The sequence below is a fragment of the Legionella sp. W10-070 genome (assembly GCF_900640175.1).
Lineage (GTDB): Bacteria > Pseudomonadota > Gammaproteobacteria > Legionellales > Legionellaceae > Tatlockia.
The window spans coordinates 57,672-114,338 of the sequence record NZ_CAAAJC010000009.1 but is presented as its reverse complement, the minus strand read 5'-3'; the positions used below and the strand labels follow the sequence as shown (position 1 = coordinate 114,338).

Here is a 56,667-nt window from a genome sequence, read left to right as displayed (position 1 = left end):
TTCAGCGTCGTGCCTACGGATTTAGAAATTTTGAAAACTATAGGTTAAGGGTTAAAGTTTTGTGTTCTTGATTAGTGCCCCCGGATTTGGGGAAGAGCCGAAAACTATAGGTTAAGGGTTAAAGTTTTGTGTTCTTGATTAGTGCCCCCGGATTTGGGGAAGAGCCGAAAGTTGATTAATGGTGGCCAGAGGCAGAATCGAACTGCCGACACGAGGATTTTCAGTCCTCTGCTCTACCGACTGAGCTATCTGGCCGAAGAGGTTGCTATTAAACTCTGAGATCGTTTTTGAGTCAAGTAGAGTTTATTGTTTTTTCGAAAAAAATTTTTTTGCGGCAAGTGTTTGAGTTTTATTGAGTCTTTTCGGATTAATTTTGTTCGATTATATGGGTGATCTGAGCATTGGCAAACTTCAAGTAATGATGGTGTTTGTTCAGTATGTCTACAGAGTATTATTGTTGATAATAGATCTTCGCTATCTCAGCACCCAGGAGCGCATTGTTTTTAATTAATTCAATATTGGCTTTTAGACTTTGCCCCATGGTTAACTCTGCAATCCGCTGCAGTAGAAAAGGGGTGATGGCCTTGCCTTGGACCTGATTGGCTTCAGCTTGAGCTTGCTTGATGCTGGGAAGAATTTTTTCATCGGGGATTTCAGCTTCCTGGGGGATGGGATTTGCGATGACAATACCATTGTTCAATTTTAATTTTTTCTGGTAAGCCATTAAGTTGGCTATTTCAGAGACGGTATCCAAGCGGTGCAGCAGAGAGATGCCGCTTGAACGGCTATAGAATGCCGGAAATTCGTCTGTACCATAACCAACCACAGGAACTCCATGAGTTTCCAACATTTCCAGGGTTTTGGGTAAATCCAGAATAGATTTGGCACCAGAACAGACCACAGTTACTGGAGTGGAGGCCAGTTCAATTAAATCAGCAGAAATATCAAAACTTTCCCCTACATGATGATGTACACCGCCAATTCCACCTGTAACAAATAAGGGTAATCCTGCCAGATGAGAGCAATACATGGTTGCTGCAACGGTGGTGCTTGCTGACATTTTGCGGCTTAGAACAAAAGCAATATCACGTCGCGAGGCCTTAATGACGCTACCATCTTTTGCCAAGTGTTGCATGATAGCTTCATCGAGACCGACATGAATTTTCCCCTGATGAAGAGCAATTGTTGCCGGGGTGACTCCTTTGTCTTTAACCAGCTTTTCCACTAATTTTGCCGTGACAAGGTTTTCAGGATAAGGCATACCGTGAGAAATAATAGTAGACTCCAGGACGACAACAGGTTGATTTTTACTCATCGCCTCCTTAACTTCTTCACTAATATGCAGTAATTCGTTAACCATTGTTCATACCCTGTCTTTGGGAGTAAAGCCGGTTGGTTTTTCTGACCCATTGCCAAAAAAATAGTTTTTCATTTCCTCATTGAGGAATTCACGTGCTTTAGGATCAATTAGACTAAGACGATATTCATTGATAAGCATGGTCTGATGATCCAGCCACATTTTCCATGCTTGTTTTGATATCTGGTTGAAAATTTTTTCTCCCAAGGGGCCTGGAAAGGGAGGGGAGTCTAAACCTTCTGTTTCCTGGTTTAATTTTAAACAAAATACTTGTCTTGTCATAACGTACCTGAATTGAATTGCAAAGTGCTGATTATGCTGGAATCTATCTCTCTCAGCAATGCCATTAAATGCTTAATCCGCTCTGCATCGTGCCTGAGCTACCATGATATGTTGGGAAAGAAGTTGCTCCTGTTCAGGATTTAACTCAACAAATTGCACGGCGGTGCGGTATTGGTTTTCATTATGGAATTGACTGTAGACAACTATTGCATCCACAACAATGGGAAGCATTTTAGGTTTAGTATAGATAACTATTTTCATTGGCGTTTTTTCTTTAATCCGTTCCTTCGTCTTAAAAGACATCCCTCCAAGGCTAATATTGACCTTGCGCAGATTAATTTTTTCATCAATAAAAAGATGCCTGGAAAGGTGGTCAATTTTTGCATTCAATAAATTTAAATAATGAGCCAGAGCTGGTTCATGTAAGCCTATAGTTTGTGTAAGCTCAGATAATTCATAATCCAGGCTTTGGAAGTATTGCGTAGTTTCAAGGTATTTTTTACCATTATGGCCCAATAAATCTTCGGTAATGGCTTTGTCGGAGCGAAACTCGTCAGTTCCGATTAATTGGTAATCAAAATAGACTTGATCTTCTATGCGGAAATGTTGGCGTCTTTCATGTACTGGCATAATCACTCCATAAAGTCCATTTTAAGAAGTTAGCACGCTTGCATATAGCTTTAATAAATTTCGTACTTTTAAACATCTATCATTGACTTCACTTAATTATTCTTATTCTTAATATAGACATAATTGAGCGTAATGGGGAAAAATATAAAACAGGAAGGATTTTGTTAAGATAAATGCGGGTTTAAACTTCAGCCCAGATTCTGCATTGTTCGGTAATCATTTGCTGGAAAGTGCCTTTTTCTTTGAAAAGCTTCCTTAATAAAACGGCGTCATTTACCTTGTTATTTACATCGTTAGCTAATTGGTCGATATATAGAGTATTTCTTAATTTAAGGCCATAAGGTTCAATTTTTTTAATGGTACTTAATATGTCTTTGCTAATTGACGTTTTTTTGAGGGTGCAGGGATCGATTACATAGCCCTCTAAACCGTAGCGGCAGGCTTGAAAACGATTATGGGTGTAAAGATAATACAAGTCCTTGTTGATTTCCACGGGTCTTTTTTCGAGTAGAAAGAGGGTCAGTGCCTGGATATAAGCAGCAAGATTTACCGCTTTGTGAATTGTAAGGGGAGTATCACAAACCCTGATCTCCACAGTGCCAAATTCAGGCTTTGGCCTGACGTCCCAGTAAAAATCCTTCATATTAACGATAATGCCCAATTTTTTAAACTTATAGTAATAATCAGAAAATTCGGGCCAGTCTAACAAAAAAGGAATATGACCACTTTGAGGGAATGTGTTGAAAATAATATTTCTACAGGAAGCATAACCAGTATCGACTCCCTGATAGAATGGAGAGGAAGCAGATATAGCAATAAAATGAGGAACATACCTGGCAAAGGCATGTGTAAGATACAATGCTTCCTCGGCATTTTTGCACCCAACATGAATATGTAGTCCGAAAACCGTTGCCCGTTTGGATAAATAGCGGAATTTGCTGGAAATAGATTTATACCTTGGGGTAGGGAAGATCTTTTGATTGCTCCACTTTATGAACGGATGTGTCCCCCCTCCACAAATGGCAAGGTTTAATTGCGTTGCCTGTTCCTGCAAAAAAGTTTTTAAATGGTTAAGTCCGGTGAGTAAATAATCCGGTGAATAATGGATAGAGGAATTTATCTCAATCATGCTCTGGGTGATTTCTGGCTTTATTTTGCTTTGATAAATACTTTCTTTGATGTTGCGAATTAAATCTTTTGCTCGAGAAACCAGGTGACGTGAGTCAGGATCAACAATTTGAAACTCAAGTTCAACACCAATTGATCCTGCTTTTGATTTCTTGAACGCTAATCTTCTCATCCGAATCCCCCTATTGATTCCGTTGCCTTCTCAGCCTGAGGAATGATTCCCTATTTCTTAATTAAATTATAACTGATGAGAGAAGCCGCTATTCTGGCAATGCATAAATAATGCGGCTGAGTAACCAAAATAAAGTTAAATGGCCTGGATAGTAAATATAAAAAAAATAAGGAATTCTGGGGAGCCTTAATTCAATTTTTGCAGCGAAAATGATAAGAGGCAAAGTCACTAGAGCCCAGTTATTTTCGTTTAAATGACCTATGAGGTAATAAGAATAGAAGGTAGCTATTAAAGCAAAAATGGAGGGGTTTCGGCAATAGAACCAACAGCTAATGCAAAATAACACACCTGGCCAACTATATTCCACAAAAGCACTGCCGAGTAAGAATAGAAAAAGGGCGATAAGAATGTTTACTATCCCTTTCTTTTCATATAAAAAAAATAAAAATGCGGCAATTAAAAGCATAAACATAATGTTTAATGGCCATAAATGATGCAGTCCTTTCATGGCCATGTAAGCAGGGGTGGCCAGTATGCCAAAAAAAGTAAGGCGCCTGAAAGTCTTAAAATAGAATCCGCGTTCAAAAACCCCTGGCCTGGCGAGATTATATGCAAAGATAAAAGCGAATAAAGGCATTGCTAATCTGCCGAAGCAATAAGCGGCATAGCTGCTTGTATGCCAGAAGAACCGATTGGCGTGGTCCACGGTCATTGAGAGCATGGCCAACCATTTTAATGCTTCTAACGTACTGTCAGAGATCAGGATGGGATAAAGACTGCCAGATGGTTTTAGCTTTACCTTTACCTGCTTATTCATAATCTCTCCCAAAAAATAATAGTCTATTCTCTTAGAAAATATCAACGAAGGATAATCATTTTTGCAATCCAGTTATTATCTTTTATGGAGATTATTCAGCTAAGACCATCCAGATTCAATAGGGGGTATCTTGGCAGGTGAAATTTCACTACAATAGATGTTTTACAAAATTAAACCACTTATGTTTAAACCGCTGGCATTATTTATAGGCTTACGTTACACCAGAGCCAAAAAACGAAATCATTTTGTTTCTTTTATCTCATTAAGTTCCATGATGGGAATTGGTCTTGGTGTTATGGTATTGATTACAGTATTGTCAGTAATGAATGGTTTTGATGAAGAAATTCACAAACGATTTTTTGGCATGGCACCTGAGATAACTGTTAGTGGAAGGGATGGAAAAATCAGCAACTGGGTTCAGCTTGAAAGTGAACTTAAAAACACGCCAGGTGTCAAAGCAATGGCTCCTTATGTAGGAGGCCAAGGATTGCTTACTCATGATGGGCAGGTTTTGCCTATTGTTTTAACTGGTATTGAACCAATTCAGGAGCAAACGGTAACACAACTGAAGGATAAGCTTCTGGCCGGTAATTTAACAGATCTGAAAGACTTTGGGATTATTCTTGGCCGGGGGCTAGCTGATAGCCTGGGTGTCCTGATAGGGGACAAGGTGACAATCATGATTCCTCAGGCAACGGTTACGCCGGCAGGGATGATTCCTCGCTTTAAACGTTTTACAGTAGTTGGCGTATTTACAGCAGGAGCAGGATTTAATTTTGACAGTAAACTTGCTTTCATTAACCTCGTTGATGCGCAGAAATTAATGCAGTTAGGGGAGAATGTAACCGGACTTAAACTGAAACTGGATGATATTTACAATGCACCTGCCATGTCTGACCAGCTAGCCGCTAAATTAGGCGAAGAGTATGAAGTAGGTAACTGGACACAGCAATTCGGGGCATTTTTTCAGGCGGTCAAGTTAGAGAAAACGATGATGTTTCTTATCCTTTTGCTCATCATTGCCGTGGCTGCATTTAATCTTGTTTCTTCCCTGGTGATGGTTGTTAATGATAAACAGGCAGAAATTGCTATTTTAAGAACTATAGGCGCTACACCTTCAATGATTCTTTGGGTCTTTATTGTTCAGGGAATGATGGTTGGCTTGGTGGGAACCCTGCTTGGCCTCATCGGAGGCTTAATCTTGGCTTCAAATGCTACGACGATAGTCAACTATCTGCAATCGCTCTTTAATACGCAGATTTTATCTTCTAATATCTATTTTGTAGATTATTTACCTTCCAAAATTATGCTTGGTGATATATGGCTGGTATGTTCTGTGGCATTATTAATGAGTTTTTTTGCGACCATCTATCCAGCCTGGCGTGCCTCAAAAACTGTTATCGCGGAGGCCCTACACTATGAATGAGGTTATTTTCAACTGCCAGGCACTTAGTAAGTCCTATCATGATGGTACGAACTCAATACAAGTATTGAAGGCTATTGAGCTTGCCATTTATCAAGGAGACCGGATTGCTGTTGTAGGGCCTTCTGGTTCAGGTAAAAGCACCTTATTGCATTTACTCGGTGGCCTGGATAAGCCTACGGCGGGTACTGTATTGATGGATGGAACAGATTGGCAAAAATTATCTGAAAAGAAACGTTGCCGGTTACGTAATCGCCACTTAGGTTTTGTTTATCAGTTTCATCATTTACTGCCTGAATTTACAGCATTAGAAAATGTCTCCATGCCATTGTTGCTTGACTCAAAGACAGTAGATGAGGCACAAACCAAGGCGGCGGATATTCTTAAACAGGTGGGTTTGACTAATCGACTGGATCATAAACCCTCTCAATTATCGGGTGGAGAGCGACAAAGGGTAGCAATTGCCCGTGCTTTAGTGCATCAACCCCAGTGTGTTCTGGCTGATGAGCCTACAGGTAATTTGGATCATGCTACTGCTGTAAAAGTGTTTGATTTAATGCTCGATTTAAACAAAAACCTGAATACTGCGCTGGTAATTGTTACTCATGACAGGCAACTTGCCAACAGGATGGATAGAGTATTTACCATTCAAGACGGGATTCTTTCGCAATCTTAAAGACTCAGGCTCTACTCTATGTCACCACTGATTGTGGTGATCATAGAATAGGCATAAAATCTGGATTGGTTGATTTGCTTAGTAATCTGCATGTCCGGGTGTTCTTGGGAATGGAATGACATCGCGAACATTGTTGACTCCCGTCACATAGCTTATCAAACGTTCAAAGCCCAGGCCAAATCCAGCATGAGGGACAGTGCCGTAGCGTCGTAAATCCCTGTACCATTGATAATAGTCCTTGTTTAAATTACATTCTTCAATGCGTTTGTCCAGTACTTCCAATCGCTCTTCGCGCTGGCTTCCACCGATGATTTCTCCTATTCCTGGAGCCAGGACGTCCATCGCGGCAACAGTGCGGCCATCATCGTTTAAACGCATGTAAAACCCTTTTATATCTTTAGGATAATCGGTAATGATTACCGGTTTTTTACAAAGCTCCTCGGCAAGGTAGCGCTCATGTTCAGACTGCAAATCGAGTCCCCAGCTTACCGGATATTCAAATTTGCGATCTGCTTTTTCTAGTGCGGCAATAGCATCGGTATAGGGCATGATTTCAAAATTCGATTCGATGATATGCTCCAGACGCTCGATACAACCGGGGGCGACAAACTGATTAAAGAAGTTCATATCATCTTCGCGTTCTTCCAATACCGTTTTAAATAAATAATGAAGCATTTGCTCGCTCAACTCACAAATATCGCTGAGGGAAGCGAATGCGAGTTCAGGCTCGATCATCCAAAACTCAGCCAGATGTCTGCTGGTATTAGAATTTTCTGCTCTAAAAGTGGGGCCAAAAGTATATACTTTGGACATTGCCAAACAGTAAGCTTCGACGTTTAATTGGCCAGAAACGGTCAGGAAGGTTTCGCGCCCAAAAAAATCTTTGGAAAAATCAACTTCACCTGACTCTGTTTTAGGCAGATTGAGTAAGTCTAACGTACTGACTCTGAACATTTCTCCTGCACCCTCACAATCACTGGCGGTAATGATAGGGGTATGTACCCATAAGTAGCCACGCTCATGAAAAAACCGATGGATTGCTTGTGCCAGGCAATGGCGAACCCGGGTGACGGCTCCGATTGTGTTTGTACGGGGGCGTAAATGAGCTACCTCTCTTAGAAATTCCAAGGTATGCCGTTTGGCCTGGACAGGATAGCTATCGGGACTGTCAACCCAGCCAACAACTTCAATTGCATCCGCCTGGATTTCAAACGACTGACCTTTCCCTTGGGAAATAACCAACTTGCCTGTGGCAATAATGGAGCAACCTGTGGTTAATTTTAAAATGTCAGTTTCATAATTTTCTAATTGATCAGTAACGACCAGTTGGATTGGTGAGAAACATGAGCCATCATGCAAACTAATAAAAGACAAGCCAGCTTTGGAATCCCGCCTTGTCTTGACCCAACCGCGTACAGTAGTAATTTCGTCTACACTGATCTCACCATCTAAACATTGCTTTACTGTATAGATTTCTGCCATTATTTAACTCCAAAAAGCGTAACTATCCCCTGATATCGCAACACAGTTTACTGAAGCAGTAAATATCCTCTGACTATGCAGTGATTAATAGCCCAGGCAGTAGTTTACTGAAAATAATAATTGCTTTTTAGCCTGTAACAATTAGTTTTGCAACCGGGTGCGATAACAGGCAAGAATGAAAAAGGAATGATACACTAAATAAAATGAATGGGGGAGCAGTAATGAAGCGGCTAATTTTATTAATTTTGATGATAATGCCGACATTTGGTCTTTTTGCGAAAGATACGATATTAAAACTTTATCAGCCATTTGGTGAAGCTATCCAGCAGGCTCCCATTGTTATTCAGCGGGAGGCTTCAGGAGAGTGTTGGCAACAGTCGCAGCGGATTAAGAGAGAGGATGCCTGGCGGTGTATGGCTGAGGGTAAGATATACGATCCTTGTTTTGTCAGGCAGTTCGGCTCCCATCAAGAAGCTGTTTGCCCTCAATCACCCTGGGTAGGAAGTAGCGTTAAAATTAACATGTCATTCCCGGTAGATAATAGCCAGCATGTTGAATTAAATATGGCTGAGACATATCCCTGGGCCATAGAATTAACGACTGGCGAAAAATGCCAGGCTGTTGATGAGGGTCAAGTTTATGATGGCTTGCCTGTGCGCTATCAATGTGACAACCAGGTTTTGTTGCTGGGCCATGTTCAACGATGCAAAACTCAGTGGAGCATGTTACAACACACTTCTAACGGTGTCTCAACTGCTCTGGTGGAAAGGGCATGGTTTTAAATCAATTGTTTTTGATTTTTCTTGCCTTTTTCCTGTAGACTGGAAGTTGTCCTCACTTGATTTTTATAGCAATTAAAGTGGATGACTGGCGTCATTACAGTCAAAAAACTGATTGGGAGTATGTTATGAATCAGTAAGGAATATTAGGTACTATACTAGTATTAATGAGCTTAAGGTTAAAAGGAGCTAACAATGTTTACCGGATATTTCCATTCTTACGTCATTGCCCAGGTGTTAGGTTTTTATCTGCTTATCATGGCCATAATTATGTTGGCGAGAGTCCCTTTTTATCGGCGCTTTTTAATGGGATTAACGGCAGATTATGGCAGCATAATTGTGGGGGCTTCTTTTGGCCTGGTGATAGGTCTGATTATGGTTGTTGTACATAATATATGGTCTATGGAGCCGCGGGTAGTAGTTACTATCTTAGGTTGGGTGATTTTGATTAAATCTATTTTATGGCTTGCTATCCCCGATACAATGGCTGTTTTCAGCAAAAAAGTTTATGGTGGCGCAGGCTATTATGTTGTTGTTGCTATTCTGGCGATTCTGGGCATAATTTTACTGACGAAAGGATTTTACCTTTTTATGTAGGATAATGAGTCCTGGGTATTTACAGGAAGATGCTGGGCGCTGACTTACACGTTATTGCGAACAAACCGCAAGCGTGTGAGTTGGCTATTCTTCTTTTGGTACGGCATCCTTGAAACCAGCAATACTTAAGCAATAACTGTTGATCTCACTGATAATTGGATAGGGTGCCATTGAAAAATTAAAGCGATTTGCATTATAGATCTGGGGTATGAGACAAATGTCAGCCAAAGTAACCTCAGTCCCATAGCAGAAACTGGTTCTTCCTGGCAAGGATTGCAGTTTTTTTTCCAAGGCATCAAATCCTGATTTCAGCCAATGGTGATACCAGGCCATGATTTGTTCTTCTGTTGCTTGAAACTGCTCTCTTAAATAACTTAACACCCGTAAATTATTCAGTGGATGGATGTCACAGGCAACCATTAATGCCATACTTCTCACCTCCGCGCGGCCTGAAATAGTCGGTGGTAACAGAGGAGGGGAAGGGTTTATTTCATCAAGGTACTCAATAATGGCCAATGATTGACTAATCACATGACCATTTTCCTCAAGCGTTGGTACCAACCCCTGGGGATTAAGTTGCAAGTATTCCGGGCTGTGTTGCTCTCCGCCATTTTTGAGCAAGTGCACGGAAAGCTTTTCATAGCTAATCCTCTTAAGATTAAGCGCGATACGAACCCGGTAGCTGGCAGTTGAGCGATAATAGTCGTAAAGTTTCACTTTATTCCTTATATCGGATGACGGTTTGTTCTATGGCGCCAAATAAGGATTTCCCCTGTGGATCGAGCATTTCAATCCGGATTGTATCACCATAACTCATATAAGGGGTTTTGGGCTTTCCTTCGGCAAGAATCTCAAGCATGCGTTTTTCAGCAATACATGAAGAACCTTTGCTCCGATCCAGATTGGAGACTGTTCCTGAACCGATAATCGTTCCGGCAGCCAGGAATCTTGTTTTTGCAGCATGAGCAATCAACTCAGGGAATGAGAAAGTCATATCTATCCCGGCATTCGGCTGACCGAAGAGATGGCCATTAAGGTGACTGCGCAAAGGTAAATGAACACGAAGGCCATCCCAGTGTTGTCCCAGTTCATCTGGTGTGATGGCAACAGGTGAGAAACTACTGGCCGGTTTTGACTGGAAGAAACCAAAGCCTTTGGCAATTTCTGCCGGAATTAAATTACGCAGGGAAACATCGTTCACCAGCATAAGCAGTTTAATATGATGTCCGGCCTGCTCTTTATCGATTTTCATAGGAATATCATCGGTGATGATTGCTATCTCTGCTTCAAAATCAATGCCGTAAGCTTCATCAGCTACTAAAATGGGGTCTCTTGGGCCAATAAAGCTGTCTGAGCCTCCTTGATAAATCAGCGGGTCTGTCCAAAAATTAGCAGGCATTTCGGCGCCGCGAGCTTTTCGTACTAACTCCACATGATTTACATAAGCACTGCCATCTGCCCATTGATAGGCGCGAGGCAGAGGGGAAGTCATCTGCTCAGCTTTAAAAGGAAAGGTATCTTTTACTTGCCCCTCATTTAATGCGAAATAAACTTCCTGTAATTGCGGTTCTATTTTCTGCCAGTTATCCAGTGCCTCCTGCAGATTTTCAGCAATTCTGTTTACTTTGGTAGCAGCGGTCAATCCTTGATTGACCACACACAACTCGCCATCACGACAGGTTAATGATTTTAGGCTCGCCAGTTTCATATCATGTCCTTTTAATGCGTTTCCTGTAGAGTCCCACGTTTGATTTGATCGCGTTCTATGGCTTCAAATAAGGCTTGAAAATTACCTTCACCGAAGCCCTGATTGCCACGACGCTGTATAATTTCAAAAAATACAGGACCAAATACATTCTCAGTAAAGATTTGTAATAGCAGGCCAGAGCTTGGTTCCTGCTCTCCATCAATAAGAATACGTTCCTGCTGTAATTTTGCGAGTGGTTCTTTATGCCAGGGAATGCGCTTGTCCACCATTTCATAATAGGTATCAGGTACATCAAGAAACGCAACGCCATGTTTCCTAAGTGTATGAACGGTGTGGTAAATATCTTCCGTATTAAGTGCTATGTGCTGAATTCCCTCACCGTGATACTCATGTAAGAACTCTTCAATCTGAGAAACATCATCTTTTGATTCGTTTAAAGGAATTTTGATTTTTCCGCAAGGGCTTGATAGCGCTCTGCTGATTAATCCTGTCATTTGTCCTTTAATATTGAAAAACCGGATTTCATGGAAGTTAAAAATAGATTCATAAAATTTGGCCCACTTATCCATGTTCCCGCGATAAACATTATGCGTCAGATGATCGATAAAGGTTAAACCACAGCCTTTTTCACTGTGGGCTGGTTTATGTTGCCAATCGCCTGCAAAAGGTTGATGATTTTCATCAACAAAATAGATCACGCTACCCCCAATTGCCTGGATGGCGAGCAAGCTATGGTTAGCATGCGAACAGTCTTCAAAAGCCACAGCACCCTGTTTGATAGCATGTTCATAGGCTTGCTTGGCATCTTTTACTCTAAAGCCCATGGCACATGCTCCGGCACCATGTGTAGCAGCATGTTGCTGAGCCTGGCAACTGTCTGCTGCATTGACAATAAATTGAATCGCTCCCTGTTGATAAAGGGTTATATCCTGATTGTGATGGCTAGCGATAATGTTAAATCCCATGTCGATGAATTGCTTGTGCAAGAGCGATTTATCTGGGGCTGAAAACTCCAAAAATGCGAAGCCATCCAATCCGCAGGGATTGTTTGCGGTGCATTCATTCATTTTAACTCCTTGTTAGTCCTGGTCATCCCAAGCCTGCTTAACAAACCTGGAGGGTTTTTTTGGCAAGCCAATAATCTTGTTAAGCACCATGAAAGTAACTGTTAAAAGTTAACAGAGTCCTTAACCAAATCCAGCGAAGCCTGGTGCCTTCACTCCATTGATTGGAGAATGTCAGGAGCGTGGCCTTACTAAGAAGAGGCCATCAGCAATTGCCAATAAACTGACATCCACACGATGGTCCTTCTTGATAAATTCATTAAGTCGACGAATTTCGCGTATCTGTCCTCCAATCTCTTGTTCATCGATTACTTTGCCTTCCCAGAAGATATTGTCAATAGCTATCACACCTTTTGGATTTATCAGCTGCAATGCCAGTTCGTAATAATTTAGATAATTGGTTTTATCAGCATCAATAAAAATAAAATCAAAACTATGCTCATAACCCTCTGCCAGTAAATCTTGCAAAGAAGTTAACGCAGGCGCCAGTCTTAATTGAATTTTTTTTTCTTGTTTGGCTTCGCGCCAGAAAGGGTGCGCTTTGGAGGTCCACTCGGCATTAATATCACAGGTAATCAGTTGGCCGTCTTCCGGCAGCGCCATGGCCATTGCCAATGCACTATAGCCTGTGAATGTGCCGAGCTCCAGGACTTTTTTTGCGCCAATCATACGGATCAAAAACTGCATAAATTGAGCTTGCTCGGGGGCGATTTGCATCTTGGCAAGGGGCATGGAGGATGTTTCTTCGCGCAAGGCCTGCAAAACAGGATTTTCTCGCAAAGAAATATCCAGCATATAATCATATAACTCGGACGTAAGATTTAAATGCTTCATCCCTACCACCTTAAGTCAATATAAACCCAAATATTAAGATTGGGTTGGTTAGTTGGCCAATTTTTCCTGGGCTAAAGTATCTGCAATTTCACTGGCTGGGAGATTTTCTTTTTGCGAGCGAGTAAAGATTTCTAACATCGATGTGCGGATACCATCTATCTGCTGGATAACCAGCGCTTCCGGTGTATTAAAATATTTACTGGCTGCAAAAATCAAGCCGCCTGCGTTAATCACATAATCTGCTGCATAAAGTATACCTTTCTCATGTAGCATTTTTCCATGGTAGGTATGGGCTAGCTGGTTATTTGCCGCACCTGCTATTATAGAGGTCTGCAATTGATGAATACTGATATCATTAATTACAGCACCAAGGGCACAAGGCACAAAGACATCACAAGGAACTTTATGAATGACATCGGTAGAAATCGGTGTTGCGCCAAACTCGTTTACTGCGCGCTCAACAGCTATGTTATTCACATCAGCAACTGTTAATCTGACTCCCAGTTCATGCAAGTGTCCTGCTAATAAATAACCAACGTGACCTAAGCCTTGAATTGCGATATGTAAGCCGCTTAGATTGTTTTTTCCTAATTGAAATTCAACGGCAGCCTCGATTCCTCTGAGTACACCTTTTGCTGTATAAGGAGAGGGATCGCCGTTGTGACTTGATAAGCTGGCTACATGGGGTGTGTGTTGCGCAATAATATCCATATCACTTAATTGGGTACCACTATCCAGGGCAGTAATATAACGGCCTCCCATTTCATTAACAAAACGGCCGAAGGCATGAAGATAAGCTTCCCGGTTGAAGGGCTTGGCAGGTTTGATAATTACAGCCTTGCCGCCGCCAAGCGGAAGGTTGACTGAGGCTGCCTTATAACTCATCCCTCTTGCCAAACGCATAGCATCCTGAATGGCGCTCATCGTACTGGGATATTCTATAAATCGACAACCACCTAAAGCAGGGCCAAGCTTGGTACTATGGATGGCGATAATAGCTTTCATCCCCGTTTCGCTATCGACTTTAAAATGAATATCGCCAAAACCGTGGGAAATTGCGTAATCTAGGAAGTCATCTTGAGAAATTGTGCTTGACTCATTTTTTTTCATTATATCAACAGACATCATCGACAAAACTCCGTGAATTTCTTGTGCCCATGTTATAGACTCATTCAGCAACTAAATCAATGCTAATAATCAACTTCGTAGTCGCTAAATCATGGTCTTTGATTGCTGCTTGTCAAATATGCTCACTCTTCACTCAGGAAAAAGTATATTTTGTTTGTAAATGCGTAGATAGGGTCATCCTTCGCTACCGATTACAGTAGTTTATACCCAAGATACATCAAAATGCCATTATCTTTTAACTTGAATCAAGATAAACAAATTGGAAGCATTCCCCGCATCGTGTAAACTGATTAAAAATATTGGAGAAAACAATGAAGAAACTGGCTGGAATAGCGGTACTGGCAATGTTTGGTTCCTTAGTAAACGCACAAGAACAAAAAGTGTTGCTTGATAAAGTTGCGTTTCAAGTTTCAGCGAAACAATGGGTGAGTACTCAAACTGCATTATTGACGGTAAATGTTAATGCTACTTTAAACCATGCCGATCTGGTTAAGGCGCGCGCACAAATAATGAATAGGCTTGCCAAAATTGCACCTGGTGAATGGCATTTGACACAATTTGAGCGTTCTCAGGATAGTTCCGGGCTTGAAAAGCTTTTTGTGACTGCAGAAGCCAGGGTGTTGCAAAATAACCTGACTAACATTTACCTGGATGCCAAAAACGTTAGCAAGCCAGGCGAAACTTATACAATTAACAGTATTGAATTCAAACCCGATCTTGACGAAGTGCAACAGGTCAAGCAGCAGTTAAGAGAGCGTTTATATCAGCAGGTTAATGATGAAATAAGTAGGCTGAACAAAGTGTATCCAGGTCAGCATTACACTCTTAATAATTTGGTCTTTTTTGAAGGAGACAGGGCTCCGTTACCACAACCCAAAGCTTATCAGGCACGTGAAATCAATACGATGGTGATGGCTGCTGCAGCTCCTGCATTGACCGTCAGCAATGAGTTGGTTATGAGTGCGGTGGTGGAGTTGGCTTCTAACCGGGAAGAGGGTAAAGCAGTTGCAAACAATTGAAAAAATTATTGGGCATCGAGGAGCCTCTGCCTATGCTCCCGAAAATACGATGGCGGCTTTCAATCAGGCCTTAGCGCAAGGGTGTCGTTATATTGAATTTGATGTCATGGTCAGCGTAGACGGAGAGCCTTTTGTTTTTCATGATGACACGCTGTCAAGAACTACCAATGGCCAAGGGAAAACCGGATTGGCTACCGCAGAGTATTTACAATCTTTAGATGCAGGACGATGGTTTTCCCGCCGTTATCGCGGTGAAAAAATACCTCATCTGCGTGAAGTACTGGAGTGGTTAACTGCTTCTGATGTCCAGGCAAATATTGAAATCAAACCTTACCCTGGCACGACAGAACAAACGACAGTAGCGGTTCTCTCCCATATTAATCAGTATTGGCCAGAAAATAAGCCATTGCCTCTGCTCTCCAGTTTTGATCTTGCTGCTTTAACGTTATGCCATAGTCTAGCACCCGAAATGCCGCTTGGATTACTGCTTGATAAATGGGATGAGGATTGGTTGCAAAAAGCCAGGGAACTACAGTGCTACTCCGTGCACTATAATAAGCGGGCGCTTACTGCTGCCCGAGTACGGGACATTAAACAACAAGGCTATGTCCTTTTAGCCTATACTGTCAATCGAAGACGGCAGGCAAAAAAGCTTCTCGACTGGGGGGTGGATGCAGTCTTTAGTGATTACCCTGATTTATTATGAGCCGACTATTTACATACGCGCTGTTATTCTTCATTTACTTAGGTTGTCTGCAGGCCAGATCGGTAGAGATTATCATGTGGCATTCACTTGCCGGGTATTTGGGGGATGAAATCAATCAGCTGACCAGTGATTTTAACCGCCGTTATCCTGATTATTTGATAAAACCTGTTTATAAGGGAGAATATACTGAAGCCATTACCAGCTTTGCTGCAGCTTTTCGAGCAAAACAGCCGCCTGATATGGTACAGATTTTTGAAGTGGGTACTGCAACCGTGCTTCATCCTGAGGGCATTATCAAACCCGTAGACGATATTATGCGAGAGCAAGGCATCAATTTGCCTAAAGCCAGTTTCCTTTCAGCAGTACGATCTTATTATAGTGATGATCAGCATTTACTAGCGATGCCTTTTAATATTTCTGTGCCGGTGATTTATTACAATGCGGATGTCCTGGCCAAACTTGGTTATACTCCAGATAAGTTTCCACAGACATGGCAAGAAATGGAAATCCTCGCTGAGAGGTTAAAAAGGGCGGGATCGGAGTGTGTTTATACTACCGCTTATCCAGCCTGGATACATCTGGAGTCTTTCTCAGCAATTCATGGGTTGCCAATGATTGATGCCAGTCACTCCCTGGCGGTTTACAATAATCCTGCTATTATTAGGCATCTTAATCGATTAAAAAATTGGCAAGAGAAAAATTATTTTGAATATGGCGGGCGTACCAATGATGCAACAGTGCTGTTTACCAGTGGTCGATGTCCCTTGTTTAGCCAGTCTTCAGGAAGTTATAACAGTTTATCTGAATTAGTCAAATTTCGTCTAGGCGTGGCTCCTTTGCCGTTGGATACTTCGATAACTACCCAACGGCATAATAACGTTGCAGGAGGCGCTGCTTTTTGGGCAGTGTCTGGACGCTCACCTCAAATTTACCGTGGAATGGCTCTTTTTTTTGCCTATATTGCTCAACCTGATATTCAACAACGCTGGCATGAACATACAGGTTATTTGCCTTTAGGATTGGATGGAATCTACGCTTCACTAACAGATACTAAACATCCGATTCTTGGTATTGCAAAATTGGATTTAGCGAATGAGCAGGATTCAGTGGCAAAATGCTCTGGGCCGCAAAACCTGATACGAGCAATTAATGATGAAGCGTTGGAGTCTATATTTGCTGGCATTAAAACACCTCAACAGGCTATTAATGAAGCGGTAGCACGAGCGAACTATACTTTAATGCGTTTTGTGAGAAATACAAAGCAAACAATTCACAACCAGATAGGTTAGAGTAAGACCCTCTGGCCATCCCAAAAGGATTTTTCTAATCTGCCTGCAGCATTCCTATATTTCGATTTATACTATTTGTTTGTAAAATGTATAATTTGAAATTTGGGGTTGTATGATAGATTAAGGGGGCTATTTGTATTGATAACTCATGTTACGCACGTGCGTAACATGAGTTATCAACGTCTCGTAAAATAGCAGAGGTTGATAAATACATTGACTATAGACACCGTGGTCGATGCCACGGTGATTCGTATACTACGAAAATAGCTAAAGTCGAGGATATTATTTTTTTAATTAGGCAACGTCCCTGAATTTTTTTTAAATTTATTTCCTATGGCACTGAGGAGGCGCATAGTACTGTCTCGAGCCTTTAGGAACCCGTAAGAACTTCAATACAGCGCAGTAGCTTCTGCCCCGAACGATTAAACACTGATCTAATGGGTTCCTTGGCCGCATCAGCATTATTTAATCCTTAATTTAGCTTTGGATAAATTCGCAATCTTAAATAAACACAGTATAATTCTCCTTTTTACTATAATTAAACAGGCATGAAGCTTTTGCGCGGAATAAATAAGGTACCCTGTTTTTCAGAGGGTTCGGTTGCTACAATCGGCAATTTCGATGGGGTACATCGAGGACATCAGGCTTTATTGACACAATTGAAGCTAAAGGCTGATCAAATGCGACTGCCTTTGGTGGTTTTGTTATTCGAGCCACAGCCCGGAGAATATTTTTATAGGCAACAAGCGCCTGCAAGATTATCAAGTCTTCGTGAAAAGCTGGATGTTCTCAAGCAATGCCAGGTGGATTACGTTTATTGCCTGAAATTTAATAAAGAATTGGCATTAATGCCAGCTGATAAATTTGCTGAAGATTATTTTTTTTCCTTACTGCAAGTCAAATACCTGCTAGTGGGCAGTGATTTTCGCTTTGGACGGCAGCGCTTGGGGGATACTCAGTTTTTAAAAAGAACGGGACAAGAGTTCGGTTGTGTTGTAGAGGCTTTTCCAGATTTTTCTCTTGATAATGAACGAGTCAGTTCGACAAAAATAAGACAGGCTTTGGCTGAGGCTAATCTTACCCGGGCTTCCCTGTTATTAGGGAGATCATTTAGCCTTTGTGGTCGAGTGATTAAAGGAGATGGTCGTGGCAGGCAGTGGGGGATACCAACGGCTAACCTGAGCCTGCACCGATTAACATTACCTTTGCAGGGTGTATTTTGCGTACAGGTGAAAAAAGAGAATGAATGGTTAAAGGGGGTTGCCAACATTGGCAGCAGACCCACTGTCGATGGCACAAAGAATGTCCTTGAAGTCCATCTGTTGAATGTGGATGAAGATTTATATGGTAAATTGCTGCAGGTGTTTTTTTTGCACAAACTACGTGATGAGATTAAATTTTCATCTATAGAGGCTTTGAAAAAGCAAATCAATGAGGATGTTACCGCGGCTAAATTCTATTTTCAGAGTAATAATTTTATGGATAATTTTAGTCTTATCGTTCAGGACCGGATAAAAGCCTGAAGTCAGGATGTGTCCTGGAAAGAATATAAAATTATCAAAACTAACCACTAAGAGTAAATACAAGATGGCAGAATACAAAGATACCTTAAATTTACCACATACAGACTTCCCAATGAAGGCTAATCTTGCTCAACGTGAGCCGCAGATGCTGGCTGGCTGGGAGTCTAAAGGTATCTATGAAACCATCAGGCGGGCACGGAAAGGCTGCGAACGGTTTGTGCTTCATGATGGTCCTCCTTACGCGAATGGACATTTGCATTGTGGCCATGCGTTAAATAAAATTTTGAAAGATATTATCAATAAATCCAAATGCTTAAGTGGTATGGATGTTCCTTTCGTTCCTGGCTGGGATTGTCATGGTCTGCCTATTGAGCTCAATGTGGAAAAAAAGGTTGGCAAGGCCGGATTGAAAATTGGCGCCGCTGAATTTCGTGCTAAATGCCGCGAATACGCGGCCAGTCAAATTGACATCCAAAGAGAGGAGTTTAAGCGCCTCGGAGTGTTTGCTGATTGGAAGCATCCCTACATGACTATGGATTATACTTATGAAGCTAATATTGTCCGGGCTTTGGGCAAGGTGATTGAAAACGGTCATTTGCAGCAAGGATTTAAACCTGTACACTGGTGTATTGATTGTGGTTCTGCATTGGCTGAAGCTGAAGTAGATTATGAGGACAAAACATCCCCATCCATAGATGTTGCTTTTCGGGCAGTGCATCCTGCCGAGATGTTAGCAATAATTGGCGGGGCATTGGTGGTTAAGCCAGTTATAGTGCCTATCTGGACAACAACACCCTGGTCGTTACCTGCCAATGAAGCGGTTGCTTTACACCCGGAATTTGAATATCGGTTGGTGGATGCTGGAACGCAGTATTTTCTAGTGGCTGCCGAGCTTGTCGAGTCAGTGATGGCTCGCTATGGGATTGAAGGGTATCAGATTGCCGGTAAAGCAAAAGGAAAGGTTTTTGAGAGAATTTCCTTACAACACCCATTTGATGAGCGGGAAGTTCCTCTGGTTCTTGGCGAGCATGTGACAACTGATTCTGGTACCGGTTGTGTTCATACCGCACCTGCTCATGGGCCGGAAGATTATCAGGTAGGGGTCGCTTATCATCTACCCTTAATTAATCCTGTAATGGCTAATGGTTGCTATAATGCGCAAGTTCCCTTATTTGCTGGTCTTTCGATCTTAAAAGCCAATGACAAAATCCTTGAAGTATTAAGTGAGCAGGGAAATTTACTTCATAATGAACCTCTTCGCCATAGTTACCCTCATTGCTGGCGCCATAAAACACCAGTGGTTTTTCTTGCTACGCCCCAATGGTTTATAGCAATGGATAAGAACAATTTGCGCCAGGCAATAGCTAATGTCATTGCTCAGGTCAGCTGGATTCCTGAGTGGGGTAAGGCAAGAATTACCAATATGGTTGAAACAAGACCTGACTGGTGTATTTCAAGGCAGAGGGCATGGGGTACGCCCATGCCTTTATTTGTAAATAAGACAACGCGTGAACTTCATCCGGATACTGTAGCGTTAATTGAAAAAATTGCTGTCAAAATAGAAGAAAAGGGTATTGATGCCTGGTTTGAACTGGATACTGCGGAGTTTCTGGGGGAAGATGCAGAGCATTATGAGAAAATTAATGACACCCTGGATGTTTGGTTTGACTCAGGTGTTTCTCATTATTGTGTTCTTAAACAAAACGAGGAGCTGGGCTTACCAGCTGATATTTACCTTGAAGGTTCTGACCAGCATCGTGGCTGGTTTAACTCTTCATTGACAACGGCAGTAGCTATCTACGGGGATGTACCCTATAAAACAGTACTGACTCATGGCTACACAGTTGATGCTGACGGCAGGAAATTATCCAAATCCCGAGGGAATTATGTTGCCTTGGATAAACTTGTAAACCAGCATGGTGCTGATATCTTGCGTTTATGGGTTTCGTCAACTGATTATCGTCATGAAGTGAGTATTTCAGAAGAAATCATCAAGCGTAATGCCGATGCTTATCGTCGCATTCGCAATACAGCGAGGTTCCTGTTAGCCAATTTATTTGATTTTATACCAGAAACTCATTCCCTTGAAGTGGATCAATTAGTTGAGCTTGACCGATGGGCCATAAAGCGTTGTCAGCAGTTACAGCAGGAAATTATAGAGGCTTATAGAAATTATAATTTCCATCTCATCTATCAGAAAGTGCATAATTTCTGTGCGGTTGATATGGGTGGTTTTTATTTGGATGTGATTAAAGATCGCCAATATACTGCTCCCCAAAATAGCATTGCCAGACGTTCTTGCCAGACAGCGATGTTTCATATTATCCACGCTTTAACGCGATGGTTGGCACCAATTTTATCATTTACGGCGGAGGAAATCTGGCAAGCGATTCCTGGGAAAACCAGTGATACTATATTTGTAGAGCAGTGGTATGACAAATGGCCGATTATTAGCGATGTCGATATGGCGTCCTGGCAGCAGTTGCAGACTATCCGTGACGAGGTTAACAAGGCCATTGAAACTCAACGTAAAGAAGGAATAGTTGGTTCTGCATTGGCGGCAGAAATAATACTTTATGCTGATGAAAAGCCTTACTCTTTGTTGAATAGGCTGAGAAATGAACTCCGGTTTATTTTAATAACCTCTGCAGCGGTAGTAGAGCTAAAACGGGCTTCTGAAGGTAAAAATATCATTGTCTATAATGAAGAATTAGGCGTAGGGGTTGCTGTAACTGCAAGCCCCTATGAAAAATGTAGCCGTTGTTGGCATAGGCGAGAAGAAGTAGGAACTATCGCAGCTCATCCGGAGCTGTGTCAGCGATGTGTAGATAACATTAGTGGTAATGATGAAGTGAGACATTTTGCATGAAAAAATGGCCTTGGTTCTTAATAAGTGTTGTTATAGTTCTGCTTGATCAGTGGTCTAAGTATTGGGCTGAAACGCATTTTATTCCTTATCAGCCAGAAGCCTTGATTCCGATGGTTAATTTTACTCTGGCATATAATACAGGCGCTGCATTTAGTTTTTTGAGTGGCACAGGAGGCTGGCACCGATGGTTTTTTGCTGGCTTTAGTGTGGTGATGAGTTTAGTGTTAATTATTTGGCTAATTCGATTGCCAGCAAAAGCCACTCTGCAGTCATTTTCACTGAGCCTTATATTAGGAGGGGCAATAGGTAATCTATATGATAGAGCTGTTCTGGGACATGTCATTGATTTTATCGATGTCTATTATAAAAATTACCATTGGCCTGTTTTTAATTTGGCCGATAGTGCGATTTGTATTGGGGCTTTTTTACTCCTGGTTGATCTATTTAAAAACCCGCTTGATAAAAAGAAAAATAGTAATTCTTCTTGATTATTGTCAAACCACTGGCGCTCCATCCGGGCTACCATTAATTAACACCAACCGTACTCTTAATCGCATGTGCGTAACATGAGTAAATCATTCGATTTGGACTGTGTCGGGAATTCTAGTACAACGTTTCACTGAATCTGTCCAATTTGTCATTCCCGCGCAGGCGGGAATCTATCTCTCAGGTGAAGTTGAGGAGCTAAATTGGGCTATGGATTCCCGCCTGCGCGGGAATGACAGACAGAATCAGTGAAACGTTGTACTAGGGTCTGTTGACAATTGGAACCAGAGCCTACGTTCCCACTTTATGCGCGGGAAGTGAGTTATTATTACCTTCCTGCAAATAACCCCCGGAGGGGATTGATCTATTACCTACGGCTTAGTGCCGATGTTTAGGCGAATGCATCAGCTGACAATGTTTCCGGGTTAATAATGCTTACTGCTGCAACAGATGGCAAACTCAGGTAATGTTCTGCTTCATCCCAGTCAATTTCAGCCGGGTATAAGCGCAGCATAGGCAGGCACTTGTTTAGCGAAGCACAGAAGGCCAGATTGGCAGGATAAGGTCTTGCCTGATGATAACCTAGAGCCATCACCTGCATTGCTTCCGAAATTGTAGCGATACCAGGAAGGTAATTCATTGAGTAAATCGCTGCTGTTTGGGCAATTGCTGGTAAAAATCCAGGACTAGACGCAAAATGCACGCCTGCCTGATAACAATCCTCCAGCTGTTGTGTGTTGGTAATATTGCCTGCGCCTATGCGTAAGGAGGGAAATTCCTTGATAATTCGCGTTAAGATGTTTGTTTCATTGCTATTGATTTCAACGACAGCAAAACCCGCATGAGCAATTTGCCTAAGTTTGTCGAATAAAAAAGCATCAACATCCAAAGTTAAAATAATTGATTGATTATCAAATAATTTCTCAGTCATCATGATTTATTCGCCAGCAGGCTGCAACATCTGTTCATGTTAGAAGAGTTGCAGCCGCTTATCAAGTACTAAGAGTAAGGTTTTAGCGTTCGCGCTGTTTTAAATGGATTTGGCGCAGTACTTTGTTTTTCTTCCCTTTGCATTGGGCTTTCTTTCGGGCGTGCTACTTTGGTTACATTTTCTTTATAAGCAGAAACACCAAAGCGTTCCATGTTGGCCAATAAACTTTTCATGGTTTGTTCCAATTTAGGAGCTCCGGGTTTTTTCTCCAAAGCACGCTGCAAATCCCTGAAATCAGGCTCCAATGCCTGATGCATTTCTTTGTTAGTCTGCATTAATCCATCCTCAACGCGTTTTAATGCTCCTACTGTAGGATTAGCCTTCATAAGTAAAAGGACATGGCGGTAGCTTTGTGTTGTTGAAGTATTTGTCTTGACAGAATGATTTGGCGTTGGAGCGAGCACCGGACTCATTCGTGGCGCGGTTGCTTGATTTGGGGCAGGAGCCGCTGTTTGCTGATTCATTAAGGTGACTACATTGGCTTGTGCCGCTTGTATTTGGGTAAGTTGATTGGTAACAAGCAGAATCTCCTTTTGCATGTTTTCACTGCGTTTGGTAAGAGATAACTTCTTTTCATTATGATCGTTTGTTTCCAGTCCTTTATTATGGAGCACTAAATTTTTCAAACTACTGATGTCGGGACGCGCACGTTCATAATTTTTTTCTGCTCTGTTTTTTTCTTCTGTAGTTAACGAGTCAAAATCTTGGTTGCGACGCAGTAAGTAGTGCCGGCCGTTTTTATCAACTACAATTTTCTGGTCATTAGATAATATAAAAGCAGCGTCTTTTAACGATTTGGTAATTTCACCATTGGCTGTACAGGCAGTTTTCTTGCCGGTGAGCACAGCAAGCATGTCTTTAAGCCCTTGCATCTGCAGATGAGTACCGTTATGCTCATTTAGCAATCTAACAGTATCTTTATTCATCTCCACACATTTTCCAAGTTCGGTAGCTTGATGGTCGAGTATTTTATTAAGTGCATTGATTTTATTATTAAGGAATTCGACTTGATCGTCCTGCGAACCCTGTCGTAATAAGCTTTGGCTATCCTGTAAGGTGGAGATTCTTTCTTGGATCTTTACGGCTTTTTTCAGGAGGAGTTCTTTTTCCTGGCTAAGCGTGTCTGACTTTTGCGGATCAATGGCAGCCTTCATTTCATTAGTATATTTATCGAGCGCTGAATTAATCTGGGCAAGTTTCTCTTGCAACGCATCAATTCGTTCCTGTGGATTAGCTACCTGATTATCAAATAGTGCAGTATAGTCATCCAATTCATCAAGGTGGTTATCAAAAGCATCATAGCGGCTATTAATAGTTTCACCTTGCATTTCAATTTTATCTGCTTCCAGTTCAAGGGACTCTGATTCTTTCAGTTTCACTTCCAATACTTGTTGAAGACCTTCAATAGAGCGTTGATAATCCGCATAGGCTCTCGCATAATCTGCTCGAGTTCCTGCGTAATCGGCATTGGAGGTTGAGTGAGGCTGCTGATTAAGTTTTTTATCAATTTGCTCCTGGTTTGCCTCATTTTTTTCTCTGGCTTCTGCGGCTTTTTTATAGAGCAGTCCCAGAAGCAATGCAGCCAGCATGCGATGCCTTCTTGTCAGTTCATCCTGACGTTCTTGTTCCAATTCTCTTCGAAGCGTTGCTATTTCTGCAATTTGTTGACCAATCATGGCGATAACAACCTTTCCTTCTGGTGATTTCAGGAAAGTGATAACATCCCGGGCTGATTTAAGGCCGTAACGGCTAAGATATTGGGTGGCAAGATAAGAAGGGTTCACTTCAGGTTCGCCGGGTTTGTGCTGGGGATTTTTCTTAAATTGAGCGTCTTTTGCTTCTAGTTTTGCAAACCATTGTTCAAGCTGGGAAGAGGTTAATGTGACTTCCTTTTGATTTTTGGTCGTTAATTGCAAGGATTCCGCTGATTCATTTTTTTGTGGATTCTGGCTTCTTAAATCGTTATCGGCTTTAAGATTTTCATCCGCATAACCTTCTTTTAATTTTTCCATAGTTAAAGGTGTGCGAGCATCTGATTTAGGAGTTGTAGCCATGACTGTACTCACAAAAAATTTAATATATTATTAAATTATACACGATTAGACTGATTAGACAATAGTCAAAATGGTTTCAAGGAGAGCTAAAATAACCTCAGTTGGCTAAGTTTATGTCCAACAATTTAGTATGTTGCCTGATGGCACCCCCTTAGGGCCGTTGGTAATACCTTTTTGTCCCAGACTATTAAGAGTCAATGTCTGACATGCTCTGTCTTTTGCCTGAGCGTTTCTTGGTGTCGCCTGCAGACTATAGGAATTCGTAGTTTGAGAGGTGATAGCTAAAAGATACCAATGCTCAGCCGAAAGGGTATTATTCCTTACATCCGTTTTTTTTCCTGCTGCTAATGTAGCATCCTCATAAGTATGCTCCTTGGCAAAATAGTTTTCCATACGGTTTGCCAGTTCAAATAGAGCCAATTGACCATCAGCCCGTCGAGTCTGGAGAAGGTGATTAAGGTAGGCAGGATAGGCAAGAAGAGTGAGGATGCCTGCTATCAGCAATATCAATGCTAATTCAAAGAGTGAGAAACCGCCAATATGCTTAACCTGAACCATGGATTTGAATGACCTGCTATGCTTCCTGATAGGAACACTACAATATTCATGGGTATGTGGCAAGTCAATCATTTTCGCAAAATCATAGGCTCCTTGGCTGGCTCACTTCTGCAAGTGATAATGATTTAAGTGTCAGGGGCAAATTTCTTTTAGACTGAAGGAACCCAAATTTCACCTTGCAAATACAATTGACAGTATCCCGATAAAATTACTCTATCCTGATTTACCTCACACCATAGTTCCCCTTGACGGTTCCCGCCTTGGCAAGCATGAATTTTTTTCTTATTGAGACGTGCGCACCAATAAGGAGCAATAACACAATGAGCAGAACCGGTTACCGGATCTTCAGGAACATCACAACCAGGATAAAAACACCTTGAATAAACATCAGATTCGATTGCAGGGGCTGAGAAAATAATACCTCGGCATGGCATATTCGCCAGGGTATTTAGATCAGGTTTTGCCTGTTTAACCGTTATTGCGTCATTAAAGATACATAATATATCAAACTTACTTTGATATATTTCATCTGGAACCATTTTTATTGCTGTTATCAGTTCAAAGCCGGGATCTTCTATCTTGGTAAAAGGTAATGCAGGAAAATCCATCTGCAATAAATTGCCTTCTTTCCTTACTGTTAATATTCCGCTTTTGCTTTTAAATGCAATTTCTTTTTCTTGATACCCCAACAATTCGAATAAAACAAAAGCACTAGCTAATGTAGCATGTCCGCATAAATCAACTTCCGTATTTGGTGTGAACCAGCGTATTTGATAATGTTTGCCATCTGGAACAATAAACGCTGTTTCAGATAAATTGTTTTCTCTCGCAATAAGTTGCATAACAGTATCATCCAACCAATATTCTAATGGACAAACAGCAGCAGGATTTCCCATGTATAATGTGGAGGTAAAAGCATCTACTTGATAAATGGGTTGTTTAATCATTACAAACCTCTTTTTTAAAATTAGACTTATTTTACATAGCTTGTTAATATATAGCAAGCTATGTAAAATAAACAGGGAAAAATGTATCTCTCAACACTAATCAAAAAAGCAAGTCGATTATTAATTAAAAAAGCCAATGAATTACTAAAGCCATATGGTCTTACTGACGCCTATACTTATTTTTTAATGGCTCTTTATCAACACGATGGTTTGACTCAATCCGAAATGCACAAACAAATCGGTATTGAACAACCCACGGCTGTTAGAACGCTTGATCGAATGGAACGTGATGGGCTTATTATAAGAATTCCAAGTACAACAGACAGGCGAGCTATTGAAATTAGATTGACTGAAAAAGGACGGAGCTATCAAAAAATTATTGAGCAATGTGCCTATGAACTAAATCAATTTGCTTTAAATGGCTTTAAAGAAGAGGAAAAAGACACCATTAAACACCTGCTGCAGAGATTAAATGGTAATTTTTAATCCAAATTTGGTATTGTAGAAATTGCAGGCTATCGTAAAAATTTACCTGCAATTTAGATAGTTATTTAAAATACCTGGACTCTATATTACGCAAGGATGGTGTATGAGCAATAAAATTTTTCATCGTAAATTGCGCCGTGATCTTGGCCTGTCGGGTGCAACCATGATGGGCTTGGGCTCGATCCTCGGTACGGGTGTATTTGTCAGCATTGGTGTTGCAGCCGGGGTGACAGGTCCATCGGTTGTTTTTGCCATTATTCTGGCTGCATTGGTTGCAACCTGTAATGCCTTATCGAGTGCACAACTTGCAGCCAACCATCCAGTAAGTGGTGGAACTTATGAGTATGGTTATCGATATCTTCATCCGACGATGGGATTTACTGCTGGCTGGATGTTTTTATGCGCCAAGACCGCTTCGGCCGCAACGGCTGCATTGGGTTTTGCGGGGTATTTTTTACACCTGTTCGGATTTAGAACAATTTCTATTATTCCTGTTGCCGTAACAATCGTTATTGTTCTAACCTTGATTGTGTTAAGCGGCATCAAGCGATCTAACAAAACCAACTTGATTATCGTATCAATAACATTGCTATCCCTTGTGGTATTTGTTGCTTTTGGATTCCCCATTTTGTTGCAAAATGGTGGACAAAATCTCTCCCCCTTTTTTCCAAAAACGACTACTGATGGTTTCAGTCATTTTTTGTATGCGACTGCTTTGATGTTTGTTGCCTATACAGGCTATGGGCGTATTGCCACCATGGGTGAAGAAGTTAAAGAACCTGCAAGCACCATCCCCAAAGCCATTATCCTCACCCTGGTTGCGAGTGCGGTCATTTATATTTTAGTAGCAGTCGTTGCCATTGGCTCTGTCGGCTCGACTCAACTGGCAACGGTCACAGAAAATAGAGCAACACCCCTTGAAATAGCGGCCAGCACCATGAACCAGCCTGGACTGGTTATTCTTATCGCTCTTGGTGCATGCACCGCTATGTTAGGCGTATTGCTGAATCTCATTTTAGGATTGTCACGGATGGTGTTGGCTATGGGACGTCAACAGGATTTACCAGAATTATTTGCTATGGTTTCCAATAAGCATCGCACGCCTGTTGCGGCGGTCGTTGGCATAGGACTTGCCATTGCCGCTCTTACCTTGTTTGGCAGCGTTGAAACCACCTGGTCCTTCAGTGCGTTTACAGTGTTAATATATTACTCGATTACCAATCTGTCAGCTCTGTATTTACCCAAAGAACAGCGATTGTATCCAAATTTCATTGCAGTGTCGGGCCTTATTTCCTGTTTGTTTTTAGCCTTCTGGGTTCCCCTGACTATTTGGTTGTCTGGTTTGCTTTTGATTGCGCTGGGGCTAGTATGGCACGGCTTCCATCGTTACTACTTAAAAGGTCGTCGTTAGACACCGCACTGACTAAACTGTTAGGCTTGGTAAATCCTTCAAATATCAGATCCAATTATGAATAATCAACAAGCAATCGCGGACTTAAACGCATACAAACAAATCGAGATCAACAGCGAGAAGAACCTGCAATTTTTTCTTGATAAACACAGTACCAAAGAAGGTACCTGGGGACGCTTGACCGTTCATGAAGGTACCATTAAGTTTGTTTTTCTCGATGGCCATGGGCATGAACTGTCTCATCATACCGTAAACTCCAAATCCCCAACGCTTGTCATACCGCCTGCATCATGGCACAAAATTGCCTCGACAAGCGCCGAGTTCAAAGCCAGCTTGCAGTTTTTCTGCCAGCCGCATCGCTATTTTGAAAAGAAATATCGCCTGGCACCTATCCATCATGACTTATGGTACATCCACCAAACATACCTGCGAGAGCAGGAGGAAATGTCAATTCTGGATATTGGTTGCGGCTCAGGTCGAAATCCATTGGTTTTTGCTTTGGCTGGACACAGGGTTATTGGTGTAGATAAGAATGAGGAAGCTATTGCGAATATTTGCCATATCGCAGCACAAGAGCAATTATCGAATATTGAAGCTCAGGTTTATGATTTGAATAAACCGCTTCCAATCAAAGATAAATCGTTTGACTTTATTTATGCCACCGTGACCCTGCAGTTTTTAAATCCGTCCAGCATTCGGCCGTTACTGACAAAACTGCAATCCCTAACCTCAATAGGTGGAATGCATTTTCTGGTTTTCCCTATCAAGGCTGAGCCCTATACTTATCCTGAAAGTTTTACCTATCTGGCAGAAGCAAATGAGTTGTATCATTTTTATCAAGACAGTGGCTGGTCGATTCTGGAGTACAAAGAAAAACCAGGTCAACTGCATAAGCTGGATGAAGATGGCAAGCCCAGACAAGGTATATTTGGTCAGCTGCTTGCTCAGAAGCACTTATAAAGCCTCAATGGATAGCTAATGAGAAAGAAAATAAAACGAGGGTTATTGAGATGGATATTTTAGGATTAATCAAGAAAAGGTGTGCTGTTCGCGCTTATACAGATAAAGCATTAAAGGAGATGGATATTGAAACTATCCTTCAAGCCGGTCAATACGCTCCAAGCCCTTTAAACTCGCAACCCTGGCATTTTACGCTGATTCGCAACAAAGAAACTCTAAAAACACTGTCTACGAAAGCACGCCATGCTTCATTCCTCTCACAAGCCCAGCTTTTAATTATCGTTACGGTTGATACGGAAATTGATATTGATACCTGGTTAAAACAACATAACCAGCACCTATACAGCGGTGGGGCTGCCATGCAAAATATGTGGCTGGCAGCTGTTGCCCTTGATATTGGTTGTTGCTGGGTTACCTTGGATGAGTCTTTTACCAAAAAGCAAATAGCAATCCCAAAAGAACATACCATTATCGGTGGGTTGGCTCTGGGGTATCATAAAGAACCTATTAAATCTCATGCCAAAAAAGACAGGAAAGCCTTGCCTTTATCCACTTCTTTTGAAAAATTTAATCTCCAGGAAAACTGTGAAACAGAAAGCTGTTATACCTGCCTTAAACTGGTGCCAAAATCAGCGGCTAATTCGTTTGAGGGGGAGGATTATGTCCGCTATTTTTGTGGCAATGAATGCTATGTGGAATGGAAAAAACAAACCCAAAAGTGGCTTGATGAAGGTAGCTGATAATTATTGACTGTTTTGATGTCAATTTCACCTGGCTATGCTAAAATGTGTTCTAAAAATAAGCAGGGCAACATTTAATGACAACATATTGTGGTTATATCGCGTTGATTGGGCGGCCTAATGTAGGTAAGTCAACATTACTAAATCGTATTTTACATCAAAAATTGAGTATAACCTCGCGTAAGCCTCAAACTACTCGGCATAGTCTTCTCGGTATTCAGACTATCGAGGATTATCAGTATGTTTATGTTGATACGCCAGGTATCCATCAAGGTTCAAAAAAGGTAATGAACCGGATGATGAACAAAACAGCCAAAAGCGTCTTACGTGATGTGGATGTTATCGTCTTTTTAGTCGATGGGACTTATTGGACGGATGAAGACGAGTATATCCTTCGTTTGATTAAGAATGCTGATGTACCCTGTATCCTGGCAGTTAACAAAGTGGATAAGGTTGCTGATAAATCCGTGCTGCTTCCTCAGTTGGAGCAGCTAAGCCAACTTCATGATTTTTCTGCTATTATTCCATTATCTGCCAAAACAGGAGTGCAGGTTGAGAACCTGGAGCAACACTTAAAGACATATTTGCCAGAAGGTCCTCACCTGTTTGCAGAAGATCAATTTACTGACCGTCCGATTCGCTTTTTATGTGCAGAGTTGTTGCGGGAAAAGATTTTTCGTCTTTGTGGTCAGGAGTTACCCTATGCAACCACTGTAGAAATTGAATCCTACAAGGATGAAGGCAGCCTGGTACGAATCCATGCGTTGATTCTGGTGGAAAAAGAAAATCATAAGCGTATTATCATTGGAGATAAGGGGAAGAAACTGAAAGAAATAGCGACTGCTGCTCGTTTAGACATGGAAAAGCTGCTGGATAAAAAAGTCTTTCTACAATGCTGGTGCAAGGTAAAATCAGGTTGGGCTGATGATGAGCGCATATTAAAACAATTAGGTTATGACAGCTGAAGCATTTGAAGCATGGGTTTTACATAAACGTCCTTCGGGTGACAGCAGCCTTTACATAACTTTTTTCACTCGTGAACGGGGAATACTACATTGTTTGTGTAAAGGAGGACGGACCCCTAAAAAGCAGGCCATTCTACAGGCGTTTACTCCCTTGTGGTTATCAGTGGAAAATCGAAAGGGAAGGCATTATATGCAGCAGGTTGAGAATAATGCGTTGCCACTGGAGCTGAAGGGAAACAGGCTGTTCGCAGCTCTCTACATCAATGAACTGCTATATTATCTCCTTAGTCCTCTGGAATCTCAAATTGAACTTTTTGATGTTTATCTGGAAACGCTTCATGGCCTTGCTGCTGCAATGGATAATTTGACTATAGAAATCTTACTGAGACGTTTTGAATGGGCCTTGCTGCTTGCCTGTGGGCAGCAGGTTTCATTTACCCGAGAGGCTAACTCAACTCATTTGATTAATAGTAATCTTAACTATCAATTTGTTGCCAATGAAGGCTTCATTCCTGCAAATGAGGGTTATATTGCAGGAAAAGAAATCCTTGCTCTTGCACAGGGCTGCTTTAACGAGGTGAGAACATTAAAGGTAGCCAAATTTATTATGCGTCAGGCTATTGATCACCTTTTGGGAGGAAGAGAATTAAAATCACGAGCTTTATTCCTGATTAAAAAATAGCTGGCAACAAGATGAGGCTTCATTTTAAATTGGTTGCAGGAAAGGCCTTGCTGTTGAAGTTCAAGGAATGAATCTTGGGTGAGGGGTGCCATAAAAGGCATTGAATACCCTTTATGGCAGGCTATGAATTAATGCCAGTATTTGTTTTGAAATTCTTTTACCGCTTTTTCTGCCTGATCTTTAGAATAACCATAGTGTTTTTGCAGTTTTCCGTAAATTTCCTGCTGGTTTCCTTCTATTTCATCTAAATCATTATCAGTCAGTTTGCCCCAGACCTGTTTCATTTTTCCCTTTGTTTCTTCCCATTTACCTTGGAATATATCCTTATTCATATTAATCTCCTTATTTAATGGTTGAAATGATTACATATAAGACTAATGATAAGCATAGTCAATTAAGATGAGTCTTGCAAAAATTAATAATTCTTTTGCGAAATAGCTTCTAAGTGAAATCTATTAAAAAGAGTACTTTATAGGTTCGGCAAAGCTTACTATAATCAACAGCCTAAATGGTAAGGGAAGATGGATCTATGGAGAAGACAAAGAGGAAAAAGTACAAGATTGGTTTAGTTAGTCTTAAATTTGCCGGAATCGTCAAGATTATATCCTATGCTGCTGGTACCGCCTGGAGTTTTATGTTAGCACTGCTTTTAATTCTCCTGTGGGTACTCACAGGGCCTGTATTTCAATTTTCATATACATGGCAGCTTATTGTTAATACAGGGACTACAATAATCACATTTTTAATGGTCTTCCTGATTCAGAATACTCAAAACAGAGATACTAAAATCATTAATTTAAAGTTGGATGAACTGATTAAATCAGATAGAGCTGCTGAAAGTTTAGGTGTATTATCTGATGAGGAATTGAAGATACTGGAAACATACTACAAAGATGTATCTAATGAGCAAACGAAATCTATAGATTAGCTGTTCGATTTTTTCACTTGCAAGTAGAAAGAAAGAGGGGGTGCCCCCCCCTCTTTTTATCTTTGCTAATCGTCTCTACGGCAAGACATCCCCCAATGAGCTCCCACGCAAGCGGAAACAGCGCCAATAAAAAACAAAATAAATACTATAAAAGCACTCCAGGCCAGATTGTCTGCGGGTACATTGGCTCTTATAGGGGGGGCGTTTGCGATGCCAGCGGTGCCTTCAGTACCTACCTGAGCGGGCTGAGCCGGATCCATAGTAATGATGATTGGATTGGAAACGGGACTGGAGTAAGCGGCAACATAATGACTAAAATGCCCTGCTGCCACAGCGCTAAGGATTAAAGCAACGCTCCAGGTAGTAAACCCATAAAGAATACCGAGGTTTCGTTTTGGGCAATACAAACGTCCCAAATAGCCGGCGGTGTAGCCAGCAACGACCATAGAGACAATTATCCCAATAATAATGCCGATCATGCCTCCAATAGCAAGAATCATAGCTCCTTGATTATCCAGGGTAAATGCACTTAGCCCAATCGCAAGACCAAAGAGATTCAATAAAAAGCCAAGACCCAGTCCAACTAATGCTCCCATAAAAATCGCTGTCCACGAGATCCGTTTAAAAGGATGTACTGTACAATGATGATGTTGATGGGGAGGAAGCTGATGTTCCGGTGTAGTAATATTTTCGTGAGCCATATTAACGTTCCTTGTAAAATGTAGATAAATAATGCCTGCAGGCAGATATTAAAAAATTCGCGCTAATAGCCAAATTAATATCAAGATGCCTAAAGGCACTCCCAATAACCAGGCGATGAGGTATTTAAGCATATCTTCTCCTTATTGAAGTTTAGAAATAATCTTTAGATGGAATTATTTCTAATGGATTTAGGTTAGGAGTACAGACAATAATTAGTTTAGTTCAGAATGGTGCAAATTTCCTACAAGGAAAAGGTTGGCATGTAAATCGCTTAAGCGTACAGTAAAGTGTAGATGTGAAAAATATTTCAGGTCATAATTGCCCAGTGGATTATATTTTATAAGTGGTGAAATAATGACCAGTGAATTATTGCTCGGAGTGAATATTGATCACATTGCAACTGTACGCCAGGCGCGAGGGACAAAGTATCCTGACCCCGTACAGGCTGCCATGGATGCAGAAGAGGCAGGTGCTGACGGGATTACTTTACATATGCGGGAAGACTTGCGCCATATTCAAGCACGCGATGTGAGGCTGATTAAGAACGTTTTGCAGACCCGAATGAATCTGGAATTAGCCGTTACCGAAACCATGCTTGAATTTGCCGAAGAAATAAAACCCGAGCATGCTTGCCTGGTTCCGGAAAAACGGGAAGAGTTGACAACAGAAGGTGGGCTTGATGTTGTCAGCCATTATAACAGTGTGGCGCAGGCGGTTAAGCGTTTGCAAAAAACAGGCAGCGAAGTATCGTTATTTATTGATCCTGATGCCAGGCAAATTGAAGCCGCTGCAGCAATAGGGGCGCCAGTTATTGAGATTCATACAGGCTGCTATGCTGATGCAGCCAATGCAGCAGAGCAGGCACATGAGTTGCAGCGAATAAAGGAGGCAGTAGACTATGCGAGCAGCCTTAACTTGATTGTTAATGCTGGTCATGGCTTAAATTACCATAATGTTAAGCCAGTTGCTGCGATTAAGGAAATAAATGAGCTCAATATTGGTCATGCTATTATCGCTCGTGCTTTATTTAGTGGCTTAAAGGATGCGGTAAGACACATGCGTCAACTTATGCTGGAAGCAAGAAATCATGTCAAGTACTGATGCAATCGTTATTCGGATAACCGGCGACTCAGGAGATGGGGTGCAACTTGTCGGGGAGCAGTTGACTGTTACTGCGGCTCTTACCGGCAGGGATGTACGAACCTTGCCTGATTTTCCTGCTGAAATCAGGGCGCCTGCAGGAACCGTGGCAGGCGTCTCTGGTTTCCAATTGGCGATGTCAGAACAGGCTATTTTTACAGCCGGCGAGACCTTGGATGTCCTGGTGGCATTGAACCCCGCTGCTTTAAAAAATTCTTTGGAACATTTAAATCCAGGCGGCCTGTTAATTATCAATGAAGACAGTTTCCTGGCAAAGGATTGGCAAAAAGCAGGGTTATCTCATGAGTTTCTTGATGATGTTGCTGAACATTACCAAATTCTTTCTTTACCGCTGGTAACACAAACACTCCAGGCTGTTGAGACTTTGGAGATAACACATGCCCAAGCCAAAAAAGCCAAGAATTTTTATGTTTTGGGTTTGGTCCTTTGGCTCTTTGATCTGCCTACTGAAAGCTGTATTGCTTTTATTAATAAAAAATTTAAAGCGAATCCGGAAATAGCCAGGGCAAATGAACTAACTTTGCTGGCTGGCTTTAACTATGCCATGACCTTGGAACTTAGTCGTCGTGAGTTTATGTTGGGTCAGGCCAGTAGGGAGGATGGTGAATACAGGCAGATTACTGGTGTTGAGGCGGTCGCTCTGGCTGTTGCAACGCTTGCTGTGGGCACAAAGACGCCTCTTCTTGTATCAGGTTATCCTATTACACCGGCATCAGCAATCCTTCATGAATGTGCCAGATTAACAGATTATGGTATTCAATTATTACAGGCTGAAGATGAAATTGCGGCTATTTGCTCCTGTTTGGGGGCTGCCTATGGCGGAAGTTTGGCTTTAACATGTACCTCAGGACCCGGCCTGGATTTGAAGAGCGAAAGTTTGGGGCTGGCGGTGATGGCAGAATTACCTTTGGTTTTGGTGGATGTCCAACGAGCCGGGGCTTCAACAGGATTACCGACGAAAACCGGACAAAGCGATCTGCGTCAGGCGCTTTATGGGCGTCACGGGGAGGCTCCTTTACCTGTTCTTGCTGCCAAATCGCCAGCGGACTGTTTTAATACCATCATTGAGGCGTTTACCTTTGCCATAAAGTATATGACGCCAGTGATTGTTTTACTGGATGCCTATCTTGCAAATGCTGCTGAACCTTGGAAAATCCCTTCGCTGGATACAATAAAAATTCCCACCATTGACTATAACCGCTTTCCTAAGCCATACCAACGGGATGAGATTTTATCTCGTAGCTGGAATATACCAGGAACCCCGGGATTCGTTCATCAAACAGGAGGGTTGGAAAAACAGGGTGAAGAGGGACGAGTGAGCTATGATGCGGAGAATCATCAGAAAATGGTTCATCTACGAGCTGATAAGGTTGCTGGTATAACACGTGATTATGGCAAGCTGGTGCTCGAAGGGAGCGAAGAGGCAACCACTTTGTTAATTGGTTGGGGAAGCACTTATGGCAGTTTAAAATCAGCTATGGAACAATGCATTATCGAAGGCTTATCAGTTGCTTTATTGCATTTGCGGTATTTAAATCCATTACCAGAGGGATTAGACAGGATATTTGCCAAATTTAACAGGATCCTGGTTATCGAATTGAATTCCGGACAGTTATGCCAATTGTTGCGGGCTAGCTATTTAGTGGCGGCCAGGTCAATTAATCAATGTAACGGCCAGCCTTTTACTGTAAGTCATTTAGTCAAAGCCATTAAATTGGAAAGCAATTATGAACAATGCCTATAAGCGTGAGGATTTTACTAATTCGAACGAAGTACGTTGGTGCCCTGGATGTGGGGATTATGCAATTTTGGCTGCTTTACAGCGTGTTCTTCCAGAGTTTGGGCTGCCCCCGGAAAAACATGTTTTTGTTTCAGGAATTGGTTGTGCCGGCCGATTGCCGTATTACATGAACACTTATGGCTTTCATACAATTCATGGCAGGGCTACAGCAGTGGCCACTGGACTGAAGGCCATGCGTGATGATTTGGTGGTTTGGGTTGTTACAGGAGACGGTGATGCCTTAAGTATTGGTGGTAACCACTTAATTCATTGCCTGAGACGTAATGTCAATGTCAATATTCTACTATTTAATAATCAGGTTTATGGTTTGACTAAGGGGCAGTTTTCACCTACATCCCAGAAAGGACAAATAACAAAAACATCCCCTCAAGGTGTTAATAATGAGCCAATTAACCCCTTAACCATGGCCTTGGCATCCGGAGCCAGCTTTGTTGCTCGGGCAGTCGATAAAGATCCAAATCATCTTGGTTTAATCCTTAAACAGGCTTACGAGCATCAGGGTTGTTCTTTTGTAGAAATTTATCAGGATTGTAATATTTTTAATCATGGTGCTTTTGATGCCTTTGCGGTAAAAACTAATCGGGCAGAGCAAACAATTTTGTTGCAAGAGGGCAAGCCTTTGCTGTTTGGAGATAAAAAAGAATGGGCTTTGACATTGGATAACGAAAAATGGCAGCGTATAGCGAGTACTAATGAAACCACTTATTGCCATGACTCGCGTAATTTTATTGCAGCAATGCGTTTGGCTCGACTTGGCTTTCCTGAATTTCCAGTACCTTTGGGTATTTATTACCAACAGCAACGAGCGGTTTTTACTCTTAAGGGGACAATTAAAAAATCCCTGAATGATTTGCCAGGACTATTTCGTGCCAAGGCAAGTTGGCAGCAAGGTAATACCAAATAAAAACCTTCAATCCAGATGCCTTTCAACATCAGATCCTGCAGCTATGCTGCAGTAACGTTGAGTATTTTGAAAATCGAATCTGAAAATAAAAAACCGTACTCTAATCTCGGTTAATACCTAAATTCTGAGGGTTGGCCAGGCGGATAAAAAAATCCCGGCAGGTTACACCGGGATGCAAGTTGAGGAGATGATTTTAGTCGCGGCCAGAAAAAGCACTTAACAGGTTAAGCAAGCTGATGAATAAATTATAAATGGCCACAAACAAAGAGACTGTTGCTGAGATATAGTTTGTTTCCCCTCCGTGAATAATTTCGCTGGTTTGATAAAGAATTAAACCAGAAGAAATTAATACAAATGCAGCTGAAATGGCCAGTTGCAAAGCAGGTATCTGGAAGAATATTCCTGCAATCATCGCGAGTAATGCAACCATAACGCCTACAAAAAGAAAGCCTCCCAGATAGCTAAAATCTTTGCGCGTAGTCAAAGCATAGCCGGACAAGGCAAAGAAAATCAGGCCGGTACCTCCAAGCGCTGTTCCAATAAGTTGATGGCCATTGGAAAAATTGGCAATGTAAAGGTTGAGAATGGGGCCTAAGGTGTAGCCCAGAAAACCTGTGAAGGCAAATACGCTGATTAGTCCCAAAGCACTGTTTCTTAACGCATGGGTTAGAAACATCAGGCCATAGACGCCTGCGATCATGAACAGGGGATTTAATGGTTTGACATTAAAAGCGAATGCTGCGTAAGCAGTGAATGTGCTGAATAAAAAGGTCATACCAAGTAAAAGATAGGTATTGCGCAAGACCTTATTGGTGGCAAGTACCGCTTCGCTTCGCTGGGTTAACAAACTAACGTCGTTTCTGTTCATGCAATGACTCCAGATTATTTATATTCCTAGTGTAGCATATTTATGGGTAATTATTACTTTTTCAAGTGTATAGGGATGGAAAATAGCTGGCAAGGGATCCTTGAAATTTATTAATATTTAACGAAGCGGTTCAAAACCCTTTCCAAGGGAAGCTCATCTTCTGGAAATGGAGTTGAAACCTGGAGTGAATCACGGATAATGGAATTAATTTACTCAGTGGATTAGGTATGTCAAATTCTAAAATTGCTGTCTTACAATTGATTTCTTCTGCCTCTGTAAATAACAATCTGAAGGAAGTGGAAAGGTTTTTTTCCAAAGCGAAAGAAGAGCAGGTTAGTTTGTTAGTCCTACCTGAAAATTTTGCTTTTATGGGGAAAGATGAAACGGATAAATGGCGTATAGCGGAGCGATATGGCAGTGGTGAGATACAGGACTTTATTAGTCAGTTGGCTAAAAGGTATGGCCTATGGGTGATTGCAGGAACGTTGCCTTTAAAAGGTCTGCAAAATCGTGCTCGCTCGAGCTGTCTTGTTTTTGACGATAAGGGGTTATGTGCTGCCCGTTATGATAAGATCCATCTGTTTGATGTACGTGTTTCTGAGCAAGAAGCACATCAGGAATCGGCTACAATAGAAAGGGGTAGCGAGTTGGTGGTTGTTGACACGCCTGTTGGTTATGTGGGGTTGTCTGTTTGTTATGACTTGCGTTTTCCAGAATTATACCGACAATTAGTATTAAGAGGTGCTCAATTGTTTGCTGTGCCCTCAGCATTTACAGCAGTAACAGGGGCTGCTCATTGGGAAGTTTTATTGAGAGCCCGTGCTATTGAAAATTTATGTTATGTAGCAGCACCTAATCAGGGAGGTCAACATGAAAATGGCCGGGAAACATATGGCCATAGCATGATTGTTGAACCGTGGGGCAAGGTGTTGGCTAAATGGGAAGCCGGTAGCGGTTTGATTTGTGCTGAGGTTGATTTGCAGCGGTTAGAACAGTTGAGACGACAGTTTCCCTGTAATGAACATCATGTTCTTTTTCAATAATTGACAGTTTGATAAGAAGGTAAAATTATGACTCAGGCGTTGGCTATTGCCAAAGATTTAATATTAAAGCCGGCATCGTTGGATGACTCTACCCTGGAAAAGTTAATCCGCTCCATGATAACCCGTCATGTTGACGATGCGGATCTTTATTTTCAAAGCAGCAGTTACGAATCCTGGTATCTGGAGGATTCTGAAGTAAAAAGCGGTAGTTTTTCAATTGACCGCGGCGTTGGTGTTCGTGCTGTTAGTGGTGATAAGACGGGTTATGCCTATTGTGATGATATTTTGCTGCCGGCAATGGAGCGTGCAGTAGAGGCTGCCCGTTCCATCGCGATTACAGGCATGAAGCAAGCCCAATCAATTCAGATAACAGGATCAGCAATTGCACGCTATTCGGCAATTAATCCCATAGAGACTATGAGCAAGCAAGAAAAGATAGCATTACTTGAAGCTATCGACAGGGAGGCAAGACGCATAGACCCCCGTGTTATTCAGGTAAATGCCTCTTTAAGCGGCTGTTTTGAGGTTGTGATGGTAGCAGGTATCAATGGTGAGAGGGTTGCTGATGTGAGGCCTCTGGTGAGTATTCATGTCAGTGTCATTGTTGAAGATAAAACCGGTCGCCGTGAGTCTGCTCGTTCGGGAGGCGGCGGCCGTGTTGCCTATTCTTATTTTCTTGAGAAGGAAAGGGCGCTTGGATATGCCCGTGAAGCGGTACGGGAGGCTTTAATTAATCTTGAGGCGAAGGAAGCACCTGCTGGAACCATGCCTGTTGTTTTGGGTCCGGGTTGGCCTGGCGTACTGTTGCATGAAGCAGTCGGACATGGTTTGGAAGGTGATTTTAATCGTAAAGGGTTGTCTGCATTTTCCGGGCGTTTAGGCCAGCAGGTGGCGGCAAAGGGGGTGACTGTAGTTGATGATGGAACCTTAAAAGACAGACGCGGTTCTCTTACAATCGATGATGAAGGAACGCCTGCGCAATACACAACACTCATTGAGGATGGGGTACTGGTTAATTACATGCAGGATAAGCTCAATGCGAAATTAATGGGCATGCAACCAACAGGGAATTGTCGCCGTGAGTCTTATGCTCATTTGCCCATGCCGCGGATGACCAACACTTATATGCTGGCGGGCCAGTATCATCCCGATGAAATTATTCGTTCAGTCAAGCGTGGACTTTACGCTGTTAATTTTGGTGGCGGGCAAGTAGATATTACTTCAGGGCAATTTGTTTTTTCAGCCAGCGAAGCATACCTTATTGAAGATGGCAAGGTGACTACTCCTGTTAAGGGGGCTACATTGATTGGCAATGGGCCTGAGGTCATGAAGAAAGTCAGCATGGTAGGAAATGACCTGTCGTTGGATAGTGGGATAGGTGTTTGCGGCAAGGACGGACAATCTGTACCCGTTGGTGTAGGGCAACCCACTTTGAAAATTGATGCCCTTACTGTGGGAGGAACCCATCAATAGAGTAATAAGAAAATAAAATTTGCTCCCTGAGTCTTGGAACCATAACAAAAGGATTTGACATGAAGCCAACAGAAATTAAGCATTTATCAGATGATCTGGAAGTATGGCGTACTGCAGTGCATGATTTGGTTATTCCTAGAGAGTCAATCGAGGATGTTGCATCGCAATTGAAAACTATCTCTGATGAGGATTTTATTGATAGATTGACGCAAGCAAATGAACTGAATGAGGCAATGCTACTGCAAACAGAGTCAAGGCCGCTTTTGACGATGACTTCTATTCCTGTTGGTGAAATCCTTTCTTTATTGAAGGATGTTTATCAAGGCAAAATGAGTGCTTATCTCCAGGAAATTTTAAGTAGTGCTGAAATTGAATTAATGCTTATCAATCAATCACCGAGCAGACTTGATAGTTCCAAAGAGCTGGAAATTAAAATCAAATTGGCTGCAACAGTAATTGATAAGTATTCCGGTATTTTGCAAATGATAATAGGTAAGAAATCTTTACCTGAGAAAGATGAAACCATTGTTCAGCAGGCTCATCAATTTTTGAATTTATCGACTAGCCGATTAAGTCGCATTAATTTAATTTGTGGTATTAGCAGGCTACGCTCAGAGGTGGAGGATATGATTATTGAGCATCAATCAAGCTGTTGCTTTTCTTTCCTTTCTTTCTTTTCAGGGCCGTTAAAAGCGTATAAGGCTTTGACTGTTTTGTATTCAAACCTCTGTGCTTATCCATTATCAGAGCAAGAATTGGCTGGCGGACTTTATTTGGTTATTTCCCAGATGAACTTTTTCAGTAATAAGAAGGATCGAGAGGCCCTTAATAATGGGATAAATCAGCTTCTTAATGCTAATCATTTCCCTGCAAAGGATATGGACTCAGGGAAATATATCGCAGCCTTTGTCGCTCGTGTTGAGGTTTTAAAAATAGACTTACCCAAGCCATTCATTTTAGTTCGAGAGAAGACGTTAGAAACGCAGTTAGCGACGCCATCTCCTACACTTGTGTAATTATATAATAAAAAATGAAAAGACGGCGGCTCAAGCCGTCTTTTATTCTCTTTTTAAAATGCCAGCTTAAGCTGTTGCCAGTAATTGTTGTAGAGAGTTAATGTACCTTCAGCTAAATCCCGTTGAATATAACCTCGTTTAAGCGTCTCTGTGTCAGGGTAGACAATGGTATTGTTGCGAATGGATTCAGGAAGAAGAGCCTTGCTTTTCGCATTGGTAATGGCATGTCCTTCAATTAGTGCTATTTCCCTTCCTGTCTCTGGTTTCAGGATGAAATTAATAAACTCATAGGCTTCTTTGGGGTGAGGCGGGTTAACAGGTATTGCCAGACAATCCAGCCAAATGACAAAACCATCTTCAGGGTATTGAAAACCAATGTTGCTGTTTTCCACCTGAGCCTTGAAGGCATCGCCATTCCAGGAAGAACCGGCAATCGCATCTTCATCAATCATCACGGCCTGAACACTGGTACTGGCAAATAATTTGATATTAGGTACCAGTTTCAGTAAATGATGATAGGCTGCTTCAATATGCTGAGGATTAGAATCATTTGGATTAAATCCCTGGCTCATTAATGCAATGGCGAATACTTCCCGTGAATCATCCAGCAACATTAATTGCTTTCGCCAGCGTTTTTCCCATAATGCTTGCCATGTGGTTGGCGGATTGACAACAAATTGCTTGTTATAAAAAATGCCAGTGGCTCCCCAGATAATGGGCACGCTAAAACGATTCCCGGGATCATATTCATTATTGGTAAAACTTATATCAATATTAGCTAAATTGGGTAACTGGCTATGATCCAATGGGGATAACATCCCTTGTTTTTTCATTCGCTCGACAAAATAAGCTGAGGGTAATACCACATCATAAATACTTTGCCCGCTGGCTTTCAATTTGGCATACATTGTCTCATTGCTGTCATAGGTTGAAAAATGTACGGTGATCCCGGTTTCATGCTCGAATTGTTGTACCACTTGTTTGGGAATTTCCCCACCCCAAACATACACATTGACTACGCGTTGTGCGAACAACAGGGTTGGAGCAAATAACAGAGTGAAAAAAATTAGCAGAGGTTTCATGGTGTTTTACCTGATAATCGATAAGAGATAATAACCATTATCATGGAGATGAAAATCGTAATGGTGCATAGGGCATTAAGTTCAGGCGTCACTCCGGCTCTTACCAGAGAGTATATAGTCAATGGCAGGATGTTGAAGTCAGGCCCTGCTACAAAATAACTGATAATGACATCATCAAAAGATAAGGTAAAGCAAAGCAAAAAAGCACTGAATACCGCAGGCCATAATAAGGGCAGTAGAATTTTAGTCAGTGCGATAAAACGGCCAGCCCCCAAATCCAGGGCACTGAAGTAAATATTAGGATCCAGGGTGTGGATCCGGCTATTGATGGTTAAGATGACAAAAGGAATACAAAAAGTAATATGAGCAATGAGTAAGCTGAAGAATCCAAGCGGAATGCTAGTAGTGTTAAAGAATATCAGCAAGGCCACACCAAGTACCAAATCAGGGATAATAATTAACAACAGCAGCATGGCATGTAATGAACGGTGATGTTGGCTGCGGTAAAGAAACAAATGAACACAGGCCAACAAACCTGTGGCAGTAGCAACAGTTGAGGCGCTAAACCCTAGAATAATAGAGTGGGAAAAGGCTGTCCATAGATCGCGATCATGAAAGAGCTCAGCATACCAGCGCAATGAAAACCCATGCCATTGCAGGGAGAATTTTGCATTATTGACAGAGTAAATTACCAGCACCAGAATAGGAAAATAAAGCATAAAATAAACAAGAAAAAGAAGTGATTTTTGCGCAACTTTTTTCAACGCAATTCTCCCTTGTTTTGCCGACGGAAAATTAATAGCAATAGTAACAACAATACAGTGAGAATCACGCTGGTTGCCGAACCTTGTGGCCAATTCTCTAATACAAGAAACTGATCCTGGATTAAGTTACCTAATAAAATGGAGCGGGCGCCGCCTAATACATTGGGAATATAAAATAAAGTCATCGCGGGCAAGAGCACCAGCAAGCAGCCGGCGGCTATTCCATTGGCAGTATTGGGTAAGAAAACTCTTGAAAAAATATCCCAGCGGCTTGCCCCCAAATCTTTGGCTGCTTCGATCAACCTAAAATCAAATCGCTCCATATTAGTAAAAACGGGTAATACCATGAAGGGAAATAAGTTATAAATAAGACCAATGATCACTGCAAAATTTGAGTAAATTAATGAAAGCGGTGTGTCTATCAAATGTAAGTTTATAAGAATGGTATTTATGACTCCTTTTGCCTTGAGGATAGCAATTAATGAGTAAGTACGGACTAAAGAGCTTGTCCAGAAAGGAATAATGATTAACAGCAATAAAATAGATTGATGTCTTGATTTAACCAGTAGATAACTGAAAGGATAAGCAAGCAAAAGACAACAGCCTGTAGTGAACAAAGCGATTACCAGGGAGCGAAAAAAAATCTTTAAAAAAACAGGATCTATTAATGATAAATAGTTAGTGAACGTAACGGGTAAGTTTACAAGATGAACACTGTCTCTTGACAGGAAGCTTGCTATCAATACCAGACTTAGGGGGATGACGCTAAACAGAATCAGCCAGGCATAAATAAAATAAATTGAGAGTGATCGTACTTTCATAATAATTTCATCATTTATACAAGTGTTTCATGTGCATAAGGCAATAACACTTCCCAGCCGGTTAACCAATGTACCCAAACTGATTCATTTGGGGCATACTCCAATTTATCATCATCTTCGTCAAAAAATTCCGATGCATTGATAATTTTTCCAGAGGACAGTTCTACTTTAAGATCAACAGTTGAGCCTTTGTAGACAATATCGACAATCTTCCCCGGTATCATTTCATTGGTATCGTCAACTTCTGATAGACTCCAGACTCGAATGTCTTCAGGGCGTACAATAAGATGAAGCTTGTCGCCTGGCTTATAGTGATGGGTGTTTTTACAGTGTAATTTGATCGATTCAATTTCAGTTAATAAAGTCTGCCCTGAAATTTCCGCAACGGTGATATCAAAAATATTGGCTTCGCCGATGAACTTGGCAACATAGAGGTTGTTGGGCGTTTCATAAACTTCCCGGGGGGTTCCAATTTGTTCTATGTGCCCATGATTAAAGATAACAATTCTGTCTGACATGGAAAGTGCTTCTTCCTGGTCATGGGTTACGAAAATAAAAGTCATGTTTAGCGCTTTCTGTAATTGCTTTAATTCATATTGCATGGCTTTCCGTAAACGATAGTCGAGAGAACTTAAGGGTTCATCAAGCAGTAACACCTGCGGGCGATTGATAATGGCGCGGGCGATTGCCACTCGTTGTTGTTGACCGCCACTTAATTGCTTGATATTACGGCTGGAGAAATTTTCTAATTGGACGAGACGAAGGGTTTCTTGAACGCGGCTGGCAATTTCTCCTTCATCGACCCCCTTGCACCGTAAAGCAAAAGCGACATTTTCATAAACAGAAAGATGTGGGAACAACGCGTAACTTTGAAATACAGTATGAACATCCCGCTTTTGAGGCGATAAGGTGTTTACGCATTGACCATTAATGTAAATATTACCGGCAGAAGGCTGTTCAAAGCCGGATATTAGACGTAATAGAGTAGTTTTGCCGCATCCGGAAGGACCCAGCAATGTTAAGAATTCACCATTAAAGACTGATAAGCTGATGTTATCAAGTATAGTGACTGAGCCATATGACTTATAAAGGTCTTTAATTTCTATCAATGGTATGGTCATAGGGATAAAGGACAAAAAAGGGCAATTATGGGGTCTGACAAGAAACTTGTCCAGATCAGTTAGACGCTCTATCTTTCGAGGCCAGCTGACAGTTGACCTCGAATCAATTATTACCAGACTGAGATTTGTTGAGGCGGTGCCTGTAAACTGCAAATCTCAGATACACTGCCATTATGACAGACCACAGCACCGGTACGGGGATCCACGGTCAAGACACCTCCTTGCCATAGGCAACAACCTTGAAGCAGTTGTAAATCCATTACAGCATGCCGTGTACAATAACAGGATGAATAGTAGCCATTATTGCAAACATAACGGCCAGCGGATGAATCACAGTAACTGATTCCACCCATACTGCCACAGCAATTCATTTTATCGCATTGAGGGATGTAGGTGGTCGATTCATTGCATATCCTGCCAGCAAAGCTTAGAGAGCCTGATAAAAAAAGGATGGTCACTAACACTCGACACAATAACGGCATGATTAGTCCTGAGAATCGAAATATTAAATTAGCATAGCATACATAATTTAATAAAAAGAAGCAGTTGTACGGTAAAATCATGACAAATCAAAGCGAATTCCCGTGGCTTGACCACGGGAACCAGCGAAAGTTATTTAAATGACATTCATGCCTATAAGTGGCAGTCCAGTTAATTACTTGTACCTGCACCGGTGTTATCCCCGGTACCCGTATTAATATCAGTTCCTGTATCGGTACCCGTATTCATTCCTTTATTAATGTTGACGTTAGTTCCAGAATCGGAACCTTTGTCAGGTTGAGTGATGGTGCCTGTGGGTACACCAGTACCCATAGGACCTGTTGTCGTACTGGCGTTTGAATAGGTATTTGTTGTATCTGATGCACTTGCATAGGTTGCACTAAATGAGACTACTGCTATCATCGTTATCAGGATTGAGGCTGTCCTTTTCATACTATCTCCTTTAGCTGTTTTTCAGTCTTACATATATAGTAAGGAATAATGGATTTGTAAACCACCGACTAAGCCTGAGTTATACAGGTTCTTCTTCGGGAGAGGGAATAACAGGAGTCGTTTCCTGAAAATCCAGCTCGACTGATTCAATTTTCTGAAAACGCTGCGTTATTTTTTTTGCGGAAGTACTGACTTCACTGACATCCTGATGTGCTTGATCAATATGTCTGGATAATTTATCCATGCGTTTTTCAAAACGCTGAAAATCATCAGACAGTGCATGCAGGTGCTTTTGAATGATATGGATTTGTTTACGTGTGGCATCATCTTTTAATACCGCTCTTGCTGTGGTTAATACGGCCATTAATGTGCTTGGTGAAACCAGCCACACCTTTAATCGCTGTGACAGGGCGATAATTTCAGGGTAGTTAGCATGAATTTCAGCAAAAATAGCTTCTGCGGGTATAAACATTACCGCACCATCAGTTGTCTCATTAGGGATAATGTATTTTTCTGCAATGTCTTTGATATGCTTTTGCAGATCCTGGCGAAATTGCTGCTGCAATAATTTTTTTTCTGCGGTGCTGTCGGTATTCACAAGCTTTTGATAGGTTTCCAGGGGGAATTTGGCATCAATCACCACATGGCCTGTCGGTTCCGGTAAAAACAGGATGCAATCAGCCCTTTTCTGATTACTGAGGGTATATTGCATACGATAGTGATTGCTGGGGATCATATTGGCAATCAGGGTTGATAACTGGACTTCACCAAAAGCGCCACGCGCTCGTTTATCGACAAGAACATCTTGCAGGCTAACGACATGGGTTGATAATTCGGTAATCTTTTTTTGCGCTTCATCAATAATGGTCAGGCGCCGGACAACATCGGTAAATGTCGAAGAGGTTTTTTCAAATCCTTCAGTGAGTTTATGATTCACCTGCTGGGTAAGGCTATGGAGATGATTGCGGATTTCTTCAGTCAATGAGTGCAGGTGAGAGGTTAAGGAACCTGCATGTTGCTTGAAGCTATGGTTTATTTGTTCGCGCACATCGCTCATCTGGCGTTGTATTGCTTCACTGATTAATTGTTGTGTGCTTAATTGACTGTAAGTTATTTTCTCTTGAACAGTCTGCTGGCTTGTTTGATAAGCTTGCTGTAGTTCCAGATGCAGTTGATGAAGTTGGGTGGTGAATAATTGTTGCAGTTTATCAGACAGGGCTTCAGCCAATAATCGCTGCCTGGATTGACGGTAAACGACCCATAAGACAAGGAGCATTTGCAGGGCAAGCGCCAGGGCTATGCCCTCGATAAAAGAAATTGAAGAAAATGAGAAAAACATGTTAATCCAGTGCTGTCAGTTCAATAGGCGTATTATATTCATACACAGGTTTTAATTGACCAAAATCAATTAAGTGCAGATAACCAAGGTAATAAGGGGCTTTATAATCAGTTTTCAGATCAGAATCAAATGAAAAATTAAGATGATGTGTTCCTGCTGGCAGCCAGGAGGCGGATTGTACGGTTTCGATTGGATGAATGTTGCCACCTGAATCGCTGCCGAAGAGAACAGCTTCCAACGCATAGCGACTTCCTGTTGCAACCTCCAAGTCGGCAGAAAAGCTAAATGGCTCTTTCCCCTGCCTGCTCACTTTAAGCAGGGAGGCTGAGGGAATGACATAAGAAAACGCAGTGTGTGCCTGGCGTTTGATGACCTGAGTATCTACCAGTGTCGAGGCATCAACAATGACATACCAGTTCTCACCGGCACCATTTTTGTTGGATGTCAGGTTGATGCTGGCTTGATAGAGGTTATCGTGCACCTGCTCAAGAGTTAAAGGGGTCACTTCGCCTTCCGGACTTAATAAAGAGGCATTAATATAATCAATAGGATAGCTTAGAGCATCATCATGCAAGCTGATATTCACTTTTAACTCATCACCATAATGATAACGGGCTCTATCTGTCTCTACGGCTAGAAAGGCTGGCGCCTCTTTGTCATAAACATGAATAATAAACAGTTCATTGTCCTGTTTTAATTGAGTAGAGGGAATATTGATAATGAACTTTCCGGAACCTAGTTCTGGCTTTAACTTCAAGACCACACTTTCGCCTGCAAATGCGGTATTATTTAATGCCTCATCACTGGAAAACAAGACAGAAGCTTGTTTCAAGCCCAGATTAGCCCCTTGGGGTTTCTTGATATAAAAATCCGGTTTGATTTTAGCCGCAGGATTGGTAGCTGCTATACGAATGACCGCTCCTGATGCCTGGGTATAAATGGCAACACCGGTACTTAACTCTTTCAATGTCGCCTTAATTTGGTATTTGCGGCTGATTTGCTTATGTATAACCCCCTCACTAAGGGGTTTGTCTTCGGTATACCAGGCTGAATTCAAATCCTCATGAGGTAAACTCTCACAATCTCTGCAATCATAAGGCATCACGGGCTGCACGGGTAATGTCAGGGCTTGTGCCTGAGCTAACCATAGCAGCATGGATGAAAAAATAAGACTATTTGCTTTCATTATGATGCTCCTTGTGCAACCAGGTCCTGACGAAGCGCTTGTTCAAAACCAAAACAGGAATGGCGACTTTGATTATGGCTTAAGGGAAGTTTGGCTTGCGTTTTTTGCCAGTCATAAAACCAGATATTGCCAGCTGCAGTCTGTGACCAACAATCTAAAAAACCATCAGCGCATTTTTGCAGATAAATTTTTGTAAGTTTTAACCCGACATTGAGCAGATAACCATTACAATAGCTGGCACTGGAAAAAGGTGATGCCGTTACATCAGTGCCAACAACGACGCGAAAAGGTACTGGAAGTGAAGGACGACCGGCTGTCCCAAGCAATATTTCCGAATTATAAAGTGCCATATCGCCGACGCGTTGCTGTTTTACAGAATTATTGCGATAACCAAGAAGCCAGCCTACACCTGACTCAAAAATATTGCCATCGATTACTTCATCAGCCAGGGGGGTGCCGCCACTGGATGGTGCTATGGCAATAACCTGGCTTATTTTTTTATTTAAAAGCTGATAACGCCAATCATAGCTGGGATTAGACAGAATCCAGCGTATAACATTGGCGCCATTAGAGTGGGTATAAACAGTTAGCTGAGTGATTTGTTTGTTATTAATAAAATCCAGTAGCTGGTTTGCTACGCAACCAGCTGCTTCCTCATGCCACATATAATGGCTAAAGTCGCAGGCTAAAACCACATGATTGCCGGGATCGGGAAGCACACTGGCTAATGAATTAATAAAACCTCGTTTCCAATAACCGCCATCAGCATCCTGACGATGATCATTAGTACCATGAATAAAGGCTATACCAAGCGTTTCAGTAGCAGGTGAGGCAACGCTCCATAAAGAGAAAAAAAGCAGGGTCAAGTAACTCAAAAAACGCGGGAAGTCCATTTGTTTTTCTATCCTTGTCCATAACAAAGGCGATATCTATAACATACCCTCGCTCCAATCAGCAAGTAGTAATTATACCTGTCACACTTGAAGATAGGAACTATACAAACCTCAGGCGTTGAACGTTATTTAGGCACTGGATTGATGACAAGCGGTTAAAGTTTTTAAAAATAAAAAGAAATATATTTTAAAATGCTGTTCTTGTCTTACGCTAAAAAATAATTCAAAGATTTAATAACGCGTGGAAACTCCCGAATAATTTTTTTCAAGCTTATATCAGCATGTTCTAACAAACTCGTTATTAACATATGGCATTTTATATTATTTTTTCTTAAGTGCTCAGCGAGTTGAATGCTATTTACAGGAGAAAAAATAGTATCATTTAACGAGTGTATTAAAGTTATTTTGGCATTAATCTTTATAATTGATTCACTGTAATATGCTTTTTGTGTCATTTCCTGAAAAAATGGTTCAATATCTTTTGTAATAAATCCTGATCTTCCTAGTCGGTTAATATAGTCAGGAAGGATGCCATTTTTTGATGAATTATCAGCAACGAAATCAATGATTTTATTTTTTATTTCTGGCTCTGATTTTTTAAGGAAGCACAGGTTAATTGCTTTATTTAATATTTGCATATCAATGATTGATTTTTCATTATTATCTTGTAGGTATTTACTATGGAGAAGTAATTTTAACGTTACTAACTGAGCATAAAAATTTTTTGGGGATTCCAGAATTTCCTTAAAACTATCCTCAGCAGAAAAATAAGGGCTTATCAGGCATAATGATTTTATTTCATTTTTTAACTTTGTTTTAGAAGCAATTTTTGCCATAAACAAACAGGATACAGACGGACCTAGAAACAAGATTCTATTGTTGGATTCTATTTTATTATTAAACAAATACTCCATAAAAACAACAAGATCATCAAATTCTTCTTCAGATGGTAATCTGATTTCTGTATAAGCATTTAATTGTGGTAAAAGACAATTAAATCCTATATTTGTCAAAGAATTGACTAAACTTAGGAGTCTCGAATCCTTGTTTCCTTGCTGGTTTAGTCCGTGAAAAATAACAACAACTCCCTGGTTTTTTCTTGTGTTATTTTGGGAGTATAAATCAGCTTCCAAATTGTTATAATGAAACTGATTAAATGTCATATCATTATGATTTTTTTTGATTAATTCTAAAATAAATCGGATGCTGTTTTTAGTAAGGTATAAATTATCGATTAACATACCGCTCTATCCTTCTGGAAGGGATTTTTGAAAGATCTGTAGACATCAATACTTCCAATAAGTTATTGAAATCACGAGCAATTGAAAATCCGTGTGTTTTAGCGCCCATTAAATTGATGTATTGTTTAAGTAAAACGGGTAAACATCGCTTTGTTCCCTCGATAGAATAAATGGTATTGAATGTCGAGGTCATATCAGAGTGTTCTTGAGCCAAATTGGCTAGCTTCGTGCTTAGTAAGTGCTTCATTGGATAAGGATGTTTGGCATTGATCTGGGAGATTGGCTGGTAGAAATGGTTATTCGAGAGTACGCTTAATAAGAATGAAATTGAATCTTTCTTCAAATGATCAAGCTTAACCCAAGGCAAGCCAACGATAAGGCGGTGATCTTTTAAATAGGTTGTTATATAAAGCAGAACTCCTTTCCAAAGGAGAAATAAAGAAAATATGTCATTTTGATAATCTTCATTAATAAAAGAGCGTCCTAATTCAATGAAGAGATGCTTTTTACTAAGATGTTTGTATATGCCAGGATAACATTTTTCAATGTAAGATTGTTCGGCTATTTTTTCCGAATCCCAGTCTTGGTTTGTGCGAAAGCGGTAGCCACCCATAATTTGATTCTGTTCATTATCCCAAATGATGACATGATGGTAAAATCTATCCAAACCGTCGAGGTCATGTTCTTTACCTGAACCATGTAGTGATTTCCTAAAAACAAGCTCTCTTATCCTTCCTATCTCTAATAGAAGAACCCCAAGCATATCACCTGGGATAACAAAGCATTGATAGGGGCCTGTTTCATAAAGTAAGTATTCTTTTTGTATTAGTTGAAAAGATTGAGCTATGGGGTTACTTGCCTGCTTCATTAATAAACTCCTTGAATTGATTTAATCATGTATGTTCAAATTAAAGGGATAGGCTTTTACTTTTTCAGTTTAGACTATAAGCAATAATTTGTTATAAAATTAACCAATAAATGTAAGTTTTGATTTGGATTTTGTTGACAATTGGAACCAGCGCTTATGTCCCGTGCTCAGAGTAATGCAGGAAGTAATTATTCGAGAAATAATCTGAATAAACAGACAAGACTTTCCGTTAATCGATTAATACCTATCCAAAGCCTTAAATATCACCAATTTTAGATTAATTTTTGATTAATCAATTCCTACCTCCCCTGTTTTTAATGTTAAACTTCTTTTTTTATCAAGGTTAGTCTAGTCAATGAGTCAGGATATTGTTGAAAAAATTAATAGCTTGCGGGATCGGATTCGATTATATGATTATCATTATTATGTGCTGGACAATCCGTTGGTACCTGATATCGAATATGATCGTTGTTTCAGGGAGTTACAAACGCTTGAGAGTGACCATCCGGACTATATTTCTCCTGATTCACCCACACAAAGGATAGGGGGGAGTCCTGTAGGGGCTTTTGAGCCTGTGATTCATCTTCAGCCTATGCTTTCACTGGCAAATGTTTTTTCAATAGAAGAGTTACGTGCTTTTATGAAGCGGGTAGCTGATAGAGCGGATTGTGATGAAACCTCTTTATTATTCAGCTGTGAGCCAAAACTGGATGGACTGGCAGTCAGTTTAACTTATAAAAGAGGTATATTAATTCATGCCGCAACGCGTGGTGATGGGGCGGTTGGTGAAAATGTTACCAATAACATTAAAACTATCACCGCAGTCCCTTTAAAAATATTAACCGATAATCCGCCTGAGCTAATTGAGATCAGAGGGGAAGTGTACATGCCGAAGGCAGGTTTTGAAGCTTATAACGCGAAGGCACGTGCTCAGGGTGAAAAGACGTTTGCCAATCCTCGCAATGCTGCTGCCGGAAGCTTGCGGCAATTGAATGCGGCAGTTACCGCAGAAAGACCATTGGCAGTGTATTATTATGGCATCGGAGCTTGTGAAAAATATGAGTTACCAGACAGCCATTTTGCCCAGTTGGAGCTGTTGCGTCATTGGGGTTTTAGGACTTCGCCTGAAATAAGGACAGCGACTGGTCTTCAAGGTTGCCTTGAGTATTATCAGAAAATATTAGCCCGCCGCGTGGATCTGCCTTATGAGATAGATGGTGTTGTTTATAAGGTAGACAATATTGCCCTGCAGAAAGAACTGGGTTATGTGGCTCGTGCTCCCCGTTTTGCCTGTGCCCACAAATTTCCTGCCAGCGAAGAAATGACCGAATTGAAAGCAGTTGATTTTCAAGTAGGCCGTACTGGCGCCTTAACGCCGGTTGCCCGATTAAATCCAGTCAGTGTGGCAGGTGTCACAGTCAGCAATGCTACTTTGCATAATATGGATGAGATTCAGCGAAAAGACATTCGCATTGGCGATACGGTTATTATCCGTCGTGCTGGCGATGTTATCCCCGAAGTGGTATCCGTCGTTAAAGAAAAGCGGCCTGCCAGTGTTCAAACGATTAAACTGCCAGAGCATTGTCCGGTATGTGGGGCAGGGGTTGTCAGGGAAGAAGATGAAGCAGTTGCCCGTTGTACGGGAGGATTATTCTGCCGAGCCCAACTTAAAAGGATGCTATGGCACTTTGCCTCCCGCAAAGCGATGGCAATTGATGGGTTAGGAGCGGTGCTTATTGATCAGCTTGTGGAAAAGGAAATCGTTAAAGACGTTTCTGACCTTTATGTCCTTGATTTGGATACTGTGGCTGAGCTTCCACGTATGGGAAAAAAGTCGGCAGAAAATTTGTTATCTGCTATTGAAAAAAGCAAAAAAACCACCTTTCCTCGTTTTCTTTACTCTTTGGGAATACGGGAAGTTGGCGAAGTCAGTGCCAGGGTATTGGCAACAGAGTTTACGGATATTCAATCGCTGAAGGAAGCTTCTGTTGAGCAGTTAATGTCACTAAAGGATATCGGTCCGGTGTGCGCAGAACATGTCGTACAGTTTTTTGCACAGAACCATAATTGCGAAGTCATAGAAAAACTTTTAGCGCATGGTGTTCACTGGCCCCAAATAGAGCGGAAGCAACTGGATGAAGCACATCCATTTTACAGTAAAACGATGGTTCTTACCGGAACTATGGTGAGTATGACCCGTGAAGAAGCAAAGGCACGGTTATTGTCAATTGGATCTAAGGTGGCAGGCAGTGTTTCAAAAAAAACGGATTATGTCGTTGCTGGTAGTGAAGCTGGCTCAAAACTGGATAAGGCTATTGAATTAGGTGTGCGGGTATTGAATGAGGAAGAATTTCTTGCCATGCTCACTTGACTAAAATCCTGGTTGCTAACATCATAATGCTTTAAAAAGTAAGCAGTTACTATAACCATCTTCCAGGAATGATTTTGGCAGTACTCAGGCGATTAGGAATTATATTGATTGTACTGCTCAGTACATGGGAAATATCCTATGCCAGGAATTGGGTTTTTAACAACCCTTATCCGAGAAGCGAAGCTGAAGAGAAGATTTATTATTCGTCATTTGCAGAGCAGCCCAAGACGCTGGATCCTGCCAAGTCTTATTCCAGCAATGAGTACCAGTTTATAGCGCAAATCTATGAGCCTGTATTACAGTATGATTATCTGGTACGTCCCTATAAATTAACTCCCTTAACTGCTGTTTCAATGCCAACAGTGCGTTATCTGGGAAAATCACATCAATTACTGCCTGATGCAGAAAGCAGTGAGGTTGCGTTTTCTGTGTATACTATTCGCATTAAACCGGGCATATTATTTCAGCCTCATCCTGCCCTGGCTAAAGACAAAGCAGGTAATTACCTTTATCTGGATTTAGCAAAAGATTATCTTTCTAACAATAACATTAATAAGCTATCTGACTTCCAGATAACAGGTACCCGTGAATTAACGGCTGATGATTATATTTATCAGATTAAGCGCTTGGCCAGTCCGGCAGTAAATTCACCAATATACGGATTGATGAGCGAATATATTGTTGGCTTTCGCGATTTTGCCAGATCCTTGCCAAATGGGTTTCGGCAAGCTCATTTTTTGGACTTAAGAAAATATCCTCTTGCTGGAGTCCGTAAGATTGACGATTACACCTTTGAAATTACTATCAGGGGACAGTATCCTCAATTCATGTTCTGGCTGGCGATGCCTTTTTTTGCTCCTGTGCCTTGGGAAGCAGATCGTTTTTACTTACAAGAGGGAATGGATGATAAAAATTTAACCTTTAGTTGGTACCCTGTAGGGACTGGCCCATTCATGTTAAGTGAGAATAACCCGAACCGGCGTATGGTTTTGAATAAAAATCCAAATTTCCGGCAGGAATATTTCCCGGCTAATGGTTCAGAGGACGACATCAAAGCTGGCTATTTGCGTTATGCCGGACAATTGCTTCCCTTAATTGAACAGGCTGTATTTACTCTTGAGAAGGAAACAATCCCTCGCTGGAATAAATTTTTGCAGGGTTATTATGATTTATCGGGAATCAGTACGGACAGCTTTGACCAGGCGATTCAGATAAGTCGTTCAGGGATTCCCAAGCTAACCCGCAGCATGCAGAAAAAGAAAATACGCTTATCACATACAACCGATCCAACAATTTATTACCTGGGATTCAATATGCTTGATCCAATTGTAGGAGGTAAAAGTGAGCGGGCGAGAAAATTAAGATTGGCTATTTCGATTGCGGTAAATTTTGATGAACAAATTGCCATTTTCTATAATGGCCGTGGCCAAGCCGCTCAGGGGCCTATACCGCCAGGAATTTTTGGCTATAGAGAGGATGAGAAAGGAATTAATCCTTATATTTATCGTTGGGAGGGAAATCGGCCTAAAAGGAAAACGCTTGAAGAGGCTAAGGCATTAATGACGCAGGCAGGTTATCCAGAGGGTCGCGATCCTGAAACGGGCAAACCGTTGCTTCTGCATTATGATGTACCTGTTACCGGGGGGCCTGATGATAAATCTCGATTAGATTGGATGCGTAAGCAATTCGCTCGAATAGGCATTGATTTAAATATTCGAGGTACGCAATATAATCGTTTTCAAGAAAAAATGCGCACTGGAAACGCCCAGATTTTTAGTTGGGGTTGGCATGCAGATTATCCTGATCCTGAGAATTTTTTATTTATGCTTTATGGTCCTAACGGCAAAGTAAAACATGGCGGGGAGAATGCCTCTAATTATCAAAATCCGCGTTATGACCATTTGTTTAACTTAATGAAAAACCGTAGTAATGATGACAGGAGGCAGTCGCTTATTGACGAAATGGTCGAAATAGTCAGACATGATGCACCCTGGGCGTGGGGGATCAACACCCAAACGTTGATTCTCAGTCAGCAATGGGTATCGCCAACCAAGCCTGATACGATTAATAACAATACCTTGAAATACATGGCTATCAATGTGGAGCAGCGAAACGAATTACGCCAGCGCTGGAATAAGCCTGTTTTATGGCCAATTGGTTTATTGCTGCTAACGTTTGGCTTGCTACTAATCCCTCTGCTTTGGGCTTATTATAAAAGAGAAAAGCAAAGTGCTTCGAGAATCAAATCATGATTTATTATTTATTGCGACGAATTCTATATGCGATTCCCATTCTATTAGGTATCAATATCATCACTTTTGCATTGTTTTTTATGGTTAATTCCCCGGATGATATGGCGAGAATGCAGTTAGGGGAAAAACATGTCAAA

55 protein-coding genes and 1 tRNA gene (1 of these 56 cut by a window edge) are annotated in these 56,667 nt (G+C 41.4%); 26 read left to right on the top strand and 30 right to left on the bottom strand.

The genetic code is table 11. The features are described from left to right. Nucleotides 1-179: 179 nt before the first annotated feature. The 6 genes from E1O65_RS05580 to E1O65_RS05555 all read right to left on the bottom strand — a co-directional run bounded on the left by E1O65_RS05580 (nucleotide 180) and on the right by E1O65_RS05555 (nucleotide 4,386). Nucleotides 180-255, bottom strand: a tRNA-Phe gene (locus tag E1O65_RS05580). 196 nt (nucleotides 256-451) lie between these two features. Beyond that, entirely contained in the window at nucleotides 452-1,360 is a 909-nt protein-coding gene (locus tag E1O65_RS05575; protein WP_133132609.1) for a pseudouridine-5'-phosphate glycosidase, read from the bottom strand. Nucleotides 1,361-1,363: 3 nt separating this feature from the next. After that, nucleotides 1,364-1,639: an oxidative damage protection protein gene (locus tag E1O65_RS05570; RefSeq protein ID WP_133132608.1), complete on the bottom strand. Its 276-nt coding sequence runs from the start codon at nucleotides 1,637-1,639 to the stop codon at nucleotides 1,364-1,366. 72 nt (nucleotides 1,640-1,711) lie between these two features. After that, nucleotides 1,712-2,269: a PilZ domain-containing protein gene (locus E1O65_RS05565; RefSeq protein WP_133132607.1), complete on the bottom strand. Its 558-nt coding sequence runs from the start codon at nucleotides 2,267-2,269 to the stop codon at nucleotides 1,712-1,714. A 181-nt stretch (nucleotides 2,270-2,450) separates the two neighbouring features. After that, nucleotides 2,451-3,569: a YbdK family carboxylate-amine ligase gene (locus E1O65_RS05560; RefSeq protein WP_133132606.1), complete on the bottom strand. Its 1,119-nt coding sequence runs from the start codon at nucleotides 3,567-3,569 to the stop codon at nucleotides 2,451-2,453. 88 nt (nucleotides 3,570-3,657) lie between these two features. Further along, the gene (locus E1O65_RS05555; RefSeq protein WP_133132605.1) at nucleotides 3,658-4,386 is read right to left on the bottom strand and encodes a TraX family protein; all 729 of its coding nucleotides are present in this window, start codon (nucleotides 4,384-4,386) and stop codon (nucleotides 3,658-3,660) included. Nucleotides 4,387-4,567: 181 nt separating this feature from the next. Between E1O65_RS05555 and E1O65_RS05550 the strand changes: the two genes are divergently transcribed. Together E1O65_RS05550 and lolD are read left to right on the top strand one after the other, a co-directional pair. Next, complete coding sequence (locus E1O65_RS05550; RefSeq protein WP_133132604.1) at nucleotides 4,568-5,812, top strand: lipoprotein-releasing ABC transporter permease subunit; 1,245 nt, start codon at nucleotides 4,568-4,570, stop codon at nucleotides 5,810-5,812. Then, complete coding sequence (gene lolD, locus E1O65_RS05545; protein ID WP_133132603.1) at nucleotides 5,805-6,485, top strand: lipoprotein-releasing ABC transporter ATP-binding protein LolD; 681 nt, start codon at nucleotides 5,805-5,807, stop codon at nucleotides 6,483-6,485. Before E1O65_RS05550 ends, lolD begins: the two co-directional genes overlap by 8 nt. A gap of 78 nt (nucleotides 6,486-6,563) precedes the next feature. Here lolD and asnS read toward each other — a convergent pair whose 3' ends face one another. Then, nucleotides 6,564-7,967, bottom strand: coding sequence for an asparagine--tRNA ligase (gene asnS / locus E1O65_RS05540; protein ID WP_133132602.1), 1,404 nt, complete (start codon nucleotides 7,965-7,967; stop codon nucleotides 6,564-6,566). 221 nt (nucleotides 7,968-8,188) lie between these two features. Between asnS and E1O65_RS05535 the strand changes: the two genes are divergently transcribed. Beyond that, nucleotides 8,189-8,749 carry a hypothetical protein gene (locus E1O65_RS05535; protein WP_133132601.1) on the top strand — a complete coding sequence of 187 codons (561 nt, stop codon included), beginning with the start codon at nucleotides 8,189-8,191 and terminating at the stop codon, nucleotides 8,747-8,749. Nucleotides 8,750-8,941: 192 nt separating this feature from the next. Next, complete coding sequence (locus tag E1O65_RS05530) at nucleotides 8,942-9,343, top strand: hypothetical protein (RefSeq protein ID WP_133132600.1); 402 nt, start codon at nucleotides 8,942-8,944, stop codon at nucleotides 9,341-9,343. A gap of 84 nt (nucleotides 9,344-9,427) precedes the next feature. Here the strand turns inward: E1O65_RS05530 and maiA are convergent, their stop codons facing one another. The 5 genes from maiA to E1O65_RS05505 all read right to left on the bottom strand — a co-directional run bounded on the left by maiA (nucleotide 9,428) and on the right by E1O65_RS05505 (nucleotide 14,077). Further along, nucleotides 9,428-10,060, bottom strand: coding sequence for a maleylacetoacetate isomerase (maiA, locus tag E1O65_RS05525; protein WP_133132599.1), 633 nt, complete (start codon nucleotides 10,058-10,060; stop codon nucleotides 9,428-9,430). Nucleotide 10,061: 1 nt separating this feature from the next. After that, a complete protein-coding gene (locus E1O65_RS05520) occupies nucleotides 10,062-11,051 on the bottom strand; it encodes a fumarylacetoacetate hydrolase family protein (protein WP_133132598.1) in 990 nt (329 codons plus the stop codon). An 11-nt stretch (nucleotides 11,052-11,062) separates the two neighbouring features. Beyond that, a complete protein-coding gene (gene hppD, locus E1O65_RS05515) occupies nucleotides 11,063-12,118 on the bottom strand; it encodes a 4-hydroxyphenylpyruvate dioxygenase (protein ID WP_133132597.1) in 1,056 nt (351 codons plus the stop codon). A 171-nt stretch (nucleotides 12,119-12,289) separates the two neighbouring features. Next, nucleotides 12,290-12,949: a class I SAM-dependent methyltransferase gene (locus E1O65_RS05510; protein WP_133132596.1), complete on the bottom strand. Its 660-nt coding sequence runs from the start codon at nucleotides 12,947-12,949 to the stop codon at nucleotides 12,290-12,292. A 48-nt stretch (nucleotides 12,950-12,997) separates the two neighbouring features. After that, nucleotides 12,998-14,077 (bottom strand): amino acid dehydrogenase, encoded by a 1,080-nt coding sequence (locus E1O65_RS05505; protein WP_133132595.1) that lies wholly within the window; start codon nucleotides 14,075-14,077, stop codon nucleotides 12,998-13,000. A gap of 311 nt (nucleotides 14,078-14,388) precedes the next feature. Here E1O65_RS05505 and E1O65_RS05500 point away from each other — a divergent pair, with 311 nt between their 5' ends. From E1O65_RS05500 to lspA, 6 genes are all read left to right on the top strand, one after another. Next, nucleotides 14,389-15,096, top strand: a complete 708-nt coding sequence (locus E1O65_RS05500) for a hypothetical protein (RefSeq protein ID WP_133132594.1) — start codon at nucleotides 14,389-14,391, stop codon at nucleotides 15,094-15,096. After that, the gene (gene ugpQ / locus E1O65_RS05495) at nucleotides 15,083-15,802 is read left to right on the top strand and encodes a glycerophosphodiester phosphodiesterase (RefSeq protein ID WP_133132593.1); all 720 of its coding nucleotides are present in this window, start codon (nucleotides 15,083-15,085) and stop codon (nucleotides 15,800-15,802) included. The genes E1O65_RS05500 and ugpQ overlap by 14 nt, the downstream gene beginning before the upstream one ends. Then, complete coding sequence (locus E1O65_RS05490) at nucleotides 15,799-17,091, top strand: extracellular solute-binding protein (protein WP_133132592.1); 1,293 nt, start codon at nucleotides 15,799-15,801, stop codon at nucleotides 17,089-17,091. The genes ugpQ and E1O65_RS05490 overlap by 4 nt, the downstream gene beginning before the upstream one ends. 548 nt (nucleotides 17,092-17,639) lie before the next feature. Next, nucleotides 17,640-18,614, top strand: coding sequence for a bifunctional riboflavin kinase/FAD synthetase (ribF, locus tag E1O65_RS05485; RefSeq protein ID WP_133132591.1), 975 nt, complete (start codon nucleotides 17,640-17,642; stop codon nucleotides 18,612-18,614). 64 nt (nucleotides 18,615-18,678) lie between these two features. After that, nucleotides 18,679-21,483, top strand: a complete 2,805-nt coding sequence (ileS, locus tag E1O65_RS05480) for an isoleucine--tRNA ligase (protein WP_133132590.1) — start codon at nucleotides 18,679-18,681, stop codon at nucleotides 21,481-21,483. Further along, nucleotides 21,480-21,971: a signal peptidase II gene (lspA, locus tag E1O65_RS05475; protein ID WP_133132589.1), complete on the top strand. Its 492-nt coding sequence runs from the start codon at nucleotides 21,480-21,482 to the stop codon at nucleotides 21,969-21,971. Before ileS ends, lspA begins: the two co-directional genes overlap by 4 nt. A gap of 389 nt (nucleotides 21,972-22,360) precedes the next feature. Here the strand turns inward: lspA and E1O65_RS05470 are convergent, their stop codons facing one another. The 4 genes from E1O65_RS05470 to E1O65_RS05455 all read right to left on the bottom strand — a co-directional run bounded on the left by E1O65_RS05470 (nucleotide 22,361) and on the right by E1O65_RS05455 (nucleotide 26,519). After that, a complete protein-coding gene (locus E1O65_RS05470; RefSeq protein WP_133132588.1) occupies nucleotides 22,361-22,903 on the bottom strand; it encodes a multidrug DMT transporter permease in 543 nt (180 codons plus the stop codon). A 65-nt stretch (nucleotides 22,904-22,968) separates the two neighbouring features. Continuing rightward, on the bottom strand, nucleotides 22,969-25,014 hold the full coding sequence (locus E1O65_RS05465; RefSeq protein WP_133132587.1) for a hypothetical protein: 2,046 nt from the start codon (nucleotides 25,012-25,014) through the stop codon (nucleotides 22,969-22,971). A 111-nt stretch (nucleotides 25,015-25,125) separates the two neighbouring features. Continuing rightward, nucleotides 25,126-25,644 (bottom strand): type IV pilin protein, encoded by a 519-nt coding sequence (locus E1O65_RS05460; protein WP_133132586.1) that lies wholly within the window; start codon nucleotides 25,642-25,644, stop codon nucleotides 25,126-25,128. A gap of 77 nt (nucleotides 25,645-25,721) precedes the next feature. Then, a complete protein-coding gene (locus tag E1O65_RS05455) occupies nucleotides 25,722-26,519 on the bottom strand; it encodes a PhzF family phenazine biosynthesis protein (protein WP_133132585.1) in 798 nt (265 codons plus the stop codon). Nucleotides 26,520-26,600: 81 nt separating this feature from the next. Between E1O65_RS05455 and E1O65_RS05450 the strand changes: the two genes are divergently transcribed. The 6 genes from E1O65_RS05450 to recO all read left to right on the top strand — a co-directional run bounded on the left by E1O65_RS05450 (nucleotide 26,601) and on the right by recO (nucleotide 31,763). Further along, the gene (locus tag E1O65_RS05450) at nucleotides 26,601-27,005 is read left to right on the top strand and encodes a MarR family transcriptional regulator (RefSeq protein WP_133132584.1); all 405 of its coding nucleotides are present in this window, start codon (nucleotides 26,601-26,603) and stop codon (nucleotides 27,003-27,005) included. A gap of 103 nt (nucleotides 27,006-27,108) precedes the next feature. Next, nucleotides 27,109-28,416 (top strand): APC family permease, encoded by a 1,308-nt coding sequence (locus tag E1O65_RS05445; protein ID WP_133132583.1) that lies wholly within the window; start codon nucleotides 27,109-27,111, stop codon nucleotides 28,414-28,416. Nucleotides 28,417-28,473: 57 nt separating this feature from the next. Then, the gene (locus tag E1O65_RS05440; protein WP_133132582.1) at nucleotides 28,474-29,376 is read left to right on the top strand and encodes a DUF1971 domain-containing protein; all 903 of its coding nucleotides are present in this window, start codon (nucleotides 28,474-28,476) and stop codon (nucleotides 29,374-29,376) included. Nucleotides 29,377-29,426: 50 nt separating this feature from the next. Beyond that, nucleotides 29,427-30,116, top strand: a complete 690-nt coding sequence (locus E1O65_RS05435) for a DUF3330 domain-containing protein (RefSeq protein ID WP_133132581.1) — start codon at nucleotides 29,427-29,429, stop codon at nucleotides 30,114-30,116. A 77-nt stretch (nucleotides 30,117-30,193) separates the two neighbouring features. Then, entirely contained in the window at nucleotides 30,194-31,081 is an 888-nt protein-coding gene (gene era / locus E1O65_RS05430; protein WP_133132580.1) for a GTPase Era, read from the top strand. Next, entirely contained in the window at nucleotides 31,071-31,763 is a 693-nt protein-coding gene (gene recO, locus E1O65_RS05425) for a DNA repair protein RecO (protein ID WP_133132579.1), read from the top strand. The genes era and recO overlap by 11 nt, the downstream gene beginning before the upstream one ends. A gap of 128 nt (nucleotides 31,764-31,891) precedes the next feature. Here recO and E1O65_RS05420 read toward each other — a convergent pair whose 3' ends face one another. Further along, on the bottom strand, nucleotides 31,892-32,095 hold the full coding sequence (locus E1O65_RS05420; protein ID WP_133132578.1) for a CsbD family protein: 204 nt from the start codon (nucleotides 32,093-32,095) through the stop codon (nucleotides 31,892-31,894). A gap of 197 nt (nucleotides 32,096-32,292) precedes the next feature. Between E1O65_RS05420 and E1O65_RS05415 the strand changes: the two genes are divergently transcribed. Beyond that, nucleotides 32,293-32,691, top strand: coding sequence for a low affinity iron permease family protein (locus E1O65_RS05415; protein WP_133132577.1), 399 nt, complete (start codon nucleotides 32,293-32,295; stop codon nucleotides 32,689-32,691). Nucleotides 32,692-32,756: 65 nt separating this feature from the next. Here the strand turns inward: E1O65_RS05415 and E1O65_RS05410 are convergent, their stop codons facing one another. Further along, a complete protein-coding gene (locus E1O65_RS05410; RefSeq protein WP_133132576.1) occupies nucleotides 32,757-33,392 on the bottom strand; it encodes a hypothetical protein in 636 nt (211 codons plus the stop codon). A gap of 355 nt (nucleotides 33,393-33,747) precedes the next feature. Here E1O65_RS05410 and pdxJ point away from each other — a divergent pair, with 355 nt between their 5' ends. From pdxJ to E1O65_RS05395, 3 genes are read left to right on the top strand one after another with little or no spacing between them, the layout of a single operon-like run. After that, nucleotides 33,748-34,494 (top strand): pyridoxine 5'-phosphate synthase, encoded by a 747-nt coding sequence (pdxJ, locus tag E1O65_RS05405; protein ID WP_133132575.1) that lies wholly within the window; start codon nucleotides 33,748-33,750, stop codon nucleotides 34,492-34,494. After that, nucleotides 34,481-36,298: a 2-oxoacid:acceptor oxidoreductase subunit alpha gene (locus tag E1O65_RS05400; protein WP_133132574.1), complete on the top strand. Its 1,818-nt coding sequence runs from the start codon at nucleotides 34,481-34,483 to the stop codon at nucleotides 36,296-36,298. Before pdxJ ends, E1O65_RS05400 begins: the two co-directional genes overlap by 14 nt. Next, nucleotides 36,282-37,259 (top strand): 2-oxoacid:ferredoxin oxidoreductase subunit beta, encoded by a 978-nt coding sequence (locus E1O65_RS05395; protein WP_133132573.1) that lies wholly within the window; start codon nucleotides 36,282-36,284, stop codon nucleotides 37,257-37,259. Before E1O65_RS05400 ends, E1O65_RS05395 begins: the two co-directional genes overlap by 17 nt. Before the next feature lie 193 nt (nucleotides 37,260-37,452). Here the strand turns inward: E1O65_RS05395 and E1O65_RS05390 are convergent, their stop codons facing one another. After that, nucleotides 37,453-38,127, bottom strand: a complete 675-nt coding sequence (locus tag E1O65_RS05390; RefSeq protein WP_133132572.1) for a Bax inhibitor-1/YccA family protein — start codon at nucleotides 38,125-38,127, stop codon at nucleotides 37,453-37,455. 227 nt (nucleotides 38,128-38,354) lie between these two features. Between E1O65_RS05390 and E1O65_RS05385 the strand changes: the two genes are divergently transcribed. Genes E1O65_RS05385 through E1O65_RS05375 form a run of 3 tightly spaced genes read left to right on the top strand, consistent with a single transcriptional unit; the run spans nucleotide 38,355 to nucleotide 41,659 of the window. Beyond that, nucleotides 38,355-39,170: a carbon-nitrogen hydrolase family protein gene (locus tag E1O65_RS05385; RefSeq protein WP_133132571.1), complete on the top strand. Its 816-nt coding sequence runs from the start codon at nucleotides 38,355-38,357 to the stop codon at nucleotides 39,168-39,170. Nucleotides 39,171-39,197: 27 nt separating this feature from the next. Further along, a complete protein-coding gene (gene tldD, locus E1O65_RS05380) occupies nucleotides 39,198-40,643 on the top strand; it encodes a metalloprotease TldD (protein ID WP_133132570.1) in 1,446 nt (481 codons plus the stop codon). 59 nt (nucleotides 40,644-40,702) lie between these two features. Continuing rightward, nucleotides 40,703-41,659 (top strand): hypothetical protein, encoded by a 957-nt coding sequence (locus E1O65_RS05375; RefSeq protein ID WP_133132569.1) that lies wholly within the window; start codon nucleotides 40,703-40,705, stop codon nucleotides 41,657-41,659. A 53-nt stretch (nucleotides 41,660-41,712) separates the two neighbouring features. Here E1O65_RS05375 and E1O65_RS05370 read toward each other — a convergent pair whose 3' ends face one another. The 11 genes from E1O65_RS05370 to E1O65_RS05320 form a co-directional block, all read right to left on the bottom strand. Further along, nucleotides 41,713-42,741 (bottom strand): spermidine/putrescine ABC transporter substrate-binding protein, encoded by a 1,029-nt coding sequence (locus tag E1O65_RS05370; protein WP_133132568.1) that lies wholly within the window; start codon nucleotides 42,739-42,741, stop codon nucleotides 41,713-41,715. Beyond that, nucleotides 42,738-43,505: an ABC transporter permease subunit gene (locus E1O65_RS05365; RefSeq protein ID WP_165474909.1), complete on the bottom strand. Its 768-nt coding sequence runs from the start codon at nucleotides 43,503-43,505 to the stop codon at nucleotides 42,738-42,740. Before E1O65_RS05365 ends, E1O65_RS05370 begins: the two co-directional genes overlap by 4 nt. Then, nucleotides 43,502-44,326 carry an ABC transporter permease subunit gene (locus E1O65_RS05360; RefSeq protein WP_133132567.1) on the bottom strand — a complete coding sequence of 275 codons (825 nt, stop codon included), beginning with the start codon at nucleotides 44,324-44,326 and terminating at the stop codon, nucleotides 43,502-43,504. Before E1O65_RS05360 ends, E1O65_RS05365 begins: the two co-directional genes overlap by 4 nt. A 14-nt stretch (nucleotides 44,327-44,340) precedes the next feature. Then, the gene (gene potA / locus E1O65_RS05355; RefSeq protein WP_133132566.1) at nucleotides 44,341-45,447 is read right to left on the bottom strand and encodes a spermidine/putrescine ABC transporter ATP-binding protein PotA; all 1,107 of its coding nucleotides are present in this window, start codon (nucleotides 45,445-45,447) and stop codon (nucleotides 44,341-44,343) included. Nucleotides 45,448-45,557: 110 nt separating this feature from the next. Beyond that, the gene (locus tag E1O65_RS05350; RefSeq protein ID WP_133132565.1) at nucleotides 45,558-45,929 is read right to left on the bottom strand and encodes a hypothetical protein; all 372 of its coding nucleotides are present in this window, start codon (nucleotides 45,927-45,929) and stop codon (nucleotides 45,558-45,560) included. A gap of 169 nt (nucleotides 45,930-46,098) precedes the next feature. Further along, nucleotides 46,099-46,380 carry a hypothetical protein gene (locus E1O65_RS05345; RefSeq protein WP_133132564.1) on the bottom strand — a complete coding sequence of 94 codons (282 nt, stop codon included), beginning with the start codon at nucleotides 46,378-46,380 and terminating at the stop codon, nucleotides 46,099-46,101. Nucleotides 46,381-46,459: 79 nt separating this feature from the next. Continuing rightward, nucleotides 46,460-47,719 (bottom strand): DNA recombination protein RmuC, encoded by a 1,260-nt coding sequence (gene rmuC, locus E1O65_RS05340; protein WP_133132563.1) that lies wholly within the window; start codon nucleotides 47,717-47,719, stop codon nucleotides 46,460-46,462. Nucleotide 47,720: 1 nt separating this feature from the next. After that, nucleotides 47,721-48,905 (bottom strand): DUF4785 domain-containing protein, encoded by a 1,185-nt coding sequence (locus E1O65_RS05335; protein WP_133132562.1) that lies wholly within the window; start codon nucleotides 48,903-48,905, stop codon nucleotides 47,721-47,723. Next, complete coding sequence (locus E1O65_RS05330) at nucleotides 48,905-49,798, bottom strand: hypothetical protein (RefSeq protein WP_133132561.1); 894 nt, start codon at nucleotides 49,796-49,798, stop codon at nucleotides 48,905-48,907. Before E1O65_RS05330 ends, E1O65_RS05335 begins: the two co-directional genes overlap by 1 nt. Nucleotides 49,799-50,004: 206 nt before the next feature. After that, nucleotides 50,005-51,039, bottom strand: a complete 1,035-nt coding sequence (locus E1O65_RS05325; protein ID WP_133132560.1) for a hypothetical protein — start codon at nucleotides 51,037-51,039, stop codon at nucleotides 50,005-50,007. After that, nucleotides 51,026-51,907 carry a GNAT family N-acetyltransferase gene (locus E1O65_RS05320; RefSeq protein ID WP_133132559.1) on the bottom strand — a complete coding sequence of 294 codons (882 nt, stop codon included), beginning with the start codon at nucleotides 51,905-51,907 and terminating at the stop codon, nucleotides 51,026-51,028. Before E1O65_RS05320 ends, E1O65_RS05325 begins: the two co-directional genes overlap by 14 nt. A gap of 355 nt (nucleotides 51,908-52,262) precedes the next feature. Between E1O65_RS05320 and ligA the strand changes: the two genes are divergently transcribed. The 3 genes from ligA to E1O65_RS05305 all read left to right on the top strand — a co-directional run. Continuing rightward, nucleotides 52,263-54,278, top strand: a complete 2,016-nt coding sequence (ligA, locus tag E1O65_RS05315) for an NAD-dependent DNA ligase LigA (RefSeq protein ID WP_133132558.1) — start codon at nucleotides 52,263-52,265, stop codon at nucleotides 54,276-54,278. A 74-nt stretch (nucleotides 54,279-54,352) separates the two neighbouring features. Then, the gene (locus E1O65_RS05310) at nucleotides 54,353-56,530 is read left to right on the top strand and encodes an ABC transporter substrate-binding protein (protein ID WP_242601539.1); all 2,178 of its coding nucleotides are present in this window, start codon (nucleotides 54,353-54,355) and stop codon (nucleotides 56,528-56,530) included. Beyond that, a protein-coding gene (locus tag E1O65_RS05305) for an ABC transporter permease (protein WP_133132556.1) crosses the window boundary here: on the top strand, nucleotides 56,527-56,667 show its start. The gene runs 837 nt beyond the window's last position; 141 of the gene's 978 nt are visible here — the first part of the coding sequence; its start codon is at nucleotides 56,527-56,529; its stop codon lies off the right edge, out of view. The genes E1O65_RS05310 and E1O65_RS05305 overlap by 4 nt, the downstream gene beginning before the upstream one ends.

Coding starts and splice junctions, on each gene's coding strand:
- E1O65_RS05575 (WP_133132609.1), bottom strand. CDS start 1,360: ATGGTTAACGAATTACTGCATATTAGTGAAGAAGTTAAGGAGGCGATG.
- E1O65_RS05570 (WP_133132608.1), bottom strand. CDS start 1,639: ATGACAAGACAAGTATTTTGTTTAAAATTAAACCAGGAAACAGAAGGT.
- E1O65_RS05565 (WP_133132607.1), bottom strand. CDS start 2,269: ATGCCAGTACATGAAAGACGCCAACATTTCCGCATAGAAGATCAAGTC.
- E1O65_RS05560 (WP_133132606.1), bottom strand. CDS start 3,569: ATGAGAAGATTAGCGTTCAAGAAATCAAAAGCAGGATCAATTGGTGTT.
- E1O65_RS05555 (WP_133132605.1), bottom strand. CDS start 4,386: ATGAATAAGCAGGTAAAGGTAAAGCTAAAACCATCTGGCAGTCTTTAT.
- E1O65_RS05550 (WP_133132604.1), top strand. CDS start 4,568: ATGTTTAAACCGCTGGCATTATTTATAGGCTTACGTTACACCAGAGCC.
- lolD (WP_133132603.1), top strand. CDS start 5,805: ATGAATGAGGTTATTTTCAACTGCCAGGCACTTAGTAAGTCCTATCAT.
- asnS (WP_133132602.1), bottom strand. CDS start 7,967: ATGGCAGAAATCTATACAGTAAAGCAATGTTTAGATGGTGAGATCAGT.
- E1O65_RS05535 (WP_133132601.1), top strand. CDS start 8,189: ATGAAGCGGCTAATTTTATTAATTTTGATGATAATGCCGACATTTGGT.
- E1O65_RS05530 (WP_133132600.1), top strand. CDS start 8,942: ATGTTTACCGGATATTTCCATTCTTACGTCATTGCCCAGGTGTTAGGT.
- E1O65_RS05520 (WP_133132598.1), bottom strand. CDS start 11,051: ATGAAACTGGCGAGCCTAAAATCATTAACCTGTCGTGATGGCGAGTTG.
- hppD (WP_133132597.1), bottom strand. CDS start 12,118: ATGAATGAATGCACCGCAAACAATCCCTGCGGATTGGATGGCTTCGCA.
- E1O65_RS05510 (WP_133132596.1), bottom strand. CDS start 12,949: ATGAAGCATTTAAATCTTACGTCCGAGTTATATGATTATATGCTGGAT.
- E1O65_RS05505 (WP_133132595.1), bottom strand. CDS start 14,077: ATGATGTCTGTTGATATAATGAAAAAAAATGAGTCAAGCACAATTTCT.
- E1O65_RS05500 (WP_133132594.1), top strand. CDS start 14,389: ATGAAGAAACTGGCTGGAATAGCGGTACTGGCAATGTTTGGTTCCTTA.
- E1O65_RS05490 (WP_133132592.1), top strand. CDS start 15,799: ATGAGCCGACTATTTACATACGCGCTGTTATTCTTCATTTACTTAGGT.
- ribF (WP_133132591.1), top strand. CDS start 17,640: ATGAAGCTTTTGCGCGGAATAAATAAGGTACCCTGTTTTTCAGAGGGT.
- ileS (WP_133132590.1), top strand. CDS start 18,679: ATGGCAGAATACAAAGATACCTTAAATTTACCACATACAGACTTCCCA.
- lspA (WP_133132589.1), top strand. CDS start 21,480: ATGAAAAAATGGCCTTGGTTCTTAATAAGTGTTGTTATAGTTCTGCTT.
- E1O65_RS05470 (WP_133132588.1), bottom strand. CDS start 22,903: ATGATGACTGAGAAATTATTTGATAATCAATCAATTATTTTAACTTTG.
- E1O65_RS05465 (WP_133132587.1), bottom strand. CDS start 25,014: ATGGCTACAACTCCTAAATCAGATGCTCGCACACCTTTAACTATGGAA.
- E1O65_RS05460 (WP_133132586.1), bottom strand. CDS start 25,644: ATGATTGACTTGCCACATACCCATGAATATTGTAGTGTTCCTATCAGG.
- E1O65_RS05455 (WP_133132585.1), bottom strand. CDS start 26,519: ATGATTAAACAACCCATTTATCAAGTAGATGCTTTTACCTCCACATTA.
- E1O65_RS05450 (WP_133132584.1), top strand. CDS start 26,601: ATGTATCTCTCAACACTAATCAAAAAAGCAAGTCGATTATTAATTAAA.
- E1O65_RS05445 (WP_133132583.1), top strand. CDS start 27,109: ATGAGCAATAAAATTTTTCATCGTAAATTGCGCCGTGATCTTGGCCTG.
- E1O65_RS05440 (WP_133132582.1), top strand. CDS start 28,474: ATGAATAATCAACAAGCAATCGCGGACTTAAACGCATACAAACAAATC.
- E1O65_RS05435 (WP_133132581.1), top strand. CDS start 29,427: ATGGATATTTTAGGATTAATCAAGAAAAGGTGTGCTGTTCGCGCTTAT.
- era (WP_133132580.1), top strand. CDS start 30,194: ATGACAACATATTGTGGTTATATCGCGTTGATTGGGCGGCCTAATGTA.
- recO (WP_133132579.1), top strand. CDS start 31,071: ATGACAGCTGAAGCATTTGAAGCATGGGTTTTACATAAACGTCCTTCG.
- E1O65_RS05420 (WP_133132578.1), bottom strand. CDS start 32,095: ATGAATAAGGATATATTCCAAGGTAAATGGGAAGAAACAAAGGGAAAA.
- E1O65_RS05415 (WP_133132577.1), top strand. CDS start 32,293: ATGGAGAAGACAAAGAGGAAAAAGTACAAGATTGGTTTAGTTAGTCTT.
- E1O65_RS05410 (WP_133132576.1), bottom strand. CDS start 33,392: ATGGCTCACGAAAATATTACTACACCGGAACATCAGCTTCCTCCCCAT.
- pdxJ (WP_133132575.1), top strand. CDS start 33,748: ATGACCAGTGAATTATTGCTCGGAGTGAATATTGATCACATTGCAACT.
- E1O65_RS05400 (WP_133132574.1), top strand. CDS start 34,481: ATGTCAAGTACTGATGCAATCGTTATTCGGATAACCGGCGACTCAGGA.
- E1O65_RS05395 (WP_133132573.1), top strand. CDS start 36,282: ATGAACAATGCCTATAAGCGTGAGGATTTTACTAATTCGAACGAAGTA.
- E1O65_RS05390 (WP_133132572.1), bottom strand. CDS start 38,127: ATGAACAGAAACGACGTTAGTTTGTTAACCCAGCGAAGCGAAGCGGTA.
- E1O65_RS05385 (WP_133132571.1), top strand. CDS start 38,355: ATGTCAAATTCTAAAATTGCTGTCTTACAATTGATTTCTTCTGCCTCT.
- tldD (WP_133132570.1), top strand. CDS start 39,198: ATGACTCAGGCGTTGGCTATTGCCAAAGATTTAATATTAAAGCCGGCA.
- E1O65_RS05375 (WP_133132569.1), top strand. CDS start 40,703: ATGAAGCCAACAGAAATTAAGCATTTATCAGATGATCTGGAAGTATGG.
- E1O65_RS05370 (WP_133132568.1), bottom strand. CDS start 42,741: ATGAAACCTCTGCTAATTTTTTTCACTCTGTTATTTGCTCCAACCCTG.
- E1O65_RS05360 (WP_133132567.1), bottom strand. CDS start 44,326: ATGAAAGTACGATCACTCTCAATTTATTTTATTTATGCCTGGCTGATT.
- potA (WP_133132566.1), bottom strand. CDS start 45,447: ATGACCATACCATTGATAGAAATTAAAGACCTTTATAAGTCATATGGC.
- E1O65_RS05350 (WP_133132565.1), bottom strand. CDS start 45,929: ATGCCGTTATTGTGTCGAGTGTTAGTGACCATCCTTTTTTTATCAGGC.
- E1O65_RS05345 (WP_133132564.1), bottom strand. CDS start 46,380: ATGAAAAGGACAGCCTCAATCCTGATAACGATGATAGCAGTAGTCTCA.
- rmuC (WP_133132563.1), bottom strand. CDS start 47,719: ATGTTTTTCTCATTTTCTTCAATTTCTTTTATCGAGGGCATAGCCCTG.
- E1O65_RS05335 (WP_133132562.1), bottom strand. CDS start 48,905: ATGAAAGCAAATAGTCTTATTTTTTCATCCATGCTGCTATGGTTAGCT.
- E1O65_RS05330 (WP_133132561.1), bottom strand. CDS start 49,798: ATGGACTTCCCGCGTTTTTTGAGTTACTTGACCCTGCTTTTTTTCTCT.
- E1O65_RS05325 (WP_133132560.1), bottom strand. CDS start 51,039: ATGTTAATCGATAATTTATACCTTACTAAAAACAGCATCCGATTTATT.
- E1O65_RS05320 (WP_133132559.1), bottom strand. CDS start 51,907: ATGAAGCAGGCAAGTAACCCCATAGCTCAATCTTTTCAACTAATACAA.
- ligA (WP_133132558.1), top strand. CDS start 52,263: ATGAGTCAGGATATTGTTGAAAAAATTAATAGCTTGCGGGATCGGATT.